The organism is Agriterribacter sp., assembly GCF_035445465.1.
Taxonomy (GTDB): domain Bacteria; phylum Bacteroidota; class Bacteroidia; order Chitinophagales; family Chitinophagaceae; genus Agriterribacter.
This window is the reverse complement of the sequence record NZ_DAOMQT010000001.1, coordinates 230,685-280,657: the sequence shown is the minus strand read 5'-3', so window position 1 is coordinate 280,657 and position 49,973 is coordinate 230,685. Positions and strand designations below refer to the sequence as shown.

General features: G+C 41.7%; 47 protein-coding genes and 1 tRNA gene (1 of these 48 only partly in view). 35 read left to right on the top strand and 13 right to left on the bottom strand.

The genetic code is table 11. From position 1 onward, the window contains the following. Nucleotides 1-72 precede the first annotated feature (72 nt). Nucleotides 73-942, bottom strand: coding sequence for an energy transducer TonB (locus PLE34_RS01150; protein WP_324553283.1), 870 nt, complete (start codon nt 940-942; stop codon nt 73-75). Between the two features lie 197 nt (nt 943-1,139). On the opposite strand from PLE34_RS01150, the gene PLE34_RS01145 reads away from it, so the two are divergent. Next, on the top strand, nt 1,140-2,051 hold the full coding sequence (locus tag PLE34_RS01145) for a COG4315 family predicted lipoprotein (protein ID WP_324553280.1): 912 nt from the start codon (nt 1,140-1,142) through the stop codon (nt 2,049-2,051). 85 nt (nt 2,052-2,136) lie between these two features. Here the strand turns inward: PLE34_RS01145 and PLE34_RS01140 are convergent, their stop codons facing one another. The 3 genes from PLE34_RS01140 to rpsT all read right to left on the bottom strand — a co-directional run bounded on the left by PLE34_RS01140 (nt 2,137) and on the right by rpsT (nt 4,699). Continuing rightward, complete coding sequence (locus tag PLE34_RS01140; protein WP_324553277.1) at nt 2,137-3,219, bottom strand: family 10 glycosylhydrolase; 1,083 nt, start codon at nt 3,217-3,219, stop codon at nt 2,137-2,139. A gap of 5 nt (nt 3,220-3,224) precedes the next feature. After that, nucleotides 3,225-4,334, bottom strand: a complete 1,110-nt coding sequence (locus tag PLE34_RS01135) for a carbohydrate-binding family 9-like protein (protein ID WP_324553274.1) — start codon at nt 4,332-4,334, stop codon at nt 3,225-3,227. A 110-nt stretch (nt 4,335-4,444) separates the two neighbouring features. Continuing rightward, complete coding sequence (rpsT, locus tag PLE34_RS01130) at nt 4,445-4,699, bottom strand: 30S ribosomal protein S20 (RefSeq protein ID WP_324553271.1); 255 nt, start codon at nt 4,697-4,699, stop codon at nt 4,445-4,447. A gap of 259 nt (nt 4,700-4,958) precedes the next feature. Between rpsT and PLE34_RS01125 the strand changes: the two genes are divergently transcribed. Genes PLE34_RS01125 through PLE34_RS01110 form a run of 4 tightly spaced genes read left to right on the top strand, consistent with a single transcriptional unit; the run spans nt 4,959 to nt 11,522 of the window. Then, entirely contained in the window at nt 4,959-7,757 is a 2,799-nt protein-coding gene (locus tag PLE34_RS01125) for a 2-oxoglutarate dehydrogenase E1 component (protein ID WP_324553268.1), read from the top strand. Nucleotides 7,758-7,795: 38 nt separating this feature from the next. Then, on the top strand, nt 7,796-9,358 hold the full coding sequence (odhB, locus tag PLE34_RS01120) for a 2-oxoglutarate dehydrogenase complex dihydrolipoyllysine-residue succinyltransferase (RefSeq protein ID WP_324553265.1): 1,563 nt from the start codon (nt 7,796-7,798) through the stop codon (nt 9,356-9,358). Nucleotides 9,359-9,380: 22 nt separating this feature from the next. After that, entirely contained in the window at nt 9,381-10,238 is an 858-nt protein-coding gene (locus PLE34_RS01115; RefSeq protein ID WP_324553263.1) for a hypothetical protein, read from the top strand. A 36-nt stretch (nt 10,239-10,274) separates the two neighbouring features. After that, entirely contained in the window at nt 10,275-11,522 is a 1,248-nt protein-coding gene (locus PLE34_RS01110; protein ID WP_324553259.1) for an RsmB/NOP family class I SAM-dependent RNA methyltransferase, read from the top strand. 183 nt (nt 11,523-11,705) lie between these two features. Here PLE34_RS01110 and PLE34_RS01105 read toward each other — a convergent pair whose 3' ends face one another. The 3 genes from PLE34_RS01105 to mnmA all read right to left on the bottom strand — a co-directional run bounded on the left by PLE34_RS01105 (nt 11,706) and on the right by mnmA (nt 15,708). Then, nucleotides 11,706-13,391 carry a S8 family serine peptidase gene (locus PLE34_RS01105; RefSeq protein WP_324553257.1) on the bottom strand — a complete coding sequence of 562 codons (1,686 nt, stop codon included), beginning with the start codon at nt 13,389-13,391 and terminating at the stop codon, nt 11,706-11,708. A gap of 19 nt (nt 13,392-13,410) precedes the next feature. Next, the gene (locus tag PLE34_RS01100; protein ID WP_324553255.1) at nt 13,411-14,271 is read right to left on the bottom strand and encodes a hypothetical protein; all 861 of its coding nucleotides are present in this window, start codon (nt 14,269-14,271) and stop codon (nt 13,411-13,413) included. Between the two features lie 339 nt (nt 14,272-14,610). Further along, nucleotides 14,611-15,708, bottom strand: coding sequence for a tRNA 2-thiouridine(34) synthase MnmA (mnmA, locus tag PLE34_RS01095; protein WP_324553253.1), 1,098 nt, complete (start codon nt 15,706-15,708; stop codon nt 14,611-14,613). 257 nt (nt 15,709-15,965) lie between these two features. Between mnmA and PLE34_RS01090 the strand changes: the two genes are divergently transcribed. The 9 genes from PLE34_RS01090 (at nt 15,966) to PLE34_RS01050 (ending at nt 28,833) form a co-directional block, all read left to right on the top strand. After that, entirely contained in the window at nt 15,966-17,198 is a 1,233-nt protein-coding gene (locus PLE34_RS01090; RefSeq protein ID WP_324553251.1) for an alkaline phosphatase family protein, read from the top strand. A gap of 238 nt (nt 17,199-17,436) precedes the next feature. Beyond that, entirely contained in the window at nt 17,437-18,252 is an 816-nt protein-coding gene (locus PLE34_RS01085; protein ID WP_324553249.1) for a 5'-nucleotidase, lipoprotein e(P4) family, read from the top strand. Nucleotides 18,253-18,379: 127 nt separating this feature from the next. Next, on the top strand, nt 18,380-18,943 hold the full coding sequence (locus PLE34_RS01080; RefSeq protein WP_324553247.1) for an RNA polymerase sigma-70 factor: 564 nt from the start codon (nt 18,380-18,382) through the stop codon (nt 18,941-18,943). 79 nt (nt 18,944-19,022) lie between these two features. Then, nucleotides 19,023-20,138, top strand: a complete 1,116-nt coding sequence (locus PLE34_RS01075; RefSeq protein ID WP_324553245.1) for a FecR family protein — start codon at nt 19,023-19,025, stop codon at nt 20,136-20,138. A gap of 225 nt (nt 20,139-20,363) precedes the next feature. Continuing rightward, nucleotides 20,364-23,792: a TonB-dependent receptor gene (locus PLE34_RS01070; RefSeq protein WP_324553243.1), complete on the top strand. Its 3,429-nt coding sequence runs from the start codon at nt 20,364-20,366 to the stop codon at nt 23,790-23,792. A 106-nt stretch (nt 23,793-23,898) separates the two neighbouring features. After that, the gene (locus PLE34_RS01065; RefSeq protein ID WP_324553241.1) at nt 23,899-25,704 is read left to right on the top strand and encodes a RagB/SusD family nutrient uptake outer membrane protein; all 1,806 of its coding nucleotides are present in this window, start codon (nt 23,899-23,901) and stop codon (nt 25,702-25,704) included. Nucleotides 25,705-25,780: 76 nt separating this feature from the next. After that, nucleotides 25,781-26,689, top strand: coding sequence for a metallophosphoesterase family protein (locus PLE34_RS01060; protein WP_324553238.1), 909 nt, complete (start codon nt 25,781-25,783; stop codon nt 26,687-26,689). Between the two features lie 92 nt (nt 26,690-26,781). Then, on the top strand, nt 26,782-27,963 hold the full coding sequence (locus PLE34_RS01055) for a purple acid phosphatase family protein (RefSeq protein ID WP_324553235.1): 1,182 nt from the start codon (nt 26,782-26,784) through the stop codon (nt 27,961-27,963). Between the two features lie 75 nt (nt 27,964-28,038). Beyond that, complete coding sequence (locus PLE34_RS01050) at nt 28,039-28,833, top strand: glycoside hydrolase family 16 protein (protein ID WP_324553232.1); 795 nt, start codon at nt 28,039-28,041, stop codon at nt 28,831-28,833. A gap of 6 nt (nt 28,834-28,839) precedes the next feature. Here PLE34_RS01050 and PLE34_RS01045 read toward each other — a convergent pair whose 3' ends face one another. Both PLE34_RS01045 and PLE34_RS01040 read right to left on the bottom strand, forming a co-directional pair. Next, on the bottom strand, nt 28,840-29,061 hold the full coding sequence (locus tag PLE34_RS01045) for a DUF2905 domain-containing protein (RefSeq protein ID WP_324553229.1): 222 nt from the start codon (nt 29,059-29,061) through the stop codon (nt 28,840-28,842). Between the two features lie 64 nt (nt 29,062-29,125). Beyond that, nucleotides 29,126-29,944, bottom strand: a complete 819-nt coding sequence (locus tag PLE34_RS01040) for an SAM hydrolase/SAM-dependent halogenase family protein (RefSeq protein ID WP_324553227.1) — start codon at nt 29,942-29,944, stop codon at nt 29,126-29,128. 217 nt (nt 29,945-30,161) lie between these two features. Here PLE34_RS01040 and PLE34_RS01035 point away from each other — a divergent pair. The 10 genes from PLE34_RS01035 (at nt 30,162) to PLE34_RS00990 (ending at nt 36,379) form a co-directional block, all read left to right on the top strand. Then, nucleotides 30,162-30,234, top strand: a tRNA-Lys gene (locus PLE34_RS01035). 227 nt (nt 30,235-30,461) lie between these two features. Beyond that, nucleotides 30,462-31,184 carry a hypothetical protein gene (locus tag PLE34_RS01030; RefSeq protein WP_324553224.1) on the top strand — a complete coding sequence of 241 codons (723 nt, stop codon included), beginning with the start codon at nt 30,462-30,464 and terminating at the stop codon, nt 31,182-31,184. A gap of 41 nt (nt 31,185-31,225) precedes the next feature. After that, nucleotides 31,226-31,540 (top strand): DUF6922 domain-containing protein, encoded by a 315-nt coding sequence (locus PLE34_RS01025; protein ID WP_324553222.1) that lies wholly within the window; start codon nt 31,226-31,228, stop codon nt 31,538-31,540. Continuing rightward, nucleotides 31,498-32,193 carry a nucleotidyl transferase AbiEii/AbiGii toxin family protein gene (locus PLE34_RS01020; RefSeq protein ID WP_324553219.1) on the top strand — a complete coding sequence of 232 codons (696 nt, stop codon included), beginning with the start codon at nt 31,498-31,500 and terminating at the stop codon, nt 32,191-32,193. Before PLE34_RS01025 ends, PLE34_RS01020 begins: the two co-directional genes overlap by 43 nt. Before the next feature lie 158 nt (nt 32,194-32,351). Further along, nucleotides 32,352-32,699: a helix-turn-helix domain-containing protein gene (locus tag PLE34_RS01015; RefSeq protein ID WP_324553216.1), complete on the top strand. Its 348-nt coding sequence runs from the start codon at nt 32,352-32,354 to the stop codon at nt 32,697-32,699. A gap of 38 nt (nt 32,700-32,737) precedes the next feature. After that, nucleotides 32,738-33,679 (top strand): DUF8464 domain-containing protein, encoded by a 942-nt coding sequence (locus tag PLE34_RS01010; protein ID WP_324553213.1) that lies wholly within the window; start codon nt 32,738-32,740, stop codon nt 33,677-33,679. Then, nucleotides 33,666-34,034, top strand: coding sequence for a hypothetical protein (locus PLE34_RS01005; RefSeq protein ID WP_324553210.1), 369 nt, complete (start codon nt 33,666-33,668; stop codon nt 34,032-34,034). The genes PLE34_RS01010 and PLE34_RS01005 overlap by 14 nt, the downstream gene beginning before the upstream one ends. A 471-nt stretch (nt 34,035-34,505) precedes the next feature. Continuing rightward, nucleotides 34,506-34,889: a plasmid mobilization protein gene (locus tag PLE34_RS01000; protein WP_324553207.1), complete on the top strand. Its 384-nt coding sequence runs from the start codon at nt 34,506-34,508 to the stop codon at nt 34,887-34,889. Beyond that, nucleotides 34,886-35,935, top strand: a complete 1,050-nt coding sequence (locus tag PLE34_RS00995; RefSeq protein WP_324553204.1) for a relaxase/mobilization nuclease domain-containing protein — start codon at nt 34,886-34,888, stop codon at nt 35,933-35,935. The genes PLE34_RS01000 and PLE34_RS00995 overlap by 4 nt, the downstream gene beginning before the upstream one ends. A gap of 27 nt (nt 35,936-35,962) precedes the next feature. Then, complete coding sequence (locus tag PLE34_RS00990) at nt 35,963-36,379, top strand: hypothetical protein (RefSeq protein WP_324553201.1); 417 nt, start codon at nt 35,963-35,965, stop codon at nt 36,377-36,379. Between the two features lie 434 nt (nt 36,380-36,813). Here PLE34_RS00990 and PLE34_RS00985 read toward each other — a convergent pair whose 3' ends face one another. From PLE34_RS00985 to PLE34_RS00975, 3 genes are all read right to left on the bottom strand, one after another. Beyond that, complete coding sequence (locus PLE34_RS00985; RefSeq protein WP_324553198.1) at nt 36,814-37,503, bottom strand: methyltransferase family protein; 690 nt, start codon at nt 37,501-37,503, stop codon at nt 36,814-36,816. A gap of 189 nt (nt 37,504-37,692) precedes the next feature. Further along, nucleotides 37,693-38,301: a hypothetical protein gene (locus PLE34_RS00980; RefSeq protein WP_324553195.1), complete on the bottom strand. Its 609-nt coding sequence runs from the start codon at nt 38,299-38,301 to the stop codon at nt 37,693-37,695. 51 nt (nt 38,302-38,352) lie between these two features. Next, entirely contained in the window at nt 38,353-38,838 is a 486-nt protein-coding gene (locus PLE34_RS00975; protein WP_324553193.1) for a hypothetical protein, read from the bottom strand. 314 nt (nt 38,839-39,152) lie between these two features. On the opposite strand from PLE34_RS00975, the gene PLE34_RS00970 reads away from it, so the two are divergent. The 6 genes from PLE34_RS00970 (at nt 39,153) to PLE34_RS00945 (ending at nt 44,370) form a co-directional block, all read left to right on the top strand. Then, nucleotides 39,153-39,395, top strand: a complete 243-nt coding sequence (locus tag PLE34_RS00970) for a helix-turn-helix domain-containing protein (RefSeq protein WP_324553190.1) — start codon at nt 39,153-39,155, stop codon at nt 39,393-39,395. A gap of 552 nt (nt 39,396-39,947) precedes the next feature. Next, nucleotides 39,948-40,157, top strand: a complete 210-nt coding sequence (locus tag PLE34_RS00965) for a hypothetical protein (RefSeq protein WP_324553187.1) — start codon at nt 39,948-39,950, stop codon at nt 40,155-40,157. Nucleotides 40,158-40,166: 9 nt separating this feature from the next. Further along, nucleotides 40,167-42,347, top strand: a complete 2,181-nt coding sequence (locus PLE34_RS00960) for an ABC transporter permease (RefSeq protein ID WP_324553184.1) — start codon at nt 40,167-40,169, stop codon at nt 42,345-42,347. A gap of 266 nt (nt 42,348-42,613) precedes the next feature. Further along, nucleotides 42,614-42,940 carry an ArsR/SmtB family transcription factor gene (locus PLE34_RS00955; protein WP_324553181.1) on the top strand — a complete coding sequence of 109 codons (327 nt, stop codon included), beginning with the start codon at nt 42,614-42,616 and terminating at the stop codon, nt 42,938-42,940. Nucleotides 42,941-42,987: 47 nt separating this feature from the next. Continuing rightward, nucleotides 42,988-43,827 carry an arsenite methyltransferase gene (locus PLE34_RS00950; protein ID WP_324553177.1) on the top strand — a complete coding sequence of 280 codons (840 nt, stop codon included), beginning with the start codon at nt 42,988-42,990 and terminating at the stop codon, nt 43,825-43,827. Nucleotides 43,828-43,950: 123 nt separating this feature from the next. Then, on the top strand, nt 43,951-44,370 hold the full coding sequence (locus tag PLE34_RS00945; protein WP_324553174.1) for an arsenate reductase ArsC: 420 nt from the start codon (nt 43,951-43,953) through the stop codon (nt 44,368-44,370). A gap of 131 nt (nt 44,371-44,501) precedes the next feature. Here the strand turns inward: PLE34_RS00945 and PLE34_RS00940 are convergent, their stop codons facing one another. Then, nucleotides 44,502-45,569, bottom strand: a complete 1,068-nt coding sequence (locus PLE34_RS00940) for a mechanosensitive ion channel family protein (protein WP_324553172.1) — start codon at nt 45,567-45,569, stop codon at nt 44,502-44,504. 320 nt (nt 45,570-45,889) lie between these two features. Here PLE34_RS00940 and PLE34_RS00935 point away from each other — a divergent pair, with 320 nt between their 5' ends. The 5 genes from PLE34_RS00935 to PLE34_RS00915 form a co-directional block, all read left to right on the top strand. Beyond that, nucleotides 45,890-46,705 carry a universal stress protein gene (locus tag PLE34_RS00935; RefSeq protein ID WP_324553169.1) on the top strand — a complete coding sequence of 272 codons (816 nt, stop codon included), beginning with the start codon at nt 45,890-45,892 and terminating at the stop codon, nt 46,703-46,705. Between the two features lie 498 nt (nt 46,706-47,203). Continuing rightward, the gene (locus PLE34_RS00930) at nt 47,204-48,328 is read left to right on the top strand and encodes a helix-turn-helix domain-containing protein (RefSeq protein ID WP_324553166.1); all 1,125 of its coding nucleotides are present in this window, start codon (nt 47,204-47,206) and stop codon (nt 48,326-48,328) included. A 177-nt stretch (nt 48,329-48,505) separates the two neighbouring features. Beyond that, on the top strand, nt 48,506-49,201 hold the full coding sequence (locus PLE34_RS00925) for a DUF4386 domain-containing protein (RefSeq protein WP_324553163.1): 696 nt from the start codon (nt 48,506-48,508) through the stop codon (nt 49,199-49,201). Further along, complete coding sequence (locus PLE34_RS00920; RefSeq protein WP_324553160.1) at nt 49,191-49,610, top strand: DUF6326 family protein; 420 nt, start codon at nt 49,191-49,193, stop codon at nt 49,608-49,610. The genes PLE34_RS00925 and PLE34_RS00920 overlap by 11 nt, the downstream gene beginning before the upstream one ends. 86 nt (nt 49,611-49,696) lie before the next feature. Then, a protein-coding gene (locus tag PLE34_RS00915; protein WP_324553157.1) for a hypothetical protein crosses the window boundary here: on the top strand, nt 49,697-49,973 show its 5' portion. The gene runs 101 nt beyond the window's last position; only the first 277 of its 378 coding nucleotides appear in the window; it begins with the start codon at nt 49,697-49,699; its stop codon lies beyond the right edge, outside the window.

Genomic DNA, 49,973 nt, shown 5'->3' with positions numbered 1-49,973 from the left:
CAACCAGCCGTTTGAAAAAAGAATTATTCTATTTTTACCGGACAGCAATGATTTTAAATCTCAAATCATTTCCTAATCCGGTAAATAAAAAGGAACGGTATAGCTGTAGAGATAGTCTATATTGCGGTTATGCGAAACAGCGGGCTCCCATTCCTTAACCGACTTTAGCAGCCTCACCACTTCCTCCTGCAATAATGTATTGGCTTCGTTGGTAAAATTAATATTGGTAAGCTTTCCTTCCCGGGTAATAAGAAATTCAAAAGCCACCTCTCCTTCAATACTTTTCTTTAAAGCATCTTTAGGGTATAGTAAATTTTCTATGATGAATGCTTCAAAGTCGTAGGCGTTTTGGGGGCAGGGCTTTTTTTCTATCCTGCAATTACTCCCGGTAACATTACCTGTAGTATCGTAGCAGGTAAGATCCTGTAATTTGTTATGGCTGTATACCTCTATGGTTGCCGGTTTGCCATTAGGATGATACCAGCGCCATTCACCATCAGGCTCGCTGTTAATGTACACGCCTTCGGATTCAGGATTGCCGTTTGCATACCATGTTTTCCATACGCCTGTGCGGAACTGTTGTTGTATAATACCCGAGTCGCTCATTTGCCCGTTTATATGCCAGCTCATAAAAACACTGTCTGCCGTATTATTATTAAAATACGTTAGCGCCCTGCGGTTTCCGTTTGAATAGTAAATGCTGTATAAACCTTGTTTGATCTTTAATTTTTTGTCTGCAAAAAAGCCATGCATCAGCACATTGCCGTTGCTGTACATCGCAAATGCTTCCCAGCCATGCTCATGTGCTGTCATTTTCCCAGGGTACACACTTTGCTTTTTGCCGGTAAGGGCAAGTTGTTCATCAAAATAGCATGCTATGGTATCCTGGGCATGACCATAGTAAAACGATAAAATCAGCAATGAAAGCAGGCAAATCTTCATGTTGTAAAAATATGTAAAATGAGAAGATAAAATGCGAAGGAAAAAGAACCGGTGAAACATAGACGGGTTAACCCGGCGGTATTTTATTTTCTTCAGCAGGCAACCTTTAATCCTTTAACTACGAAGTGTATACTATTCAGCGCTACTCCTTATTGGAACGATAAGCCATCCTTTCATTTTTAAAACCTGATTTGTATATGTTGTACACAAAACGGGCTTCTAACCTTTTTGTTATGAAGCGGGTGCGCAATGCCGGCATGATTTTGATTGCATGTACGCTATTATCTGTTTCCTGCAGTAAGGATAATGAACCTGCGCCGCCCGCAGAAAAAAAGCCAACCATCCAGCTTGCTTCCAGCGCTGCTTTAGGCAGCTATCTTGCGGATACTTTAGGCTATACCCTCTATTATTTTTCTAATGATTTTGACGGGCAATCGCATTGTGCAGGCGGTTGCGCTGCGCTTTGGCCGATGTATTATGCCGGCGACAATCTTACACAGGCCAGCCTGGGAACGGGACTTGATATTGCAGATTTTTCCAGTATCACCACTCCTTCGGGAAAACAAACCACGTATAAAAGCTGGCCCTTATACTATTACGCTCCGGTAGAAGGCGGTTATAATGAACGTGAGGCGGTGGGTGAAACAAAAGGAGAAGCCTTTAACAATATATGGTTTGTAGCCAAGCCCGATTATAGCATTATGCTGGTAAACGCGCAACTCACAGGCCATGACGGTAAAACATACAAAAGCGATTATACGGAAGGCACCGGCAATACCCTCTATTTTTCCGATCCGCACGGCGTTACATTATATGGATTTTCCATAGATAGTTTTAATGTAAATAAATTTACCCGGGCCGACTTTTCCAATAACGCGGTGTGGCCTGTTTACGAAACAGACCAGGTGGTTGTTCCTTCTATACTGGATAAAACATTGTTTACGGCGATAGATGTATTTGGTAGGAATCAGCTTACCTATAAGGGCTGGCCGCTTTATTATTTTGGCGCCGATGATATGCAGCGGGGATCTAATAAAGGCGTTAGCTTTCCCGCGCCCGGCGTTTGGCCCGTAATGGTAAAAGATGCCCCGGAAGCTCCCCAGCCATAATGCCTGTAAAGCCGCACGCACAAGGGTTATCGTCCTTTAGAAAAGAAGTGAGTATAATAAGGCCGGATAACTCTTGTTGTATATATTATGCCGGGATGCTTTTAAGCAGCGCCAGTACTTTTTCATCCACCCTTCCAAAAAAGGAAATACCGTCAGCGCCATTGGCTAATGCATGCTGAATGCCCTGCTTTAGTTCTTCTTCATTTTCAAAGTCGGGCAGGAATAACCCGGCATACAGCGGAAAGCGGCCGTGAAGCCCGCTAACCCCTTCTGCTACGGCATCGCCGATCCAGCTCACTTTTTCCCTGTAAAAGCCATGGTATATCATGGGGCAAATGCCATCCAAGTTCCAGTTCAGCCAATCCTGCCGCACAATACGTTTGGCAACTTCCGGTGTGGGGAAAACCGCTGCGGTAATCTTTTTTTTATGGGTATGGGCAACGGCAGATAACCGGTTAACCACAGCCGTTATATTATCGTACCTGAATTTTCGCCACGAAAGACTTTGGTCAGGATATTGTATATCCAGCGGATCCATGCCATGCAATGCACTGAAATTATTCCGGCATACATTGCAATAACAAAAGTCGTATTCCGGTAACTCCCTGTTTTGTTCAATGCCGTATTTGCTCCACAGGTTAACGGGCAGTATCACATCGCAATAGCGGATATAATCCAAATGAATGCCATCCACATAGTCTTTTGCCAGCGTGTTGTTTACCTGCTCTTCTATGTAGGTTCTCACTTCTTCCCTCGACGGGCAAAGCCAGCGGTAATAATTTACGTAGGGAGGTTTATCAGCGCAGGAATCTCCATTCCTGTTTTTGGCATACCATTCCGGGTGGGCCTGCAACAATTCTTTTTCTCCCCTGTTCATGATCCACATCCACCGGTGTGCTTCTAATTTTTTACTTTTAGCGGTGCGGTAATGTTTTTCGCTGTCTGCTTCAAAAAAAATGCCCCTTATGCCCGCGTCATAGTATGCGGCATATTGTTGCTGGAGGTCTTCTTCCCTGTCTGCCGGGTTGGGGTTGATCCATACCCAGTGTTTGCGTTTTACTTTGCGCCTGCCTGCTGCCTGTGTTCCGGCGGCATAAGGCTGTATGGGCAGCGACAGGGTGGCTGCACCTGCAACCAGCGCTGACTTGATGAATTTTCGTTTATTCATGATCGTTATCTTATGTGCGTGAGCCTGCCGTTTTGATCAATTTGCCAGCCCTCCCTGCCGGCATCGCAGGTAACGGTGGCGGTAAATTGCTTTTCCACCGCCGTTAATTGCAAGGTACATTCATTTCCGGGTTTAACGGTAATTACGGAGGGCAACTGAAGCTGTGAAAGGTTGTCTGCATACTTACCATGGCTTTGCCTGTATTGCTTTTGCTTGTAGTAGATTAGCCAGAGATATTTTTTAGCATCTTCCGATGGGGGTAAACCATATGCTTCTTTTTCTTTTTTAGCATCTTCTGCGGCAAACCACAGATAGCCCCATCGTTCGGGATAATGCATATTAATTACACCCTGCGGCGACCACACCCAATTGTGCTCCGGAAAGGGCTTGCCTGTAGCAGGGTTTATTTTTTTCTTATATTTTCCATCAACGATCTCGGTATCCCATTGCACTCTTGAAAAATTGATGCGCCACCGGTCGCCTGCTTTCACTTCAGGAGCGGCATTGTCTTTTTGTAAAGCACCAAAGGGTATAGCCATTTCAACCGTCCATTTTTTGTCTGTATCACCCGGGTTGTTAAGCGTTCCGTTAATATATACTGCAGATTGTAGTCCGCCGGCATTCCAGGCAGTAGATAAATGTCCCCCGTTGCGGTAGGGCCGTGAAAGAAAAAGGTCGAAGATGGTATTGAGGGCATTCACTTCTATTTCAAAATAATCGTGTGTATCATCATCGGGGTCAATAAATATTTCAAAATCATTATCATGGTATATGATCTGGTCGTGCTGCGTAAGGGTTGCCCATATATGTGGCTCTTCCATTTCGGCTGCGATATACAAATGGGTGGTATTCCATAGCATTTTAAAACGGGTAGCGTGGGCGGGACGTGGTTTTGCATCTCCTTCAATATCCAAAAAATAAGCCGACCACGGCGCTTTTCCCCAGGCAGGCTCGTTCATCTTTCCATCAATACGTAAGCTGTCTTTAATTTGATATGCTGTGTAATGAAGGGGTGGGGTAAAAAGATGCGCATAGCCTTTAAATATATCCTGGGCTTTGCTTTGAATAACAATAAAGCAGGATATGAATAAAATAAAGTATAAATTTTTTTTCAAGTCCGTAATTTCCCTGCAAGATACGTTTCCACAGCCCTCAGCGATACGCAAAAAAAATTGCATTCCTTTTACAGAATGCAATTCAACTATATGTTCAAACCAGTTAAGGCTTATGCCATCGCATTTACCCTTTTGGCCAATTTACTTTTAAGATTGGCAGCTTTATTTTTATGTATAATGCCACGTTTAGCCAGCTTATCTATCATGCCTTCTACTGAGGGGATTGCTTCTTTTGCTTCCTTTTTATCGGTGATCACCTTTAGGTCGCGTATAGCATTACGGGTGGTTTTGCCATTGTACCGGTTCCTGTCCCTGCGTTTTGCGGCCTGGCGCATATCCTTTTTCGTAGCTTTATGATTAGCCATTTTTAAAAAATTTTGGACGGCAAAGGTAGGCGGATATACAATCAAATCCAAATTTTATATAGCAAAACGGCAATTTAGCAGCCTGTTTTTGCTCTATTTCCATTTTTTGAAACCATAGAGAATGAAGGAAAATGAGACGGTATTATGTCAAACCTTAAAATTGCAGGATAAGCGTATAACTACCTGCTTTTGATCGTTGTTTAAGCGCTGATATCACCAAAATCACGTAGGTTTGTACCTGTTCTCAAAAGATAGCCTCATGAAGGATTTTTCGTACATAACCAGTTCAGATCCCGCATACATAGAAAATTTATATAATAATTTCGTAAAAGACCCGGAGAGTGTAGATCCGGATTTTAAAAAATTTTTTGAAGGATTCGATTTTGCCATTGCCAATAGTAAGGACGCGGCAAACGGGAACGCCGCTTATGCAGTGGCAGATAAGCTTTCTGCACCTTATACTACAACCGATGGTGTAGACTGGAAAAAGGAATTAGGCGCTTACCGGCTTATTCTCGGCTACCGGAATAAAGGACATCTTATTGCCAACACCAATCCTATACGTAAACGTAAAGACAGGGGCGCTAATCTTAGCCTGGGTTTTTTTGGATTTAGCGAAGAGGATATGGATAAGAGCTTTTTCGCGGGTAATCTTATCGGCCTGGGCACTACTACTTTACGAAAAATATTAGAACATTTGCAGGCCTGCTATGCAGGCCATGTGGGTATAGAATTCAAGTACATCAGCGATCAGAAAAAAGTAGACTGGCTGACCACTGAAATGGAAAGAAACTTTATTCAGCCGTTTTCCCTCAAGCAAAAAGAAAGGATATTAGAGAAGATCAACCAGGCCGTGATGTTTGAGAAATTCCTTCACACGAAATATATAGGGCAAAAAAGATTTTCGTTAGAAGGTGGCGAAACAACTATCCCGGCATTAGATGCCATTATTAATAAGGCCGCTGAATTTGACGTGCAGGAAGTAGTGATAGGAATGGCGCACCGCGGCCGCCTGAACGTTTTGGCGAATATAATGGGTAAAACCTACGAGCAGATCTTTAGCGAGTTTGAAGGAACGGGTAAGGTTGACCAAACCATGGGTAGTGGCGATGTGAAATACCATCTTGGATTTGGGAGTGAAGTAAAAACACCCGGCGGCAGGCCGATGTACCTGAAGCTTATGCCCAATCCCTCACACTTGGAAGCCGTAGACCCCGTGGTGGTGGGGTTTGCAAGGGGAAGAGCTAATATTTTACATGAGGAAGAATATGAAAAAGTATTGCCGATCCTTATTCATGGCGATGCATCTATTGCAGGACAGGGTATCGTATACGAGGTTTTACAGATGTGTAAGCTGGAAGGATATTATACCGGGGGCACTATTCATTTTGTAATTAACAACCAGATAGGATTTACCACCGACTTTGACGATGCACGCAGCTCGGATTATTGTACTTCGCTCGCAGCTATGGTACAGGCGCCTGTATTGCATGTAAATGGCGATGATCCCGAGGCAGTGGTAAAGTGCGCCGAAATAGCGGCCCGTTATCGTAAAGCATTTCAATCGGATGTATTTATAGACATGGTGTGCTATCGTAAGCACGGGCATAATGAAGGCGATGACCCTAAATTTACCCAGCCTACCCTGTATGCCTTAATTGACAAGCATCCCAACCCCAGGGAAGTGTATGTGAAATACCTGCTGGAACACGGGGAGCCGGAAGCGCAGGAGCTGGCGAAGGGTATGGAAAAAAAGTTCTGGGATGATTTGCAGGATCGCCTGGATGAAGTGAAACAAAATCCATTGCCTTATACTTATCAGCAGCCAGACAAGTGGTGGAAGCAGTTAAGGAAAGCTACAGATGAGGATTTTGAACAGTCGCCGGTTACCGCTATCAGTGGTGAAAATTTTACCACCATTTTTAATGCGATGATGAAGTGGCCGGAAAATTTTACCCCGCTTCGCAAAGTGGAAAAGATCATCCATGAAAAAATAAAGCTGTTTGATAATGAGAAAAAATTAGACTGGGCTACAGGTGAGCTGCTGGCTTATGGCAGTATTTTGCTTGATGGTAAAGATGTGCGTATGAGCGGACAGGACATTTGCAGGGGTACCTTCTCACACCGTCATGCCGTTTTGCAGGATGAAAAAACAGATCAGCCTTACAACCGGCTTAGCGCCATACCCGGGGCCAAAGGAAAATACAGGATATTCAATTCTTTTTTAAGTGAATATGGGGTACTGGGGTTTGAGTATGGCTTCGGACTGGCAAACCCTAATGCGCTTGTAGTATGGGAAGCGCAGTTTGGCGATTTTTGTAATGTGGCGCAACCCATGATTGATCAGTTCATTTCATCGGGCGAGGAAAAATGGAACAGGATGAATGGGATAACCATGCTGTTACCCCACGGGTACGAGGGGCAGGGGCCGGAGCATAGTTCCGGCAGGATGGAAAGGTTTTTACAAATGTGCGCTGAATTGAATATGGTGGTTACCAATGTTACAATCGCTTCAAACTTCTTCCATGCATTGCGCAGGCAGGTGGCATGGCCTTTCCGGAAACCATTGATCAATTTTTCGCCTAAAGCCAACCTGCGTCATACAGGCAGTTATTCATCTGTTGAGGAATTTACCAGCGGAAGGTTCAGGGAAGTAATTGATGATCCGTTTACGGACAATGCCGCAGGAGTAAAAAAAGTTATTTTTTGTTCAGGTAAAATATATTTTGACCTTGCCGCAAAACAACAAAAAGACAACAGGAAAGATGTGGCGCTGGTAAGGGTAGAGCAGCTATATCCCCTGCCTTTCAAACAATTATCCGCCCTGTATGGCAGGTATAATAAAGCAATATGGTACTGGGTGCAGGAAGAGCCGCTGAATATGGGCGCCGCTTCTTTCCTGCAAATGAATCTTAATACCGGTTTGCGGCAATTGGGCCTGCCTGAAATGAATTATGGTGTGATCAGCAGGGAAAGCAGTGCCTCTCCCGCCACCGGTTTCAGCAAAATACATGCACAGGAACAGGGAGAAATTATTGAAACGGCATTTTCCATTTAACTTTATACCAAGGATAAATCAGCATAAACTGAAAAAACATGATTGACATCAAGGTTCCGGCAGTAGGAGAATCTATAAGCGAAGTTACTTTATTAAAATGGGTAAAGCCCGATGGCGCGTATGTAGAGAGAGATGAAGTGATTGCGGAGCTGGAAAGTGAAAAGGCTACATTTGAGGTGAATGCTGAAAAAGCGGGGATATTAAAAACCGAGGCCAAAGAGGGCGATACCATTACGATCGGGTCGGTGCTGGCTACAATAGACGAACAGGCTGCTAAACCGGCGGATACAGCAGTTGTTGCTCCTTCAGCAAATGAAAAACCGGAAGAGAAAGGGGCACCTGCAGCTTCAAAACCGGTTGAAGAAGCCAAAGCTGCGGGCAAGGGAAAAATAGAAGTGAAAGTGCCTGTTGTGGGCGAATCTATAAGTGAGGTTACTTTATTGAAGTGGGCGAAAAGCAATGGCGATCTGGTTAGACGTGATGAAGTGATTGCGGAGTTGGAAAGCGAAAAAGCTACTTTTGAGCTCAATGCGGAAGAAGCGGGCCAACTGGCTACATCGGTAAAAGAAGGCGATACCATTAAAATAGGGGATGTTATAGCTGTTATTGATACAGATATTGCCGTACCCGCTGAACAAGCGGCCGCCCCGCAAAAAACTACTGTTGCGGAAGCAAAACCTGCCGCTCAGCCTGCAGCAACGCATGCTTCGGATGTAAAAGCCACCCCCGTGGCGGCTGCTATTATAGCCGATAAAAAAATTGATCCTGCAACCATAACCGCCAGCGGAACTGCCGGCAGAATCGTAAAAGGCGATGTGCTGGCCGCTTTGGCCAATCCGGGCAAAAAAGCTTTCGATGGTCAGGAGCTGTTTACCCGTAACGTACGCACGCAAAAAATGACCAACCTGCGTAAAACGATCAGCAGGCGGCTGGTGGAATCAAAGAACACGACTGCTATGCTTACCACTTTTAATGAAGTGGATATGACCCGCATTATGGAGGCCAGGAAAGCATATAAGGATAAATTTAAGGAAACGCATGGGGTAGGTTTGGGCTTTATGAGCTTTTTTGCGAAGGCATGTGCTATCGCATTGTCTGAATGGCCGGCCGTAAACGCCAATTTAGACGGTGATGAGCTGGTATACCATGATTACGCGGATATCAGCATTGCTGTGAGCACGCCGCGCGGACTAACCGTTCCGGTTATACGAAATGTTGAAAGCCTGAGTATGGCCGATATAGAAAAAAAAGTGATAGAGCTGGCTAATAAGGCCCGCGACAATAAGTTAAGCATGGAAGAGCTGCAGGGCGGAACCTTTACCATTACCAACGGGGGTGTATTTGGTTCATTAATGAGCACTCCTATTATCAATTTGCCGCAGGCGGCCATACTGGGTATGCATAAAATACAGGAGCGCGCCATGGTTATAAACGGGCAGGTGGTTATAAAGCCCATGATGTATGTTGCACTGAGCTACGACCATCGCATTATTGACGGGAGAGAGTCGGTGAGCTTCCTGGTACGTGTAAAAGAACTGCTGGAGAGTCCGGAATTGCTGCTATTAGGCAAAGATCCCGTAAAAACATTGCTGGAATTATAAAACTGTAAACCTGCTTCCTTATATGAACCCTAAATCACTACTGGTACTGCTGACCGGCATCCTTTTCTTTATTTCCTGCAGCAAAGAAGCATCTTTTGAAAAAAAGAGGGCCGACACTGACAACAAAGGCCCGCTGCTGGTAAAAGTAACGATGCAGCCTGCTGATGCTATGTATACCGGTGTAATTACGCTGACGTACGACAATAATAAAAAGCTGGCCAATATAAAAAGCAAGCTCGAAGGGGAAGTGGACGAACCTTATATAGAGCAGGAAATTGTTTACTCTCGAAACAGTAAAGGCGTTATAGAACGTTTGGTTCAAATTGAGGATATTTATGATAAGGACGGCAACCTCCTGCTGAAGGAAACTGCAACGCTGAACCTGCATTTTACCGGAAGCGGACAATACACGCATGGTATCCGAACTTTTTCAAACAGTGCCGGGGTAAGAGACAGTATTATTTACACATATAACAACAAAGAACGCATAGCACAGGTTAAAGTGCTCAGGAAAGCGTCCAATAGCAATGTGTACGCCGATGAGCAGGTTACCGGCTACACCTATGATGCAAAGGAAAATATTTCGCTGATGACGATCCAGTTTGCCGATTATGGTGTGCTGAACCCGCCTCAGGCTATCAGTTTTCAATACAATGATAAACTTTCACCTATGAACTTTGGTGATGAATCACTTTTAAACGGATTTATCATGGATGGATTTAACTCGCCCCATTGCCTCACGGGTATCAGCGATGTTACGGAGCCGGATAATTCCTGGAATATGAGCTACGAATACAATGATCTGAATAAGCCTGTAAAGGGTGTGTACCATAATCCCGTAACGCAGGAAAAGATGAATTACGCCTATTTTTATCAATAACCTTCTCTTTCGCATTTAATTATTCATTTTTGCAGGGTGAGCAGGTATCATTCTTATGTCAACACTTCCGTTGAAATTGTCAGGCGCTATACCGGCGGTGAGCCACTGGCCGTATTCCTGGGATCTTTTTTTGCAGCCGGTAAAAAATACGGGTCAAAAGACAGGAAGCAGATCAGCCATCTGTGCTATTGTTATTATCGTACGGGAAAAATGTTCCCGGCCAATATTCCCGCGGGCAGCGATACTTTACAGGGGTATATATTAGCAGGGTTATTTTTATGCAGTTCGCAGCCAAATGAAATGCTGCAGCAGTTAAGCCCGGAATGGAATGAAAAGGTGCATCTTTCTATAGAAGAGAAATATGAGATATTACATAAAAACCTTAATGGCACCAGTAGCCCATCATTCACCATTCACCCTTCACCATTCACCCCTCATTACTCACCGCTCCCTGTTTTTCCCTGGAAAGCAGCGTTGAGTGAAGGAATAGATCATTCCCTCTTTTGCCATTCTTTTTTTATGCAACCCGATCTGTTTATCCGTATCCGTGCCGGTTATAAGACAGCAGTACAGCAAAAATTAGATGCTGCTAATATACCGTACCGGTTCATGAATGAATATTGCATTGCGCTTCAAAACAATACCAAATTAGATGCGGTAATTGAAACCGGTAAAGAAGCCGTGATACAGGATTACAGCTCGCAGCAGGTAGCTGAATTCCTGAAGCCGTTGCGGGGAGATAAAAGGCTGAAGGTGTGGGACTGCTGTGCGGCCAGCGGCGGAAAATCCATACTGGCAATGGATGTACTGAAAAACATAGAGCTTACGGTATCGGATATACGAAAATCCATGCTTGTCAACCTGGAAAAGCGTTTTGCCGCTGCCGGTATAAAATCGTACACTGCCAAAGTAATTGATCTCACTATTCACCCTTTATCCTTCACCCTTCACCACTTACTTTTTGATCTTATTATTTGCGATGCCCCCTGCTCCGGCAGCGGCACCTGGGCACGAACGCCTGAGCAACTGTATTTTTGGAAGGAAGAAAATATATTGCATTATACCACGCTTCAAAAAAAGATCCTTACTAATATTGTTCCATTTATAAAACCCGGCGGACACCTGTTGTATATTACCTGTTCGGTTTTTAAAGAGGAAAACGAAGCAATGGTAAATGAAATAAAAGAAAAGTTTAAGCTTCAGTTATTGAAGATGGAAGTGCTGAAAGGATATGATAAAAAGGCCGATACTTTATTTGCTGCACTGTTAACCTTGCCCAAATAAATATCAAATTCGAAGAAGAAAATCCGAAATCCGAAAAAGCGCCAAGAACCAAATCACAAAAAACAAATAAATCTCAAAGGCAAAAATCCGAAGAAGCTGTCAGATCAGCTATGAGCAAAGAAGGAGTATTCATTCTGCTGTTAGTAGGGAAATCCCCTTGCAACCTGAACCCTGTAACCTCCGCTACTTCATCAACCGCACGATGCGCTTGTTTCCTCCATCGGAGTAGCTGAGCCAGTAAATGCCCTGCGGCAGGTGGGCCAGGTTGTTGAATGCTATAAATTGAATCACACCGGTTTGTGTATCCGTTGTTTTTGCAAGTATTTTCTTACCGGCGGTATTGTATAAAGAAAAAGAAGCTTTGCCATTTACTTTTGGTTTAAGCAATAGGGTAAAACTGCTGGTGAAAGGAACAGGGTATGCTTTCAGCCAGTCGTTGTTCAGTATGCGTTCGGCATTTTGCAATTGCCTTTTTCTGTCTAATATTTCGTATGCGATACGCATATTGGGAATGCCATAGCCCACGCGATCGTCCGGGTTGTTGTATTGATCGGCGCTTCTTTGCACGGCATCAAAAATGACAGCATTGGTAAATTCCGGGAATGCCTGCCACAGGCAGGTGATCAAACCTGCCAGGTTGGGATTGGCAACGGAAGTACCGCTGGCGCTTGCTGGATTACCATCTGTGCCGGCAATTACGGTTCCCCATCCCACGGAAGCAACATTGGGCTTTATTCTTCCATCATAAGCAGGTCCGTAACTTGAAAATCCCGCTACCTGTTTGTTGGCATTTACTGCACCAATAGCCAGCACGTGCTCACCATCTGCCGGAGCTATAATATAATGCCAGCTATCGGTGCCCGAATTACCCGCGCTGTTGGTAACGAATATTCCTTTTTTTACCGCCATTTCCGCGCCTCTTGTAATAATGGTGCTGTGCCCGTTCATGTCGGCGTACGTATGGTTTAAAGCGGGGTTGGTAAACGTATTGTATCCCAGCGAAGAGGTAATCAGGTCAACCCCGAGGCTATCGGCCCTTTCCGCCGCAGCCACCCAGTTCTGTTCTTCCACCGGGTATTCCGTAGCCACATCTTCTGTTCTGAATAAATAAAAATTTGCTTTGGGCGCCGTGCCTACCAACAACCCGGGGCGGTTGGCGGCGATGGTAGAAAAACATACCATTCCGTGCGAATGTTCCTCTGTTACGCTGCTTTTATTGGCAACAAAATCCCAGGTGCCCAATACCTGGTTATTCAGCCGTACGCTGTCGAATGCGGGGTTGGTATCGTAATGGTAAAAGCCCGCGTCTAAAATGGCAATGGTCATGCCTTCACCCCGGAAGCCCTTATTATGTAAGAATGCTCCTTCGTGTATATTAACCTGCGCATACATATTACCGTAACTATAGTAATCGTTGCCACCCTGTACAATATGGCTCCTTTTTACCGGAAAAATCATTTCGCTGAATTTATCTTCTTCATCCTTTTCCCTGCCCGAAACCCTTGGTGCAATACCCGAAACAGCGTGTACAAAAGAAAAGCCGTTTATATTTTGTAATGCAGCCGGATCGGTGGTTTGTATTAATACCTGGTTCAGCCATTTGGAAACATTCAGTATACTCACGGTTCCGGCATTATAAATGCTGTCGAGATAAGCCGGGTTAACCGGAAGGTCTGAACTGTCAATGGTAATCTGCTGTCTTGTTCTTCTTTCGACAGACTTGGCCGATAAATAGCCGGCAGGGTTATGAAGTGAATAAGGATTGTTGTTCTTATCTTTTAAAACAATGATATACCTCGAAGATTGTGCAGGAGCATCCTTTAGTACAAATGCCAGGAAAAAAATCAATAAAGGTGCTATTGTTTTCATAGAACAGGATTGATAATCCTTAGTTGTGTTCAATCATCTTTAGTTTAATACCATAGCCATCGTAGGAATAACGGCTGGCAATAGTATCGCATTTCATATAGCCATCAAGCGTTTCGGCAAGTAAATCGCAATCTACGTCATACGGGCAGGGTGTATCTGGTTGCCCTTCAACAATTACACGGCAATTGCCGAGGGTATTGTTTTTTTGATAGAGCCAGTAAAAAAAATCTTTATAAATGAGGCCAATGTTTTTTCCATATACTTCCACGCTGTAGTTTTTTGAAGCCACATTGTTGGGAAACAGTTCCGGGTCGCCTGTAATTTCATCCGATTGTAATACGGTTACAGTATGCTCCACAGTTTTGTTGCCAATAAGATAAGGCTGCCCTACATTAATGTAATTATATTCCCACGATTTCAGGTAATCCAGGTCGCCATCAGCATTTATATAGCTATTGCCCTGCCAGAAATAGTTCTCCCTCACGGGAGATTTTAATTTTATAAAACGAAGATTGTTCTCAACGTATTCAATAGAATTAGGTAGTGGCGTTACCATAAATGTAGCAATATCTGTCCATGGCTTTAGCCCTGCAGAATCCCTGATCATTCTGCGAATGCGAAAAGCGGGGCGTTCCAGGTTATCCGTTATTTCGGCATCCACTATATCTTTTACCTGGTAGCTATGGATTTCTTTAGTGGTTTCGAAGTTGGTAAATATGGTAGAGTCTAATTGGTATACAATATATTTTCCTACCTGGATGGGATAGTAATCTATAACGGGCACTACGGTAAAAGCATCCGTTTCCCTTTTGCAAAACTGCAGGCTTAAAAAAAGAGGTATCGCCAGAACAAGAAAAAAATATTTATGGCTTTTGTGCATACACAAAGATTAGAAAAAAGCTTTATTACAGGCAATCCAAACAGGCATAAGGTTGCTTATACCCGTTAAAATTAAAAATCGGAAAGTTTCTTTCCGATTGCTAACGTTTTGACTATCTTTTTATTGCAGGGTGGCTATCAGCGGCCATCAGCAAAAAGCAAGCACAGGAGCTATCAGATAGAACTACCAACGATGGGTCGGGGGCTTTCACTTTTCACCATTCACTTTTTACCTCTTACATGTGCAATCAGCTATCCGTGAGCCAAAAACGACTAATGATGGGCCTGGCACTTCTTACCACTCACCACTTACTACTTACCACTTACTACTTACCACTCCCTACTCACCCCTCATGATCACTCCCCCGCCAATCACATCATCGCCTTCGTAAAATACGGCGCTTTGTCCCGGGGCAATACCTTTTACATGATCATAAAAGCTAACCTGTATACCTTTTTCATGGTTATACAGCGCAGCAAGCGCGCCCTGGTCTTTATACCGGATTTTGGTTACGGCTTCCATCCCGTCGGTTATGCCGTTGTATTTTAACCAGTTGAGCTTGCCCACCAGCATTTCCTGCCGGTTCAGGTTGTTTTCATCACCCAAAACAACGGTATTGGTTTCCGGTATAATTTGCGTAACATAGGCGGGCCTGCCCAATGCTATATCCAGTCCTTTGCGCTGTCCAATGGTATAAAAGGGGTATCCTTTATGCTGCCCTATGATTTTCCCGGTTGCATCTACAAAGTTGCCCCCGTTTACCCTTTCCTCCAGCCCGTTTACTCTTCTTTTCAGGAAGCCGCGGTAATCGTTATCCGGCACAAAGCAAATTTCATAGCTTTCGCTTTTTTTAGCCAGTTCGGGATAGCCGTAGTCCAGCGCCATTTGCCTGATCTCCGTTTTACGGTATTTGCCCAGCGGCAGCATGGTACGGCTCAACAGATCCTGCTGCAGGCCCCACAGCACATAGCTCTGGTCTTTGGTTTCATCTGCGCCTTTGCTGATATAGTACCGCCCGTTGGAGTGCTGATGAATATTACCATAATGACCTGTAGCAATAAATTCACAATCCAGGGCATCGGCCCTCTTTAAAAGGGCTCTCCATTTAATATGGGTATTACACATTACGCAGGGGTTGGGCGTGCGTCCGGCAAGGTATTCTTCCACGAAGTTTTCTATTACCGCATCGCCGAATTCGCTGCGGATATCGAGTATAAAATGCGGGAATCCATGTTCCACTGCTGCCATGCGGGCATCGTTAAAGCTATCCACATTGCAGCAGCCGGTTTCTTTTTTGCTGCTGCCTGCACTGGCATAATCCCATGTTTTCATGGTAATGCCCACAACTTCGTATCCTTCGTCGTGGAGCATAAGCGCTGTAACCGTACTGTCTATACCGCCGCTCATTGCCACCAGAACTTTTCCTTTACGGCTCATAATAATTATAAATTAGCCTGCAAAAATACGGAAAAAGCGGCATAGCCGCCTTCGCGGGCTTTTGTTTGCTTTTGTTCCTGATTCTAATGCGTATATTGTATTTTCCGCTGGAAAGAGGCATGGTATAGAATGACGCAAACGATTGATATGCTTCAAGTACATGCTGATAATAAACTGGTAATGCTAAACATGTATAATTTACAGGGCCTTTTATTTACTTAGCGGAAATATTTTAAATGAACCATTAAGTTTGTTATATGAAACATTACGCGACATTTATATTATTGATGAGCCTTTGCCTGGGCAGCTTTGCCCAAAACAGCAAAAAAGCCATTTTCGTTATCGTTGACGGCATATCCGCCGATGTAATTGAAAAATTGAACACACCCGCTTTGGATGCCATTGCCAAAGAAGGCGGTTATACGAGGGCGCATGTGGGCGGTGAAAAGGGCGGTTATTCGGAAACCCCTACCATTTCGGCAGTTGGTTATAATAGTTTGCTCACCAGCACCTGGGTAAACAAGCACAATGTGTGGGATAACGATATTGCCGCTCCTAATTATAATTACTGGACCATCTTCCGTTTTTTTGAAACACAATATCCCCAAAAGAAAACAGCTATATTTTCCAGTTGGGAAGATAACCGTACCAAATTGGTGGGAGAAGGGCTGCCTGCTACCGGGAATATAAAACTAGATTATCATTTCGACGGGCTGGAACTGGATACCGTAAATTATCCTCACGATAAGGGCAGGGATTTTATGCATCGTATAGACGAATCCGTTGTGAATAACGCAGTGGAGCATATTAAAAAAGAAGCGCCTGATCTTTCCTGGGTATACTTGGAGTATACAGATGATATGGGACATATGTATGGTGACAGTGAACAGTTTTATAAAGCGGTGGCAATGATGGATGACCAGATAGGAAGACTGTGGCAGGCTATCCAATACCGCAAACAAAATTTTAAAGAAGACTGGGTGATCTACATTACAACAGATCATGGGCGCGATGCACAGTCCGGGAAAAATCATGGGGGTCAGTCGGACAGGGAAAGAAGCACCTGGATTGTAACGAATGCCAAAGGATTGAATCATTATTTTAAAACGGGCAACCCGGGTGTGGTAGATATCATGCCTTCCATTGCTGCATTTTTAAACATCTCCATACCCCGCGAACAGTTAATGGAAATTGACGGCGTGGCTTTAACCGGAAAATTGTATGCCACCACCGCTGATATGTCGCTGCTGAACAATAAGCTGCGCATTACATGGAAGGCGCTTGAAAAGAAAGGAAACGCGAAGATCTGGCTGAGCACAACCAATCATTTTAAGGAAGGAGGAAAAGATGAATATACCTTACAGGCTACGGTGCCTTTGGCAAAGCAGGAAGCGGTAATAGATGTAAGCAAACTGCCTTCCTCTTTTTACAAAGTAGTGATTGAAACACCGGGTAATATGCTGAACAGGTGGGTAGCAGAGCGGAAGTGAGCGGTCGGTACGCGACGTAAAGAGCGTCAGACCGCATCTGAAAAAGCACCAAAAGACAAATCACAAGAACCAAACAAAATCCAAATTTTAAATCCGAAGGTTCAAATCCGAAACTCGAAGGAGCAATCAGATTTGAGCTATGGGTAGTACAAAAGAAGGGGTATGCATACTATCATTAGTGATAAACTCACCTGATACCTGACTGCTGATAGCCCAATTAACACTTCAAATTTTTACCATGCCGGACATCTCAAAACGAAAATTTATCTTTTTAGTTTTTCTTTTAGCAGCAGGCTCATGTAAAGTGCAGCGTGTGGCTTCTGTTCCTACTAATGCTGCAACACTGGTTACACAGGGCCCGTTATGGGGAGCGGTGTGGCAGCAAAGAGCTTCCGAATATAAAGCGCTGTGCTACCAGGCCTATAATACGGCAAGAATGCAGTTGGATATTTTATTGCAGCAGTCTTACAGCAAGCCCATAGCGTTAGTAACCGACATTGACGAAACCATATTAGACAACAGTCCCTACCAGGTGCATATCGCCTTAAAGAATGAAGAGTACGCGGACGCTTCGTGGATGGAGTGGACAAAAAGAGTGGATTGCGATACCGTACCCGGCGCCTTATCTTTTTTTAAGTATGCTAAAAGCAGGGGCGTGGATGTATTTTATATTACCAACCGCCTGGAAGCTGAGCGGGATGCTACTTTAAAGGATATTCAGCGCTGGGGTTTCCCCGATGCGGTTAACAGCCACCTTACTTTTAAAACCACCACTTCCGGCAAGGAGCCACGCCGGCAAACCGTTGCGGATACACACGAGATCATTATGCTCTTTGGCGATAACCTCAGCGATTTCAGCGCAGTTTTTGATAAGCAGCCTACTGATACCCGCAATGCCGCCACGCGTGATAATGCAGCCCTCTTCGGCACAAAGTTTATTGTACTGCCCAATGCCATGTATGGCGACTGGGAAGGGATGCTATACCAATATAAACACACACTTCCTCCTGCAACGAAAGACAGCATTATTATAAGTGACCTGAAAAAATATTAAAGGTTGCCAACCTCGCTGTTTACGAAATCGTTTGCGTTCGTATGTCTGCTTTATATATAATGTTTAAAGCAAAGATTTCCTGCCTGGGTTGATGCAGGTTGCGTAGAAAACAGTAATTTGTTTCCGCATGCAAGACGAACTGCAATTACAATACTGGGTTGAGCAGGTTGCCTTATTTAATGACCAGGCAGCATACGAAAAAATATTCCTTCATTTCAATGACGGACTATACCATCTTGCCCGTTCCTTTGTAAAAGATGAACAGGTTGCTGAAGAAATTGTTTCCGATACCTTTATTAACCTGTGGCGCAACCGTATGCGGCTGCTTGAAATAGAGAACCTGAAAGTGTACCTCTATGTGTCGGTGAAAAATCTCTCTATTAAATATCTCAGTCGCAATAAACCCCGGGTTGATTTTGATTTGAACAACATATTGTTGCAGCATGTGGCAGGCACAAGTCAGAATCCGGAGGATCTGATGGTTTCAAAAGAAGTGCTTAAATCCATACACGCGGCTATTGAAAACCTGCCGCCTAAATGCAGGCTTATTTTTAAGCTGGTAAGAGAAGACGGGTTAAAGTATAAGGAAATTGCACAAATACTTAATATTTCTGTAAAAACGATTGATGCGCAAATGGCTATTGCCGGAAAACGCATTGTACAGTCGCTCAGCTTTCTCATCCGTAAATAATTTTCTTTTTTTCCCGGTCCTTTTAGGGGATTTTTTTGATTTTAGGTTCTTTTAATCATTCAAAAGAACCTTTACGTGAATGTCGTATAATAAAATCTGGCAACTGGTTGCCCGCAAATTATCCGGTGAGGCATCCCTTGATGAGCTAAAAGAGTTGGAACACCTGTTACAGGAGTATCCTGAAATTGCCTATAAAGTGGATATCTACTGCCAATATTTCGACAATCCTTCCAGCCAGGTTTACCGCACAGACGAAGCAAAAAGAAGGTCGTTAGAACAGTTCCGGTTACAGTTTAACCGCGAATTTAATAATGAATCTGAAGCCGTTCCGTTGCCGCTAACGTATAATAGTGGTGCGGCTATGCACGGTATAAAAAAATGGATGGCGGTTGCTGCGGGTCTGATAACTATAGCGGCAACGGTTTTTTTTATGACCGGAAGGGAAAAGGGAAATGCAGGGATTGCGCAGCATAAGATAAATGAAGTAAATACCATGCCCGGAACGCGATCTAAAACGGTACTCCCCGATGGCACAATAGTATGGTTGAACAGTGATAGCCGGATTAGCTATAATGCTGATTTTGGTAAAAATGAAAGAGAAGTCACCCTTACCGGGGAAGCTTTTTTTGATGTAGCTCATAATGAGTCGGTTCCCATGATTGTGCACGCTAAAACGGTTAGTATTCTTGTAAAAGGTACGGCGTTTAATGTACGCAGTTACCCCGGGAGCGATAAAGTGCAAACTTCCCTGCTGAGGGGTTCCATTGAATTAACGACTAAAGACCGTCCTGAGCAGAAAATACTCCTGAAACCCAATGAAAAAATAACCATTGATGTACAGGAAAATAGGCCTGCTGCGAACAATGATATACCGGCTCCGTCTGCAGGTACGTATAATGGGAATAAGAAAATATATCATATTGATTCACTGAAGCAAAGTACGCTGGCAGATGTAATACCGGAAGTGTCATGGATAGAAAACAGGCTGGTGTTCGATAATGAACCGTTTACAGATGTAATAGACAGAATGGAAAAATGGTACAATGTGGATATCATTCTCACCAACCAGCACCTGGGAGGAAAAAATTTTTCAGGTGTATTTGAAAAAGAAAACATTGCCGAGGCATTATCGGCGCTCCAGATCATTAATTATTTTGATTTCGAAATAATGGGAAGAAACGTTATCATCAAATAAATTAATAACCAAAAAGGATATGCTTATGACATGAACCAATACCCCTCTCCATGAAAAAGAGAGATGCTGTTACATCTCCCTTTATTAGTTAAATCCGGTGCAGGTTTTCTTAACGCGATCACCTGTACCTATTATTAAACTTAAGAAAGTAAAATTATGAAAAAATTGATTGTATCCCAATCAAATGGGGATACGTGTCCAAAATTTCACAAACTGCTTATTGTCATGAAATTAACTGCAATATTATTAATTGTAGTATGTCTCCAGGCCTCTGCAACCGGGTATTCTCAAAATGATGTGAGTATTTCGGTGAAAAATGTTGAATTGAAGAAGTTATTCAGTATGCTTCAGAAGAGCACGACCTACCGGTTCCTGTATGAAGATAAGCAGTTGCCGGCAAACGTGAGGGTAGATGTAGCAGTGGAGAAGGTATCTATTCAAACCCTGCTGAATGACGTATTACGCAATACCTCATTACATTACAGGGTACTGAACAACAACCTGGTAGTGCTGAGCAATGCTGCAGTAAATGAAATCATGAGCAGCATTATCAAAGGCCGGATAACCGATGAAACAGGGCAGCCGTTACCGGGTGTAAGCATCCGTATCAAAGGCAGCACTTCGGGGGTATCTACAGGAGCTGATGGCACATTTACTATAGAAGCGCCGCTGAACAGCGTGCTGGAAATTTCATTCATTGGCTACCTGACGCAGGAATATACAATAAAGAAGGATGACACCATCAGTTTGCAACTGCTACCCGGCGATAAGAACTTAGACGAAGTAGTGGTGGTAGGTTTTGGTACGCAAAAGAAGGTAAACCTCACAGGGGCTGTTGATATGATCACCGCCAAGCAGCTCGAAAGCAGACCCTTAACCAGTTTGGGTGCCGGTTTGCAGGGTTTGATCCCTAATCTTAATATCTCTATTTCTAACGGGAGAGCAACGACCAGTCCGGCTTTTAATATTCGTGGTTTTACCAGCATTAATGGGGGAGAACCTTTAATTATTGTAGACAATGTGCCTTTCACTATGGACGAAGTATCCAGGCTCAACCCTAACGATATTGAAAGCGTATCTGTGTTAAAAGATGCTGCGTCTGCTGCTATTTACGGGGCACGTGCATCTTTTGGAGTGGTGCTCATTTCCACTAAGACTGCGAAAGGAAATAAACTAAATGTAGCAGTAAATTCCTTTATGGCTATCAGAACGATCGGCAAGCTACCGGAATTGGTTACTGACCCTTACCTAGTGATGGAGAATAAACATGAGGCAGGGCGTCCCCTTTATAACCTTTTCCCGGAGGCTGCACGTGCATACGCCAAGCAAAGGTCGGAGGATCCTTCATTACCCGCTGTAATACTCAACCCCGCAAACCCCGACTACTGGTTATCTACCGGCTCTACCAATTGGTTGGACGAAGCTTATCACAAAACAGGTCCTACTTATAATACAAACCTGAGTGTTTCTAAACGCGCTGATAAAATGTCCTATTATTTATCGGCCGATTATTACAGGCAGGATGGTATGTTGAAATATGGCAACGACATTTATAACCGGTACAATCTCCGGGGTAAAATTGATCTGAATATTACCCGGTGGCTCGACATCTCTAACAATACACTCATAACCAGCAGTGATTATGATGCACCGGTATTGATGGATGCTGATTTTTTCTGGAATGTAAACAGGCAGAGTTCTTTGGACGTTCCCAAAAACCCTGATGGTTCCTGGAGCTATGTCGGTGGTTCACTATTGGGAAGAATGCAGGAAGGCGGTCGTTCTAAAAACAGGCTGAATGAATTTCAGACTACTTTTTCTGCAAACATTTCATTGATCAAAGGCGTTTGGGATATCAAAGGCGATGCAACCATTAGAAGAGGTAGCGGGTTGACAAGGTCTTATGATATTCCTATTCCTTACAAAACCGGCCCTAATATCCCCGTGGCTTATACCGGTGCTACTACTAGCTGGGCACAAAACAATACTTTAAGCAATCGGTACAATGTGTACAATGTATATACCAATTTTTATAAAAATATTGGCAATCATTTTGTACAGGGGCTGGTAGGTTATAACCAGGAGTATAGAATTGTTACGGATTATACCGCCAGAAGAAATAATATTATTTCTACTTCCTTACCATCCATAGGGCTCAGTACAGGTACAATGACCCAAAATGAAACGATCACCGATTGGGCAATGCGCGGCGTTTTTTACCGCTTAGGCTATAATTATAAGGCACGTTATCTGCTTGAATTGAATGGACGCTATGATGGCTCATCGAGATTTCCGGGAGATAGACGTTGGGGTTTCTTTCCCAGCGCTTCCGCAGGTTGGGTAATATCGGACGAGGCGTTTTTTAAAGGCATAAATAAAGCCCTTTCTCTTGATATGTTTAAAATAAGGGCTTCATACGGAAGCCTGGGTAACCAAACTTTTAGTTATAGTAATACCTTCCCTTACTATGACTCTTATCCCTACCTGCCTATTTTACCTACCGGACAAGCCAACATCATATTGGGTTCTACCAAACCTACAATTGTGAGCAGCCCCAAACCTGTATCTGATAATTTTAGCTGGGAAAGCATTGCAAGTGTAAACTTTGGTGTAGACCTTTCCATGTTCAACAACCGGTTTAATGTAAACTTTGATAAGTATACCCGGTATACAAGAGATATGCTGATACCCGGACAGGAACTTCCTGCTGTTTTTGGCGCTGACGCTCCTACTGAAAATAATGGCGATCTTAGAACCAAAGGCTGGGAATTACGCTTGAACTGGAGAGATAATACCATGCTGGCAGGTTCGCCATTCTGGTATAACCTCACCTTTACTTTAGCCGACAATCGTTCATGGATTACAAAATATGATAACCCCACAAAATATCTTGGTAATACATATGGCAACTATTACGAAGGAAGAGAGATAGGTGAAATATGGGGGGCTGAAATTGCCGGTTATTTTAAAGATGAGCAGGAAATAGCGAGTTCCCCCAACCAACGAGAATTTGGTGAAGACGATCAGGGGTATAATTTCTATCCCGGAGACCTGAAGTTCGTTGACCTGAATCATGACGGTAAGATTAATTATGGCGACAGAACCGTGGATAACCCCGGCGATATGCATATCGTTGGTAACAAGAGTGCCCGCTATCCCTATGGCATTGATCTTTCTGCTGGTTGGCAGGGAATTGATTTGCGTGTTTTTATGCAGGGTATTGGTAAGAGAGACTGGTATCCCGGTAATTCAAATGTTTACTTCTGGGGCATTTACGCGCAACCCTGGACCAATGTAACCACGTTGAATCTGGATCACTGGACGCCTGAAAACCCCAATGCATATTTCCCTGCTGTACGGGCCTATACTGCAGAAGATGCATTATCGCCACTGGCAAAACCTAATAAAAGGTATATGCAGAATGGCGCTTATATGCGTGTTAAAAACGTAACAGTGGGTTATGCTTTACCAGAGTCATTATTACAACGGTTAAAGCTGAGCAAAGTGCGTTTTTACTTTAGTGCAGAAAATATTTTTGAAATATCGCATCTGAAAGTAAAACTGGACCCCGAATCATTGGGCGACGGTAGCAGGCCGCAGGCGGCATATCCGTTCCAGCGTACCTACTCTTTTGGTTTAAACCTGAATTTTTAATGCACTAATTTCTTTAAGATGAAACGGAGCAAAATACATATTTCTGATATAAAAAAATGTCTATGCGAAGTTCCATCAGACCAAATTCAAAAATAAAAATTAACTGATGAAACGAATTTCATATATACTTTTAGTAGTCACTCTACTGGGTGTTTCGTGTAAAAAAGATTTTTTACAGCGCACACCCGCAACGGCTATTACCGGCAACGATTTTTTTAATACGACGGCCGACCTGGAAACCTATACCAACGGGTTATATACGCAGCAACTTCGTGCAATATGGGCAGACGTAGAGGCGGCAGATAAATTTTCAGATAACATCTCTATTTATACCGGCAGCAGCGAGATAGACAATCTTATTCGCGGAGGTGTAACACCAGGCAATACCAAGGGCTGGGACAGGGACACCTGGGGTATTTTACGCAACATCAATTTTATGCTGGATAATGTTGGTAAAACAACAGGAGACCAGGCTGTCATAAACCATTATATTGGCGTGGCAAGATTTTTCAGGGCCAACTTTTACTATGGTATGGTAAAGCGTTATGGTGATGTGCCCTGGTACTCGCATGTGCTGGGTAATAAAGAGGAAGATATGTTGCAGAAGGCCAAGGATCCACGTGCTGTGGTGGTAGATTCCATAATGGCTGACCTGGAATATGCCGTTGCGAATGTATTACCTGCACATACCAACAATACTTATGTAACCAAATGGAGTGCGTTAACATTGCTGGCAAGGGTTGCTTTACATGAAGGAACCTACCGCAAATACCATCATGAGTTGGGACTGGAATCTTCAGCGCAAACTTTTCTTCAGCGTGCTGTATCTGCCTCGCAGGAAATAATGGATAACGGTGGTTTTGACATTACCGGAACCGGGGCTGCCGGATACCGGGCGTTGTTCACGAGCAATGATCTCTCCGGGAATAAGGAAGTGATTTTTCTCCAGAAGAATAATAAAGAACAGGGCGTTGCCAATAACACACACGTTGTGTTAGACTGGCAATGGGCTTTAAGCTCCAGTTTGGCAAATGAGTTTTTAATGGCAGATGGTACACCGTTCACGTCTCAAAGTGGTTACGATACCAAAACTTTTGTAAACCTGTTTACCGATCGTGATCCGCGTTTAGCCGAAACCGTTATGCCGCCAGGTTTCGTACTAACTCCGGGTGGTAATCCTTATCTTACCCGTCCTAGTTTTGGCGGTTATCTGCAAATAAAGTTTTACCCGCGGGATGCGGCTTTGAGAGGCGGCTGGGTTTTAAACTATACAGATCTGGCCATTTTCAGGTATACGGAAGTGTTACTGACAAATGTTGAGGCAAAGGCGGAATCAGGAACGCTTAGCCAGGGAGACGTAGATGCAACTATAAACAAGCTTAGAACAAGAGTAGGAATGCCTGCATTGGATATGGCGGCTGCAAATGGTACGCCCGACACCTATCTTTCCGGTAAATATCCATTGGTTACCGGGGCAAATAAAGGCGTAATTCTTGAAATACGCAGGGAGCGCAGAGTAGAGCTGGCTTGTGAAGGCTTCCGGCTGGATGACCTGTACCGCTGGAAAGCAGGTTCACTTTTGGGGCAAAACACGGGTGGCATGTATGTGCCTGCGCTGGGTGGCTTGGATGTAACCGGTGATGGCGTGGCTGATATAGCTATTCTTCAATCCAAAGAGGATGAAAGTCCGATAGCTGGTTTGCCGGCCGATGTAAAAGAAAGAATTGTGAAATATTATCTTGCCGACGGAGCTTTTATTTTGTCTAACGGAACATCGGGTACTGTTATGTTTGCCAAGGACGTGGCACAGCCCCGCAGTTTTATTGAACCTAAATATTACTATTTCCCAATTCCTGCTTCACAGATAACATTGAGCAATAAAAAATTAACTCAACCTGCCGGTTGGGAATAAAAAAGTGTGAGACTACAAAATGCCGGTGAGATGCTCAGTTGTTTCACCGGTTTATTTTTTAACTGAAAATATGTTCATGAAAAGACGATTTTTTCTACGCAATGCGTCGCTTGCAGCGGCAGGAGCAGCAGGTGTGTCCAATATACACGCAACAGCAGCCAGGGATACTAAAGATGAATTTAAAAAACCGGTACTTACGGTTGCGCACATTACGGATGTGCATATCCGGCCGAATGACAATATTCCGCAACGGTTTAAGCAATGCCTTGAAGCGGTGAAAAAGCATAAGGTTGATTTCTTTTTGAATGGCGGAGATTCTATCCATGATGCTTCGTATGATAATGTAGAACGGGCAAGAGTAACCGAACAATGGGCGGTTTGGGATGAGTGCATGCAATCGCTGAAAGGATATGAAGTATACAGTTGTATCGGCAATCATGATCCGTGGTGGTCGGCTCCGTCAAAAGAAGATGAAATGTATGGTATACCTTATACTGTAAAACGGTTAGGCATACCACATAACTATTACAGCTTTTCGAAAAAGAACTGGCATTTTATTATCCTCGATGGCAATTACAAGAGCATTACTTTAGGAGAAGAGCAAACGGAATGGTTAAAAAAGGAACTGGAGAAAGTTCCGCAAGGTGATTTCGTACTACTGATGTCGCATTATCCCATACTAACTGTTACGAGTACCTGGGAAGGAGGGCAGCATAAAGATCATAAGGAGCTGAAGCAACTTTTTTATAAGCATAAAGACAAGGTGAGGGTTTGCTTAAGCGGTCACCAGCATTTGCTGGACAGGGCATGGTACAATGGCGTAAACTATTTTTGCAATGGTGCTATAAGTGGTTTCTGGTGGGGTAAGGGAAATGAAAAATCTGCACAACCTTATTATTACCAGGAAACGCCACCCGGGTATGCAATCATTAAACTATATGAAAATGGAGCGGTGGAGAACGGGTACATATCCGTAAATATGTAGGGTTTGGAGTTTAACAAATATATTCCTTTTTAAAAAAGTAACTATTATTGTAATAAATAGCCTTCCCAATTTAGAAATAGTTATAAAGGAATATGACAACACGACAATTACGAAAGCACTACCTGTCTGTTATGGTAGTGTTTTGTTTACTTGCGGGTGCTTTTCGTGGTAATGCCCAGGAACAAATAAAAATTTCACATGGTCCGTATTTGCAGGCGATGACCGATTCGGGCGTGTCAATAGTATGGACAACCAATAAACCTGCCACTGCCTGGGTGGAGCTGGCGCCTGATGATAGCAGTCACTTTTACCAGTCAGAGCGTCCGAAGTTTTTTTGTGCCGCTGATGGTTTGAAAAATGTAGGGACTGTTCATCAGGTAAACTTAAAGAACTTATTACCCAATACCCGTTATCGTTACCGTGTGTATAGCCAGGAGGTTTTAAAGCATGAATTTGTATATGTTCACTACGGCAATGTAGCCGCAACGGCTGTGTACCGGAAACAGCCGCTTACGTTCACTACCCATGGGAAACCGGAACCGTTTGAATTTGCAGTAGTGGATGATATTCATGAACGGAATAATGTATTGAAGCAGTTGTTAAGCCAGGTTGATCTGCCCAACACCGGTTTTGTTGTTTTTAATGGAGATATGATCAATGCCTCCATGAGCGAAGAGCAGGTATTTGGCGGCTTTATGGACACGGCAACAGCCTTATTTGCCAGCGAAATACCCATGTATTACGCAAGAGGAAATCATGAAACCCGCGGACCTTTTGCTTCAAAATTCGCTGCATATTTTCCCGGTGTGGGCGGTCATTTGTATTATATGTTTACTAAGGGTAATGCTTGTTTTATAGTGCTGGATGGGGGAGAAGATAAGCCCGATTCTGATATTGAGTATAGCGGCATTACTAACATGGATGAACACAGAACAGAACAGGCAGAATGGCTCGCCAATATGGTAAAAACAGATGCTTTTAAAAAAGCGAAGTATAAAATAGTGATCTGTCATATACCTCCTGCCGATGGATGGCATGGCAACCGGGAGATCACAAAGAAATGGGTGCCCATTTTGAATAAAGCAGGTGTGCATGTTTTTATTGCTGCGCATGAACATCGCCACCGCATCCAAAAGCCTTCTGAGTCCATAAAGTTTCCTGTTATAGTGAACTCCAATAATAATATTATTAAAGCAAGCATTTCGGAAAAGGAAGCACGCTTTCGTATTTTTGATACGGCAGGCAAGCTGGTTGATGAATTGATTATTCCCTAAAGAAACATCAGATTATATACCTGCTATTGCTGATTTCAGTTAAAATAATCATTGATCACCAACAATATTCATTTGATGAAGAATAAGAAATTTTTTCCGCTTTCATTTTTAGCGATCCTGCTGGTTTCCTGCGCCGGCACAAAATATACTCAAAAAATGGTGCTGAGTTGGGAAGAAAATTTCAACCAGCTTAATGGTTTCGATACAACCCGGTGGTCGAAAATACCAAGGGGAACCCCGGACTGGCAAAAGTATATGAGCCCTTTTGATTCCTGCTATGCCATGCGTGACGGTAAATTAATTTTGCGTGGTATCGTTAATAATAGCCTGCCCAACGATACTGCCACGTATTTAACAGGCGGTGTATACACAAAAGATAAGGTGGGCTTTGGCTTTGGCCGACTGGAAATATATGCAAAGCTGAATGGAGCACGTGGTGCGTGGCCGGCTTTCTGGTTGTTATCGCAGGGCATGAAATGGCCGGATGGCGGCGAGATAGATATTATGGAAAGATTGAACTTTGATTCTATCGCTTATCAAACGGTACATTCTCATTATACCTATAACCTGGAAATGAAGGAACCGAAGCAGGGAGCAACCGGGGTTATCAATCCCGATGACTTTAATAATTACGCTGTGGAGCTGCACCCGGACAGCTTAGTTTTTTTCATCAATAATAAAAGAACGTTCGCTTATCCCCGTATTCAAACAGACAAAGAAGGGCAATTTCCTTTTGATCAGTATAAGTATTACCTGTTGCTGGATATGCAGTTGGGCGGCGGCTGGGTGGGTAGCGTTGATGCCGCAGATCTGCCTGTTGAAATGGAAATTGACTGGGTGAGGTTTTATGCTTTTAAGCAAAAGCATTAGGTTTTTCTACAATTTCCTAAACAGCCACAGGAGTAGCGAGAGCATGACACTAAACAGGATCATGGTAGTAATGGGGAAATAAAAACGGAAATTTTCTTTTTCAATACGGATGTCTCCCGGCAGGCGGCCGATCCAGTGCAGCCTGTCGTGAAAAAAGTAGATCACCATGCCTGCAATGATAACCAGCACTCCTCCTGCAATGATGTATTTGCCCGTTTCAGCGTTCATTGTATAAAATTAAAAAAAGTGAGTGATGCTGCCTGCAACTGAAAAAAGAGAACCATTCCCTGAGCTACTCAAAAAATATGCGTATGGTTTGGTAAAACAAACGGTTTTGCAGATGTGCCGATTGTTTTTCGGCATAACCCTGCAGTCCCAGCAGCCCGGCAGCATTGCCTTTATTAATGGCTATTTCGAGATAGCCTGCGGCGTTAAACAGGGCCAGCTTTTCACCTTCCGGCACATCGGCATAGGTTTCGCTTATTTTATCAATTACTTCGTCTCTTTTAAAAGCAATGGTAAAGCGCCTGCCCTTTCTTTGTTCTTCAAAAGCTTCGCGGGTAATATTGATCACCACGTTTTCAAAATGATCAATAAAAATTATTTGTCCCTCCATCCAGTTTTCGCCCAGCAGCGGGCGCAGCGGGTTTTTTTCCAGTATTTCTATATCCGGAATACCGATGGTATGAATGCTTTGCCCGTTGGCGATGGCTTGGATGCTTTTTCCAAAAACGCGGGTAATGTGCAGCGCGTTTTTGGTTATGGTTTTATCCAGGGGTAGTCCGATCACCAGTTCGGGCTTACCTTCTGCGATCATCGTGAGCAGCCCGTTATCGGCGCATAAAATGTATTGCCGGTTATGAAAAGCCAGGAGCAGGTGCTCATGCCTGTTTTCAAAAAGATTTACCAGCACGATATGAAACGTAAAGTCGGGAAAATTTTTAATGGCGTTGCGGCACAGGTAAGCTGCCCGCGGGTAGTTAAAAGGGGTAAGCTCATGGCTGATGTCTACCAGTGCGCACCCCGGTACGGCTTGCAACAATTGCCCTTTGATGGCTCCCGCCAGGTAATCCTTTTGTCCGATATCTGATGTAAGTGTTATTAAGGGCATGTGCGTGATCAACAATGGTACAACTATATTCGTGCAAAAATAAGAGACTGTGCCCGTAATAAACATTGTTTAACGGAATGAACCTGGCGGATTGGTGTGCAAAAGCTGCCGTAAAGGAAAAAGCATTGATTTTTTTAAAAGTTTGGCAGAATGCCTTTTTCCCTTATTTTTGCACTCCCAAAAAAGAAAGGGGTTTATCCTTGTTGTAAGGATAAATGATTCCGTAGCTCAGCTGGTAGAGCAATACACTTTTAATGTATGGGTCCTGGGTTCGAGTCCCAGCGGGATCACTTAAATTGAAATAGATCACTGAAAATCAGTGGTCTTTTCTTTTTAGTCGAATTTTTAGTCGAAGAACTTACATCCATACTCTTACTTCTTCCTTCACTTTACCCCTGATAACATGTCTTTACAAAGGTACCTGAATTTTTACTTATGCTTATGAAATTGTCCTAATGGATAAATACGGGTAGTATTATACCCTAAAAAGATGTACCTTACAATAAATTGATTTGTGATGAAAGATACAGTGAAGAAGATACAATCCTTTATAACATTCGAGCACCCCATTCATCTGGACTATATTACCCAGCAGTTTTCCAATACCCAGCAAAAATTTCAAAAAGTTGTGCCGGAATGGAGCATCAGCGCCACGCGGCAGAAACTGATAGCCGATTATTGGTTTATTTATGTGATCAGGCATTTTGCTATCATCTTAGGGTTACCTGCTTTGCTTTTTTATCTTATCCCCGGCAATTTCGAACTGCAAAACTTACTGGGCGTTTTTATGGCGGGATTTTTAAGTTTCCCCGTTCTGTACCTGTTTGTTTATCGTCCCAGCTTTGGGGCTGCCTATTTGCCACGGTTGGAGACTATCAAAGAAGCCTATGAGCGTAAAGAATTGGAACATCTGGAAAAATGCCGGAGATCACAACTTTCTAATCTTGCTCTTTGCCTGGTTTTTTATGTTTTTGATAAGGCTTGCAGTATGAATAAACTGCAGCCTAATGATCAGTATGCCGGGATTCTTATCAGGCTCTATGGCGTTGACCAGGGCAGTCTGAAGAAGAACCTTGAATTGATATTTTCAAATGCTGCCAAAAGAAAGTCCCTTACAGATCGTAAAATAACTGAAATCCGAAATAGGTTTTCAGAAGCGTATAACTTTTTTGAAGAAATGAATTTCCCCGAAGGTGTTTCTATTTTAAAACAACTTGAATCAAAGCTTACTTCGACTTAGCTAAAAAATTTCGGACAATGAAAATTTTGTAATTTTAAAATATGGGAAGAGATGCACAAATACGGGATAAACCTCAATTGCCCAAACGTCTTTTTTGGGACTTTAAGTATGAACAGATTGATTGGGTGGCCGGCTATCTTACTGTGATTGCAAGAGTCATCGAACGTGGAAGCAAAGAAGAATGGGAAGAAGTGATTCGCTTTTATGGGCGGGATCAGGTTGTTCATGCATTAAAATATGAGATAAAGTTCCTGGCAGATTATGCCATTAAGGAAGTGTGTGCCTATTTCTCTATCCCCAAAGAGAATCTGTTATGTTATACACGCAAACAGTCGAGACCGGGACACTGGATTTGATAAAAAAGTTAATGATTGATGAGGTGTTGTCTAAGTTTAACCTTGTTGGAGGCACAGCTCTTTCCTTAAATATGGGTCACAGAAAATCTGTAGATATTGATCTTTTTACAGACGCGGATTTTGATGCCCTTTACCTGGCCAATCACTTAGCAAAGACTTATAACGCTACCATTTCTGGTGTTCTTACCAATGGCGTTTTTGCCTTTATTAACGATGTGAAAGTTGATTTGCTCGCACATCAATATCCAATATTAAATCCAATAGAAATTAAAGAAGGCATACGAATGTTATCGCTGGAAGATATCGGGGCGATGAAACTAAATGCTATTCTGTATAACGGAACCCGTTTAAAGGATTTTGTTGACATATATGCGTTGGTTGAATATCTTCCATTGAATAAAATAACGGGGAATTTTATACGGAAATATCCTGAAGTAACCAGCCAAATGGCTCATAACGCACTCCTTTATCACAATGATATAGATATGACAATGAAGATTGACTATATCAGTTGGGAGATTCCCTGGAAGGAAATTGCAGCCAGATTACATGATGCTGTTACCAACGATCAAAAAATATTTCGGAAGAAAAATCTTCTTTCGCGCAAAACCATTTCACCCATTCCGAGAAGAAAAGGAGGGAGAAGGATATAACACTGGGCAGCAAGTGTTTAATTAAATGTTTCCCAACCTTTTATCATTTCTAAATTTCTATTCCTCCCATTTTCCCGGACTATTCTTCTAACCTTAAGTATACTTAGCTTCTTTCCCCTTGCATAAAGTTCCACTTTGCCTTCCTAAAATATAAGGCAATGAAAGGATATGTGAACAATGCAGCTTCGCCAACCCCAATGTTATTTCCTTTTGAACCGGAACAATTCTGGTTATTCATGCGGCAGGTAATCCGGGAAGAAATAACAAACGTTGAAAAAATAAAGCCGGTAAACTCCCGCTATGATACGCCCGGAATGACCTATAAACCTCTGTTTAAGATTTCAGAAGTCTGTCAGCTCTTCCAGGTCAGTAAGCCTACTATTTATGATTGGATACGTCACGGAAAGCTAAAACCTTACAAAATTCGTTCACGGGTTTATTTCCTGTGGCAGGATATCCAGCAGCTGTTACACCCGGCTTCCAGCGACAGTAATACTTCAATCTAAAGAAACTTCTGATTACTTAACAGGGAAATTATTTCGTTATGAACAAACTAACCGTAGCAGAAGCGAGGAAAATAGACATAGTAGATTATCTTTCTTCATTAGGTCTCCTGGGTACAAAAATACAGGGAGAAGATCATTGGTACTTCTCTCCTTTTCGCGATGAGCGAACTCCTTCTTTTAAAATTAACCGCAGGAGCAATATCTGGTATGATCACAGTAGCGGAGACGGAGGAAACATTATTGATTTTGGGATTCTTTATCACCGCATAGATGTACGGGGATTCCTGGAACTATTAGCCAGGGACTACAGGCGAAACGATTTTTCTTTTCACCCGCAATTTAAAAAGGATGGTAATATTGGGTTAGTTGCGGGTGAAAAAGAAAATTTAGCCGATAGCAAAATAGTAGTTACTGCCACCCGGCAGTTATCAGACAAAAGATTGCTTCACTACCTTAATGCAAGATCTATTTCTCCTGAACTTGCCAGTCAATTCTGTCAGGAAGTTGATTTTGCTCTTTATAAAAAGCAGCACACAGCCATCGGATTCCCTAATGGCAAAGGTGGTTATGAACTTCGCAGCAGTTATTTCAAGGGCAGCTCATCGCCAAAAACTTTCCGGTTTGTTGACAACAGCAGTCAGGAATTACAGGTATTTGAAGGCTTTTTTGATTTCCTTTCCTGGTTTTCACATTTTAAAAATGATCAGCTCGCCTGCAACTTTTTAGTGCTAAACTCACTTTCTTTTTTTCAAAAAGCAAAGCAAACGATGGAACAACATAGCTCCATAGGACTTTGGTTGAATAGAGGAACCGCCGGGCAGGCGTGTACTATGCAGGCGCTTAAAAGTAATTCAGCCTATACAGATAAAAGCAATTTATACAAAGACTTTGACGATCTGAATGAATGGCTCGTGCATCAAAATCAACAAAAACAATCAAAATTGAAAACGATAAAACCTACATATTATGGCAGACATTAAAAGACGGACGTTGACCCTTATCAGTGGTAAGCAGATTAAACTATACGGAAACAGCATGGCTATTGGAAGTAGCCTGGAGGTTGGAGAAGGCGCAGCGCCTAATATTCTTTCTTTCATGGAGCAAAGCGAGGATGAAAAGCCCGACGGTACAATGTCGGATTTCACTGCTGAAATTAAACCAAAGAAAGCAAAATCTGTTTCCAAACCCGTTGCAACAGTGCTCAATCCACACCGGTTGACAGTGATGGAGATTTTGGAAATGGCAGATTTTAATATCCAGTTATGGATGCAATTGAAAGATAATATCCGGCGGTATGGTCTTGATAATCCGAAAATCTTTAACCGGGAAATGTAACCGGAGCTGGTGAAAAGAAAAAATAATTACCCTTCAAATTTGCATCATCTGCCAGGATTTCAGGTTAGGTACCGGCAATTTAAAACTGGTAATTCCAAGCGCAGCTAAATAAACAACAGCCGGCAGGTTACCCGGAACGCAACCGGCAAGGTGTACCAAATGTTACACATTCGCAAATTAACCTGTTTGCCTCCGTAGTTGGCAACAGCAATTTAGAACCGGTTTAAAGCCGCATATCCGTTGGATGAGTGAATAATACCAATAGAATTGATAAATCATCTATAACAAACGCTGAATGCACAATAACCGCTTTTCAGGCTGATGAATACAGGGGATGCTTTTTAAAGTTTCAGGTAGCCAGCTATGTTTTGGTAATACCAAAACGCCGGCTCCTTCATCCCGTTTTGAAGGCGGGATTTGGAGGAAGATTTTTTCATGCTATCGCATTCAAAAATCATGGAGGCACAAAATATGACACAGACAAATGAACAGCCAAAAAATAAAGGCGGACGCCCCGCCAAAAGCATTAAACGTAACCAGGTAGTGACGCTCAAATGTGCCAGCTACGAACAGGCAAGGATCAGCGCCAATGCCAAAAAAGCCGGGCTTTCTGTATCAGAATTTCTCCGGGAAATGGGACTGAACGGACAGGTTGTCACCACCGAAAAAGCGTTGCCCGTAGAAATCTTAGCGCTCACTGGTACGCTCAACCACATGGCAGCAAACCTTAACCAAATCGCTAAAAAGCGAAATAGCGTAATTGAAGAATTGAATGCCGCTGAACGTGCAGGTCTTGAAATTCTTTCAAGGGAAGTAAAAGAAGTTGCACAGCTTATCAAAACTTATCTGCAATGATCGGGAGTATATCGCTGGGGGCTTCTTTCTTCCATTGTATCAGCTATTGCCTGGAAGATAAAAGAACATTAACGGAAGAACAGAAAATAAAGAAGTCATTGGAAGATGGTTTACAGCATAAGGACCGGGCAGAAGTACTGGCTTACAACAAATGCTTTGGCAACAAATACGAGCTGGCTGAACAGTTTAAAGAGGTTGCCCGATTAAGCAGGCGGGTAGAAAAGCCGGTACTGCATTTATCTTTAAGCCTCCCTCCCGGCGAACAATTAAACCGTAACCAACTGATTGAAGCCGGTCAGGAACTGGCAAAAGAATTTGGGGTGGACGATAATCAATATCTCATTATCCAGCATAAGGATACTAACAAACAGCATATTCATTTGGTGGCAAACCGGGTAGGTTATCAGGGTAAAGCAGCCAGCACCAGTAATAATTATTTGAAGATGGACAGGCTTTGCCGCCGGCTGGAAAAAAAGTACAGGCTGCAGCAAGTGCTTAGTGCAAAGCGGTTTTTGCCGAAGGAGCAAAAATTAACTCCAAGACATGACAGCCGGAAAGAGAAAATGAAAAATGATATACAGCAGTCGTTGAAGAAAGCAAAAAACTATGATGATTTTGTAAAAAGAATGCAGGTATTGGGCTACCAAATCATAAAGGGCAGGGGTATCACTTTTATAGACGATAAAAAAGTAAGCGTTAAAGGCAGCGACCTGGGCTATTCATTGATGACAATAGAAAAACTGTTGCAGCGGAATCAAACGCAGGAATTGAAGCAGGAAAATATTTCTAAAGTTCAGGAACAGGAAATTAAAAAGCCATCTGCCAATCAACAAATTATTGCCACCAATGCCAGGCTTAGGAGAAGAATTACCGAAAAGCAGCATTCATCCTTCTTCGAGAAATCGCCATTGGAAGAATTACAAAAAGGCATTGGAGGTATTATATCAGAATTATTAAACCCAGGATATCCTGAAACGGATGAGATCAATCCCGAACTGTTAAAAGAAGCGCACAGGAAAAAGAAACGGAAAAAACCAACATGGTAAAGCTTTTACGAATAAAATAAGCAGATCATGGATACGAATAACAATAAATTGAACAAAGAAGAAAAGGAAAATGTATTGCTGGTGCTCAATGAATTTTCACAGGAGTATAAGGTTAATGCCAAAGCAATAAGCATGCTTACAGCAAATGTAAAAGAATGCATTGCTAAAATAAACGAGTTTATTGAAGAATCAAAAAAGGAGTACAAGGGCGGTGAGGATCTTCAACAAATAGAACAGTTGAAAGAAAGGATAGATGAACTAAAAAATTTGATCGTTACCCAGCCAACAGAGGTAAAGCAAGAGAAAAGGATTTTACTTTTCCCGGAACACGACACAAAAGAATATTACGGAACCGTTCTGCGATGGATACTATATATCATTATCGCGACTTATGGATTCTTTTTGTTGAAATATTTAATTGATCTGCTAAAGATTCAACAATGAGAACTAACACTTACTTTGTACCTTGGAACTAACGCTTTTTGTAAAATAACAATGAATGGCTTTTCTAAGATAGTCCATTTGCGTACACTATAGTTGTAACTAAAAAAAATGAAGTATAGAATCCGAAATGATAGATATTGTCAAGTTCTCAATTGGAGTATTTTTGGCTATCGGCGGTTGGGTAACCAACAGCCGCGATAAAAAGTTTCGTTCCTGCTTTCATAGTTTTAACCGATTGGATAAACTTCGATTTTATTCCCCTATATCAATAATTGCCAACTGAAATCAAGCAAAATACTTATTCTGTTTCTGTAGTTACCGTCCAAAGAATCTGTGTTCGTACAGTCCTACCTGAAGATGATAAAAGCTGCGCTGATGCTAATAACGTCAAGCCGCGCTTTCATGAAACTGATTGTTAGCGGTTCAGGCTTTTGTCAGTATATAAACGGTATCAACATTTTTGTGTGGTTTGCATAGTCGTCATAACCTTTGCCATATTTGCCTTTCAGATATTTGTCAAGTTTGGGTGCGTTGTAAAAAGCGAATAAACAAAAAAGAAAAATCGGAATACTCACCGCATACCAATTCCTTGTAATAATCGCATACGCTGTCACCCAAAGCATATCGCCAAAGTAATTGATATGTCTGGAATATTTGAAGAATCCTTCAGTATAAATTCTTCCTTTGTTGTCAGGATTCTGTTTCCATTGGTTACGCAGGATCTCTCCGCCTGTGTTCAACACACATCCGACAATAAACAGGATTATTCCAAATATGTCAATAAAGTCAATAGGTTTAGAAGTCGGCAAAGCAAATAAGGCAAACCCGACAAAATATAAAGCAAAGGCAAACGGCACACTAAAACTTTCTTCCCAGGGGATTGCTCTTTTCAGTAAAACCGTCATCATAAACGCAAATCGAAAAAATGTAATAACGCTAAATGTGAAAATGATCATTCGTCTGCCGGTAAATTCGATTGCATTGTGAATGTGTAAAGTGTTTTCAATCCAGGTTCCTCCCTCCCGGAAAAGTATCCAAAACGATAACCATAGTATTAGAATTTCAAGAACGTGAATAATCACTTTTTGAGGTATGCTTTTGCTGTGTTGTCCGTATAGCTTCATTGCAACTATCTTCTAAAGTTGTACTATGTCATTACTTGCAGAACCCTTCCTTTTGCCATATTCTACTTCGTGAATAGTAAATTTACAAAAATCGAAGTGCAAATTATACAGCATTTCGACCTTTATAATTATGAAATTCAGTTTCGGTTTAAATGACCGTCAGGGTAGCGCCGCTCCTTTTAGAGGAGATCATAATGATAACGGTCTATCGTTCTTTACACATTCACCCACATGCGTTACCTCCCTTACATCAATTAGATGCGCGGCTTCTACCAGCTTTATCAAATGGATGCATACTGTTAGCGGGGCTGTTATAGCGGTAGTATCACTGTTCAGGGCATTCTCCACTACCTGCTCCCAGCACTGCAGCCAGTTACCGAGCGACCGGTAGCTGAAAAACTGCTGAAACACCCGGTAGGGATCACTATATTCTTTTTCAGACAGGCATCGCGGAAGCTCCTTCCACACATCAGCGCTAACATAATGGCTGCAATAGTATTTTTTATGGAAGAGCTCTTCTTTTTTAATGGTAACCACGCTGTGCTTCTTATACCTCAAAGCATAAGCGGCTTTTATAAGCGAGCGGATGAGCTTGCTGTATAACAGCACATCGCCGGGCGGATATTCTTTGTACACGCCTGCCCCACTGGCATGGCATACCAGCTTTTTGATGAGCCTGCGAAAATGGTGCACATGCGCTTCGGCAAAGAAGTGGGCGATTACCTGGTAAGGGTCTGTAATGCATTCGCAGAGCCAGCATTGGGTTGTAAACGGGTCTTTGTGGTGTTTGGTTTTCATCTTTTTATTTTTAGAGTGAGGCTTAGACAGACCTATAAGGTTTTAAAAACCTTACAGGGCTTGCTGTTGCGGCGGTATTACGCCGGGGAAGGCGGTGATGATCTCCCCGCCTGTGCTGGTAATGACCGTAATGGTGGTTACGGTATTGCCCGAAGTATCGTGCCCGAGCGGCGTGCCGGTATCCAGTACCCGCTGCAGGTGAGGGCTGCACGGAACAGGCTCTGGCGGTTGCTGGCAGGCGTCTCTTATACAGGCTACAATTTGCGGTATAGGTATGGTAAACTTGCCGGTAAGCGGGTGACGCGGCACTTTGTAATAATGGCGTTCCAGTATATGCGCCAGGGCTTTGCTGCTTAGGTACGAGCCTTTGCGCAGCAGCTTTTTACGGTGCTTTACGGGCAGTTGCCATATAAGCCCCTCCTGCATTTGCTGCAGCCAGCTTTGGGTATCTGCCAGCAGGAACAGGGCTTGCAGCCATTGGGTTTCGTTAAAATGGATGTTGGCGCTTTGTGCAGGTGTGGCAACGGCGTTGTTCATAACAAAAAAGTTTTAGGCTGGCACCCGCACAAAAAAGGCGTGGCGCTCAACTTACCGCTCCGAGGTACTGGTATACCCACACACGAATAAGAGAGCCCACGCCGTAACATGGGCATTCTGCTTATCATCTCGTGTGTTCAAAAATTACCAGTTTTCGGAACGAGATTCAAAGCGAATTGCTTCAAATAATTTTATGAAGTAATCGCGAAAATATTATTTCAAAATAAAGATAAGTAATTATTTTAATTCACGGTCATTTATAACCGTGAATTTTTTTTAAAATAGTTGAACCTTGATTTACAAATTGGGAGGGAATGGATAAAAATAGTATAGAGTTAATGAAGAATGCTTTTGGTAAAAACTTGCAAAGAATAAGAACCACTAAGCGCAAATCATTGTTGGAGCTGTCATATAACTGCTCCATAGACGAAAGTAAAATCTCAAAAATTGAACATGGAAAATTTGACATTAAAATGTCAACGATATTTGAATTAGCAAGAGGCTTGGAAATACATCCTAAAAAGCTGCTGGATTTTGAGTTTGATTTCGAGGATTGAATTTTATATTGTAAAAGGGTAAATATTGGCGATTATTCTTGTCTATACAGTAATTTATTTCATTCGCTATCCTGAGATAAAATCAATAGAGCACTCTACATTCAGCAATAGACCTAATGGATAACCAGAGGTTTCAATAATTGCCAATTTCGGTTTCATTTAAAATAAAATAATCTTCTATTAATATTGGCTTACCTGTTGTTCTTGAAAAAAAAGTCAATGAGTTCATTCAAGACACTAGTTAGATCCGGTGTTACATTCAATTATGACCACAGGATTTTATTTACAAAATCAATATCAATCGGCGGGTGTTTGTCCTGTCTGGTTTATTGTTCTTTTAATTGTATTGCATACAATAGATACCGATCAAGTAATTTTAAGTGCAAATGAGAATTATTGAGATGCCATTGGTCATATTGTTACACAAAGGAACATAAGGTGTAACGGAAACGGACATGCACAGCATCGTCATAAAAGATATATAATTGATTATTAATTACTTATCATGTTGGCATAGTATGTGGCTGAAGTCCTCAGAGAATTTGAATATATATGTTTAAAAATTATTTCAAGGTAGCTTTCAGGGTGTTTAACAGGAACCGACTGATCACGTTTATTAATGTTTTTGGACTTGGTTTAGCTATGACCGTGGGAATGATGGTAATGATCAGGATGCAGGAGGATATGTCGTACGATAATTTTCACCCGCAATCCGGGAGCATTTTAAGGATCATCAGTGCTTATTACAAAAAATCCGGGTAGCAGTGGCGAATGGCTACAACATCTTTGCCGCTCAGACAACAGATCGAAGGTAATTTTAAAAACGTCCAGGCGGTAGCGAATGTCTATCCCGCATTGAGTGGCAAAATAAAAGTGGACGGTAAAGAATTTTACCTGAACGGAGCTTTCACAGAGCCTTCTTTTTTCGACATATTTGGATTTACATTTCACTCCGGCAATCCCTCAACAGCGCTAAAAGAACCCAATACCATAGTCATATCCCAAACGGCTGCAAAAAAATATTTTGGAAATGAAAACCCACTTGGAAAATTACTTATGCTTGAGACCGGGGAGAATTTTATAGTTACAGGAGTACTGAACGCCCCGCCCTCAAAAACTCATTTTAATTATGAGGCATTTGCCTCCTGGGCCAGCGTAAAGCAGATGGAAGACAGAAAGACGCTGGCTGTGAAATCCTCAGACTGGTTTGCTTTGAATGCAGCATATACTTTTGTAAAAAACACCCCTCATGGAAACAAGAGCGGGATGGATCTGCAGCTTAAAAATCTTGCCACTGCGTTAAATAAAAATAATACTGACGGTGAGGTTACATTTACTGCTCAGGAGTTTGATAAGATCAGTCCATCGGGTGAGATGTTAGGAAATGAAATGAACGGTGTAAGCCCCTGGGGAAAGATTATTGCTGAAATAATAATTGCCGCTGTCATTTTGCTGGCAGCCTGTTTCAATTATACCAATCTTACTGTTGCCAGGGCGCTGAGCCGGGCTAAAGAAGTAGGGATCAGGAAGATCGCCGGCGCAAGGCGTGTGCATGTTTTTGTTCAATACCTTATTGAAGCAATACTGTTATCAATGTTAGCACTTTGCCTTGCATGGATATTTTTGTCCTTGATCATAAGGTATGCTCCTTTCAATGATGAATATGAATTTATTCCTTCTGCTTTCCGGTATAATAGTCCGTTTGTGATGTACACAATTGCCTTTGGATTATTTGCTGGCTTGCTGGCGGGTATTGCACCGGCATGGATGCTTTCTGCATTTACACCTTTGCGGGTAATGAAAAACCTGACCACAGCAAAGATCATGGGTAAAGTAAGTATTCAGAAAGCGCTGATCGTTTTTCAATACAGTCTTTCGCTTTTTATTATAATTTTTCTGCTGACTTTCTACCGGCAGTTTTCTTTTATGGGTAAAGCCGACAGGGGCTTTGCTAAAGACAATATTATGGTTGTACCGCTGAATGGTTTAAAGGCTGAACGCATTATCCAGGAAATCAACAGCATTGCTGGTATACATTCTTCCGGTGCAATGTCTGCCGAAATCTCGAAAAAATTCAGTGGAATGAGCATGCCGGCATGGACAGACGACCCTCAAAAGGCATTAAAACTGCAATACTATTTTGCTGATCCTGGCTTCATTCCTACCATGCAATTAAAAGTACTGGCAGGCAATAATTTCCCGGCAAGCGCCACACGACCTGCAATTGAAAATATTCTTATCAATGAGCAGGCTGCTATCGGCCTGGGGTTTAAAGATTATGAAAAAGCTATTGGCCAGCTTATAAGAATAAACGACACCACCCAAATGCGGATTACCGGTATTCTGAAAAACTTTAATTATGAAGACCCCGGCCGGCCTGTATTCCCGCTTGCATTCAGGACATTGCAGGATGCATATAATTATGTATACATTTCAATTGAAAATAATGCAGACAAGCAGGCGATTGCCCTGAAAGTAGCTTCAACATTGCAAACATCTCTTCATTGCACTCCTATACTGACCTCCTGGCTTGATGAAGATTTGAAACGTGCTAATGATCAAACAGCAACAATATCGCTGTTGGGTTATCTTGCTTTTATTGCAACAGCCATTGCTACGCTGGGACTGTTGGGCCTGGTTACTTATACGGTACAGGTAAAACGTAAAGAAATCAGCATACGGAAAATCATCGGAGCAACTGAAAAGCAACTTGCAAGCATGTTATCCGGAAGGTTTATAAAACTGATTTTTATTGCCGGCTTTATTGCTGTTCCGATTGGTTTTATGGCGGGGCATCTTTTCCTCCAAAACTTTGTGGAAAGAACTACTGACAGCTTGCTCTCAGCATTCCTCTGTTTTGCTTTTTTGCTTTGCATTGGGTTAACCACTATTATTTCCCAAACCTTAAGGGCAGCAGCAACAAATCCCGTAAAGGACTTGCACACTGAATAGTAATAAGCAGTGTTGCACTATTTCGGAAACATTCGTATTACCCCATTATACAAAATCGGGGCTTAAGCCAATACGTGTGAGTAGTAATTCCGTTTTGCTTTCATACGGTATTAATTTTTATTCGATAATTGTACCAATTCATTCTGTTTGATTTTTAATTCGGGAACAGCTACCAATTAGCTGAAAAAGAACAAATCACTTTTGAATTATCGGGTTTGGCAGATAAAATATTAATCGTAATATTGCAATATTAAAATATAATTAAAGTGGGAGCAAGCAAGGCAAATCATTTTACAAACAAACAAAATCAAATAGCTACAATCGCAAAGGCATTGGGGCATCCGGCAAGAGTTGCCATTATAGAGTATCTGTTAAAAGCGAATGAATGTATTTGTAGCGATATAGTAAACGAATTGCCATTGGCGCAACCAACTGTTTCACAGCATTTGAAAGAACTTAAAAATGCAGGACTGATAAAAGGTAGCATTGAGGGCAATGCAATTTGTTATTGCATTGATGAAAAAGCGTTCAATATACTGAAAGAATATTTTGCAAAAATTATTTTGACTGTAACTGATAAAAAATGCTGTTAAGCGTTTTTATTTTTCATAATTGGAATAAAACAAAACAATTAAATAAAATGAATACAGATAAAGAAATCAAAGAAATGGTAAAGCAGAAGTACAGTGAAATTGCTTTACAAAACAAAGAAACCAATAAATCATCCTGCTGCGGTTCGGGCTGTTGCTCAACAGAAGTGTATAACATTATGAGCGATGATTACAACACTTTAGATGGTTACAATCCAGATGCAGATTTGGGCTTGGGCTGCGGGCTGCCGACACAATTTGCAAAAATAAAAAAGGGCGACACCGTAATTGATTTGGGAAGCGGTGCCGGTAATGACTGCTTTATTGCGAGAAACGAAACAGGTGAAGATGGCAGGGTGATCGGTATTGATTTTACGCCTGCAATGATTGGCAAAGCAAAAGCCAACGCCCAAAAATTAGGGTTTGCAAATGTTGAGTTCAGGCACGGTGATATTGAAAATATCCCGGTTTCTTCAAATGTTGCGGACGTAATTGTAAGTAATTGTGTTTTAAATCTTGTTCCCGACAAAGACAAAGTTTTCAAAGATATCTTTCGAGTGTTAAAACAAGGCGGCCACTTTAGTATTTCGGATGTTGTTTTAATTGGTAATCTGCCCGAAGCGCTACGTAAAGATGCTGAAATGTATGCGGGTTGCGTTGCGGGTGCAATTCAAAAAAACGATTATTTGGAGCTCATAAAAACAAACGGTTTTTCAAATATTACCATTCAAAAGGAAAAACCAATTAACGTTCCGGACGATATTTTGAAAAATTACCTGAACGAAGAAGAACTGCAAAACTTCAAATCGGGCAGCACAGGAATTTTTAGTATTACCGTTTATGCAGAAAAATCAAAATCCTGCGGTTGTGGAACAGAATGTTGCAGTTAATCGGTTTTGGACAAAATATCGTAACCCAATTGTTATAGCTACTTCTGTAATTGTGTTGCAACTTATTTTTGGGCTTGATCCAAAATTTTGCATTATCAATATTCTTTGTCTTTTTGTTTAAATATGACACATAAAAAAATATTAGTGCTTTGCACGGGCAACAGTTGCAGAAGCCAGATTGCACAAGGTTATTTGCAATATTTTGCAGGCGACAAAGCGAAGATTTATAGTGCAGGTGTAGAAACCCATGGCGTAAACCCCAAAGCCATTGCCACGATGCAAGAAGATGGCATTGATATTTCAAATCACACTTCTAACAATATTGATAAATATCGCAACATTGCTTTTGACTTTGTCATTACAGTTTGCGACAACGCTAAGGAACGCTGTCCTTTCTTTCCCACAACTGCAAAAAAGTTTCATCAAAATTTTCCAGACCCGACAAAAGCAACGGGCTCTGGCGAAGAAGTTATGCAACAGTTTCGACAGGTACGGCGGCAAATAAAAGACTATTGTAGGCAGTTTGTAATGGAAAATTTGTAACCTGCTGCTTTCAAGAAAATAAATTGATCCCCCGCAATTTCCTGGTGCAAAACTTTACATTCAGGTACAGGGTTAAAAAACAGGATATTTGCTTTCCCTAAGTCCTATAATTTTACCTCCTTGCATTAAACCTAGCTTACACCTCCCATATTATTCTTTTCTAAGAAAATAGTTTGTGTAGGATAGGCAAAGTCTATTTTTTTATTTTCAAAAGACCTGTAAATGTTCAGCAGGACCTCCTGTTGCGTGTTCATATACTTGTTGTAATCGGAGGAGAGTATATAATATACAAATTCAAAGTTCAGGCTGAAATCGCCCATACTGGCAAAGTGTCCCCGGTCGTATATCACATCGTTTTTCTTTTCAATAATTTCTTTAACAAGCTGCGGTATGCTTTCCAGCGCATCTGCCGGGGTTTGATAGGTAACGCCGATACTGAACACTACCCTTCTTTTTTGCAAGCGCTTGTAGTTGTGCACACGGGAGTCCGTAAGGTCTTTATTGGAGCAGATAAGCTGCTCTCCGGATAATGTTCTCAGCCGCGTGGTTTTTATACCGATATATTCTACCACACCCATTTTGTCGTCAATAATGATAAAATCACCGATCTCAAAAGGTCTGTCGAACAGGATAACAAAATAGCTGAACAGGTCGCCCAGAATGGTTTGTGCTGCCAGCGCAATAGCAATACCTCCAATGCCGAGCCCGGCAATAATTGAGGTTACATCGTACCCGAGATTGCTCAGCAGGAACACAATACCCAGTATCCATACAGCCACCTTAACAATTACCAGCAATCCCCTGGCCTGCTTTTGCTTCAGGTCGCCGTCTTCCTGCCTCTTTAAAATACCTAACACAAAGTATTGTATTACTTTAGTGATAAGCTGCAGCACAAAAAAAGTTACGATAAGCAGCAATGCAATGCGGATAATATTGCGGATTTTCTCCGGAAAATCAAGATTATGGAGCAGCAGGTATATTACCAGGAAATAAGAAATGGGTATAACGGTTTTTTCAATGGCGGCTACTATAAGATCATCTATTGAGGTTGCGGTTCGGAACGACCATTTTTTAAGCCATTGTAACGCAATTCTTTTAAAAATCTTGATCAATATAAACCCCAGCACAATACCTCCAATTGTAATTGCCCAGGAACGTAATGAGTTGCCTAAATAAATATTATCCCAAAAATCATTCATAACGTTTGGTTTTTGAATGTTAATAAATAATAGTGAAATACTTCCAGCAATGTAGTATCCTGCAGCGTTTCTGAAGAGATTATGATAAACTCCTGAATAATGAACAGGCAGGAAGAATAGTTAGCGCTTAATGCATTTGCTAAAACGGCATGCTATATTTTACTCGGTGTGTATTACTTGTAATACAGAAACGGCAAAGTTAATTAAAACATCGCACTTTTGCTGTTTTTGACCGCAGATATCTCGTATTATGAATGTGTATGTTTGCAAAAAATATAATTTTGAACGTATATCGCATTGCAGCGTTAAATCATTTCCAGATGAAAAAATATCATATCCGTAAAATAGCTATTGCCACAAACTTTACGCCGGAAGCCGACCATGCACTGCAATATGCCGTGTTACTTGCCAAAAGGTATAATGCCAGCCTGGACATTATACATGCGGTTTCCCCGGCAGAATCAAAAAATAAAAAAGCAATATTTGTAAGTGCAGCCTATGAAAAGCTGAAAGAGCAAAAAGCAGAAATACTTTCTAATCATGAGCTGGAAATAAAGCTATTTGCCAGGGTGAGTGAAGCAGACGTGTTCCTGCATAAATATTGCATTGAAAATAAAACAGACCTTTTAATCATCGGGGTGCAGACGGGGGTGAAAAAGTATTTTGCTGCTACTAAGGCCTATAAGATCATTATGAAAGTTGAATGCCCTGTGCTATCTGTTCCGGTAAGCTTTACACAGCATCATTTTCATGGTATTTTGTTTCCTGTAAGGGATGTTGCCGGCGTGGAAGATAAAATTTTATATACAAAACCATTTATTGACAAAGAAGGAGCCGCGCTTTATATTGTGAATTTTGGCAAGATAGATACAGGAAAGATCAATGAAATTACCGGCATAGCGAAAAGCCAGGGGGTTGAATTCAACGTGAAAGATCTGCAAGATCCCGCTAAAAAAAATATTCCTGCACAGGTAATCGCTGTCGCCAAAGAGAATGGTAACGACCTTATTGTTATCAATGCCACATCAGAAAAAGAATGGTACGATATATTTGGAGAAAACTATACGGAATACATCCTGAAGGAGTCTAATATCGCCGTTGTATCCATAACGCATTTATTTGAGTCAAAAAGCTAAGTGTTCGGGATTATTACTATGGCTTAGAGCAGTCTCTGTTGTAAAGGATAGTTAGGGCTAATGGAGTATAAACCTTATTTTGGTATATTCTATTTTCTCGATATTAGAGATTTTCAATACCCCTATGACACCTTCCAATAGGAATAGATGTCCCATTCACTTCAACCGATTTTGCAGTATAAGATTCCAGCTTACTAATTGAAATGATAAAAGAGCGGTGAATGTATTTAAAAATATGGTCTGGCAAAAGATATTCTATTTCATGTGTACTGATTCGAGATATGAATTTCTTATTATAGTAACAACTTTTATGTACTCGCGTTGGCTTTCTATTCTGTAACAAGGTATGCATCATTAAAGCTGTCTTATAGTTTCAAAAAAGTACTTGTGCAACATACTCCGCCATGCTTTAACTGCAATTGGTTCGTCATTTATTGTTTACATTTTATTTTAGACACCTATCTTGCTAAATTTATGTTTTTCGCTGCATATTTGCGTATGAGTTATTTTTTTATTACTGGCATTTCTATTGCATTATTTCTAACAGCAATTCTGTTAACCAAAGAAAAAAAGTCAACATCTGATTTTATTCTTGCCGCACTGTTGTTTTTTGCAGCCCAAACTATTTTCAACACATTTTTAGTAGAAACGGGATTATATTTAACTTATCCGGATTTATTGGTTCTTGGTTTTTCCAGTCCAATAATAGTAAGCATATTTCTATATTTATACAGCAAGTACCAAACCAATAATATCCCGTTTCAATGGCGGGAACTTTGGCATTTCGTTCCTGCTGCAATCATCTTCCTGATTTATACCCGGTTTTTCTTTTTGAATCCTTCTCAAAAACTGGCTGTCATGCAATCTGGAGGGGATGGTTATGAATTTGAAAATTTGTTAAGAATAGCGGCAATTTATATTTCTGGTATTATTTATTGTATTTTGTCGCTCCGAATTTTATTTACGTACCGCAGAAATATCAAAAATGAGTTTTCAAACACAGAAAGGATTGAATTCAACTGGCTGGTATTTCTGATAATCGGTATGCTGGCAATATGGCTGATAATTTTGTTTTTACAAGACAACAAAATAATTTCTATATCGGCTACCATCTTTGTGATTTTGCTTGGTTATTTCGGTGTCACACAGGTGAACGTTTTTGGGCCAAAAGCTATTTCCAGTTCCAATGTAATTTTTGTAAATAACAAAAAGGAAGATAATAATGAACCTGATAAGCCGCCGCGCCAGGAAAAGTACCATTATTCTAATTTGAGCAGTGAAGAATCTTTACAGATTCATGGGCAGTTATTGAAAATTTTGGAAGGCGAAAAACCATTTTTGAATCCGGAACTAACCTTGGCAGAACTGGCAAAGCATATTCCCACCCATCCCAATAAATTATCCGAGGTTATCAATAAATACGAGCAAAAGAGTTTCTATGACCTCATTAACGAACGACGTATTCACGAGTTTTTTCGGCTCCTGAATATGCCCGAAAGCAAGCAATATACGCTTATGTCGCTTGCATATGATTGTGGCTTTAATTCCAAAGCCTCATTCAACCGAAATTTTAAGAAATATACCGGCAAAACACCAAGCGAGTACCAAAACAACCAAAAATAACCCCAATGCCAACGGTATCAATCCTCATTTAATAAGTACCAATTCTCACAATTTGCTTATTATCAATGTTTAGTGACGGATAAGCCATACGTTTCAAAGTGGCCATTGAGGCCTTACAGTAATATTGCCAGACGATTTTTGCATTCTGTTTTTCAATCCTCTTTCAAGAAAAGAAATATGAATGCAAATAAAAATACAGCAGGTGCTGCAGGTTTAATTTATCTGGTTGTAATCAGTACAGGAATGTTCAGCCTGGCTTATGTTCCTCAAAAACTTATAGACTGGAACAATAGCAGCGTAACATTCAATAATATTATTGCTTCATCTTCTTTATTCAGGTTTGGTATTTTCAGCAGCGTGGTTTGCTATACAGCGTTTATTTTTTTGCCATTTTTTTTGTACAAACTTTTAAGAGCGGTTAATGAATCGCATGCAAGGGCAATGGTGGTATTGGCATTATTAAGTGTGCCTTTGTCGTTTAATAATTTGCAACATAAATATGCTGCATTAACGCTCACTGGAAAAGAATCTTTTCTGCAAAATATTTCAATAGAAGACTTACAAAATAAACTGATGTTTTCTCTCCATCAGTATAACGGCGAGCTTTTGCTTGCAACGGTATTCTGGGGGCTTTGGCTTTTCCCTTTTGGTTTACTGGTGTACAAATCAGGATTTATACCAAAATTATTTGGCGTTTTACTGATGTTTGGCTGCGTTGGCTATTTGATAAATTTCACCGGCAACAGCTTACTAGAAAATTACTCCAATATTGGGATAGGGAAATATGTGGGTATGCTGCCTGCAATTGCAGAAATAGGTATATGTTTTTGGCTGCTGTTTTACTGCTTAAAATCAAAAGAAGATGGAAAGTAAAAAAAGCGAATACGAAGATTTTAAAATCAATACCAAAATGCTGCTCTCCGCACTTTGGACTTCCGTAATATTTCTTTATATCTATGGCGATTATTTCGAACTCTACGTTCCCGGAAAAGTAGAAGGTTTGCTCAATGGACAAAACATGTTGAATACGCCTTACAAGCTGCTTTTTGCAACAATTAGCTTGGCACTTCCCTCACTGATGATTTTTCTTTCGCTCATGATAACGCCCAAATGGAATAGGATCTTAAATATTTCAATTGGCGCATTCCTGACCTTGTTCACTTTATTGGTATGCGCTTCATCTCTTAGTGAATGGAGAATATTTTATGTGATGTTTGCCTTACTGGAAAGCATTATTACATCCATTATAATATGGAAGGCCTGGCGCTGGCCGATGAATTAATGCTGCCGACTGATAAATACAATAAAGCAACCAATGAAATCCAAAACAATTACCTCCTTTATATAATATATATAAAACTTTAAAAAATGAAACAACTTAAAATTTCTTTGCTCCTTGCATTCATCACTTTCGTTATAGTGTCATGTAAAAAATCAGACTCCGGGACGGGCAATTCTTATCCGAAACAAGTATCTATTACTTATAAAGTAACGAGTACAACAATTAATTCTGCCGCACTCATTCAGTATAAAAATGAAAGTGGCGAGAATACGGATGTTCCAAATCCTGCTTTACCATATTCTAAAACAATTACAAGAACTGTAAATAAAAATGATGTTTTGTCATTAGCTTATGGTACGCATA

What these genes read in the sequence shown, in the direction of transcription:
- PLE34_RS01150 (WP_324553283.1), bottom strand. Translation starts at nt 942, where the DNA reads ATGAAGATTTGCCTGCTTTCATTGCTGATTTTATCGTTTTACTATGGT.
- PLE34_RS01145 (WP_324553280.1), top strand. Translation starts at nt 1,140, where the DNA reads ATGTTGTACACAAAACGGGCTTCTAACCTTTTTGTTATGAAGCGGGTG.
- PLE34_RS01140 (WP_324553277.1), bottom strand. Translation starts at nt 3,219, where the DNA reads ATGAATAAACGAAAATTCATCAAGTCAGCGCTGGTTGCAGGTGCAGCC.
- rpsT (WP_324553271.1), bottom strand. Translation starts at nt 4,699, where the DNA reads ATGGCTAATCATAAAGCTACGAAAAAGGATATGCGCCAGGCCGCAAAA.
- PLE34_RS01125 (WP_324553268.1), top strand. Translation starts at nt 4,959, where the DNA reads ATGAAGGATTTTTCGTACATAACCAGTTCAGATCCCGCATACATAGAA.
- odhB (WP_324553265.1), top strand. Translation starts at nt 7,796, where the DNA reads ATGATTGACATCAAGGTTCCGGCAGTAGGAGAATCTATAAGCGAAGTT.
- PLE34_RS01115 (WP_324553263.1), top strand. Translation starts at nt 9,381, where the DNA reads ATGAACCCTAAATCACTACTGGTACTGCTGACCGGCATCCTTTTCTTT.
- PLE34_RS01105 (WP_324553257.1), bottom strand. Translation starts at nt 13,391, where the DNA reads ATGAAAACAATAGCACCTTTATTGATTTTTTTCCTGGCATTTGTACTA.
- PLE34_RS01100 (WP_324553255.1), bottom strand. Translation starts at nt 14,271, where the DNA reads ATGCACAAAAGCCATAAATATTTTTTTCTTGTTCTGGCGATACCTCTT.
- mnmA (WP_324553253.1), bottom strand. Translation starts at nt 15,708, where the DNA reads ATGAGCCGTAAAGGAAAAGTTCTGGTGGCAATGAGCGGCGGTATAGAC.
- PLE34_RS01090 (WP_324553251.1), top strand. Translation starts at nt 15,966, where the DNA reads ATGAAACATTACGCGACATTTATATTATTGATGAGCCTTTGCCTGGGC.
- PLE34_RS01085 (WP_324553249.1), top strand. Translation starts at nt 17,437, where the DNA reads ATGCCGGACATCTCAAAACGAAAATTTATCTTTTTAGTTTTTCTTTTA.
- PLE34_RS01080 (WP_324553247.1), top strand. Translation starts at nt 18,380, where the DNA reads ATGCAAGACGAACTGCAATTACAATACTGGGTTGAGCAGGTTGCCTTA.
- PLE34_RS01075 (WP_324553245.1), top strand. Translation starts at nt 19,023, where the DNA reads ATGTCGTATAATAAAATCTGGCAACTGGTTGCCCGCAAATTATCCGGT.
- PLE34_RS01070 (WP_324553243.1), top strand. Translation starts at nt 20,364, where the DNA reads ATGAAATTAACTGCAATATTATTAATTGTAGTATGTCTCCAGGCCTCT.
- PLE34_RS01065 (WP_324553241.1), top strand. Translation starts at nt 23,899, where the DNA reads ATGAAACGAATTTCATATATACTTTTAGTAGTCACTCTACTGGGTGTT.
- PLE34_RS01060 (WP_324553238.1), top strand. Translation starts at nt 25,781, where the DNA reads ATGAAAAGACGATTTTTTCTACGCAATGCGTCGCTTGCAGCGGCAGGA.
- PLE34_RS01055 (WP_324553235.1), top strand. Translation starts at nt 26,782, where the DNA reads ATGACAACACGACAATTACGAAAGCACTACCTGTCTGTTATGGTAGTG.
- PLE34_RS01050 (WP_324553232.1), top strand. Translation starts at nt 28,039, where the DNA reads ATGAAGAATAAGAAATTTTTTCCGCTTTCATTTTTAGCGATCCTGCTG.
- PLE34_RS01045 (WP_324553229.1), bottom strand. Translation starts at nt 29,061, where the DNA reads ATGAACGCTGAAACGGGCAAATACATCATTGCAGGAGGAGTGCTGGTT.
- PLE34_RS01040 (WP_324553227.1), bottom strand. Translation starts at nt 29,944, where the DNA reads ATGCCCTTAATAACACTTACATCAGATATCGGACAAAAGGATTACCTG.
- PLE34_RS01030 (WP_324553224.1), top strand. Translation starts at nt 30,462, where the DNA reads ATGAAAGATACAGTGAAGAAGATACAATCCTTTATAACATTCGAGCAC.
- PLE34_RS01025 (WP_324553222.1), top strand. Translation starts at nt 31,226, where the DNA reads ATGGGAAGAGATGCACAAATACGGGATAAACCTCAATTGCCCAAACGT.
- PLE34_RS01020 (WP_324553219.1), top strand. Translation starts at nt 31,498, where the DNA reads ATGTTATACACGCAAACAGTCGAGACCGGGACACTGGATTTGATAAAA.
- PLE34_RS01015 (WP_324553216.1), top strand. Translation starts at nt 32,352, where the DNA reads ATGAAAGGATATGTGAACAATGCAGCTTCGCCAACCCCAATGTTATTT.
- PLE34_RS01010 (WP_324553213.1), top strand. Translation starts at nt 32,738, where the DNA reads ATGAACAAACTAACCGTAGCAGAAGCGAGGAAAATAGACATAGTAGAT.
- PLE34_RS01005 (WP_324553210.1), top strand. Translation starts at nt 33,666, where the DNA reads ATGGCAGACATTAAAAGACGGACGTTGACCCTTATCAGTGGTAAGCAG.
- PLE34_RS01000 (WP_324553207.1), top strand. Translation starts at nt 34,506, where the DNA reads ATGACACAGACAAATGAACAGCCAAAAAATAAAGGCGGACGCCCCGCC.
- PLE34_RS00995 (WP_324553204.1), top strand. Translation starts at nt 34,886, where the DNA reads ATGATCGGGAGTATATCGCTGGGGGCTTCTTTCTTCCATTGTATCAGC.
- PLE34_RS00990 (WP_324553201.1), top strand. Translation starts at nt 35,963, where the DNA reads ATGGATACGAATAACAATAAATTGAACAAAGAAGAAAAGGAAAATGTA.
- PLE34_RS00985 (WP_324553198.1), bottom strand. Translation starts at nt 37,503, where the DNA reads ATGAAGCTATACGGACAACACAGCAAAAGCATACCTCAAAAAGTGATT.
- PLE34_RS00980 (WP_324553195.1), bottom strand. Translation starts at nt 38,301, where the DNA reads ATGAAAACCAAACACCACAAAGACCCGTTTACAACCCAATGCTGGCTC.
- PLE34_RS00975 (WP_324553193.1), bottom strand. Translation starts at nt 38,838, where the DNA reads ATGAACAACGCCGTTGCCACACCTGCACAAAGCGCCAACATCCATTTT.
- PLE34_RS00970 (WP_324553190.1), top strand. Translation starts at nt 39,153, where the DNA reads ATGGATAAAAATAGTATAGAGTTAATGAAGAATGCTTTTGGTAAAAAC.
- PLE34_RS00965 (WP_324553187.1), top strand. Translation starts at nt 39,948, where the DNA reads ATGTTTAAAAATTATTTCAAGGTAGCTTTCAGGGTGTTTAACAGGAAC.
- PLE34_RS00960 (WP_324553184.1), top strand. Translation starts at nt 40,167, where the DNA reads ATGGCTACAACATCTTTGCCGCTCAGACAACAGATCGAAGGTAATTTT.
- PLE34_RS00950 (WP_324553177.1), top strand. Translation starts at nt 42,988, where the DNA reads ATGAATACAGATAAAGAAATCAAAGAAATGGTAAAGCAGAAGTACAGT.
- PLE34_RS00945 (WP_324553174.1), top strand. Translation starts at nt 43,951, where the DNA reads ATGACACATAAAAAAATATTAGTGCTTTGCACGGGCAACAGTTGCAGA.
- PLE34_RS00940 (WP_324553172.1), bottom strand. Translation starts at nt 45,569, where the DNA reads ATGAATGATTTTTGGGATAATATTTATTTAGGCAACTCATTACGTTCC.
- PLE34_RS00935 (WP_324553169.1), top strand. Translation starts at nt 45,890, where the DNA reads ATGAAAAAATATCATATCCGTAAAATAGCTATTGCCACAAACTTTACG.
- PLE34_RS00930 (WP_324553166.1), top strand. Translation starts at nt 47,204, where the DNA reads ATGAGTTATTTTTTTATTACTGGCATTTCTATTGCATTATTTCTAACA.
- PLE34_RS00925 (WP_324553163.1), top strand. Translation starts at nt 48,506, where the DNA reads ATGAATGCAAATAAAAATACAGCAGGTGCTGCAGGTTTAATTTATCTG.
- PLE34_RS00920 (WP_324553160.1), top strand. Translation starts at nt 49,191, where the DNA reads ATGGAAAGTAAAAAAAGCGAATACGAAGATTTTAAAATCAATACCAAA.